This window comes from Chryseobacterium sp., assembly GCF_008014695.1.
Lineage (GTDB): Bacteria > Bacteroidota > Bacteroidia > Flavobacteriales > Weeksellaceae > Kaistella.
Genome location: NZ_VOXE01000003.1, coordinates 344,462 through 402,132, shown reverse-complemented (window position 1 = coordinate 402,132; position 57,671 = coordinate 344,462). Strand labels below are relative to the sequence as shown.

The 57,671-nt window shown below is 40.6% G+C and carries 54 protein-coding genes and 1 riboswitch (2 of these 55 running past the window's edge); of the genes, 32 read left to right on the top strand and 22 right to left on the bottom strand.

From position 1 onward, the window contains the following. The 5 genes from FUA25_RS09720 to FUA25_RS09700 all read right to left on the bottom strand — a co-directional run. Positions 1–187 carry the 5' end (the start) of a cbb3-type cytochrome c oxidase N-terminal domain-containing protein gene (locus FUA25_RS09720; RefSeq protein ID WP_147756714.1) on the bottom strand. Its footprint begins 692 nt before the window's first position, so only the first 187 of its 879 coding nucleotides appear in the window; its start codon is at positions 185–187; its stop codon lies off the left edge, out of view. Positions 188–207: 20 nt separating this feature from the next. Further along, on the bottom strand, positions 208–402 hold the full coding sequence (locus tag FUA25_RS09715) for a cbb3-type cytochrome oxidase subunit 3 (protein ID WP_147756713.1): 195 nt from the start codon (positions 400–402) through the stop codon (positions 208–210). Positions 403–418: 16 nt separating this feature from the next. After that, a complete protein-coding gene (gene ccoN, locus FUA25_RS09710) occupies positions 419–2,698 on the bottom strand; it encodes a cytochrome-c oxidase, cbb3-type subunit I (protein ID WP_147756712.1) in 2,280 nt (759 codons plus the stop codon). A gap of 1 nt (position 2,699) precedes the next feature. Continuing rightward, a complete protein-coding gene (ccoS, locus tag FUA25_RS09705; RefSeq protein WP_147756711.1) occupies positions 2,700–2,900 on the bottom strand; it encodes a cbb3-type cytochrome oxidase assembly protein CcoS in 201 nt (66 codons plus the stop codon). Positions 2,901–3,097: 197 nt separating this feature from the next. After that, positions 3,098–5,485: a heavy metal translocating P-type ATPase gene (locus FUA25_RS09700; RefSeq protein WP_147756710.1), complete on the bottom strand. Its 2,388-nt coding sequence runs from the start codon at positions 5,483–5,485 to the stop codon at positions 3,098–3,100. Positions 5,486–5,573: 88 nt separating this feature from the next. Here FUA25_RS09700 and FUA25_RS09695 point away from each other — a divergent pair, with 88 nt between their 5' ends. The 4 genes from FUA25_RS09695 (at position 5,574) to FUA25_RS09680 (ending at position 8,296) form a co-directional block, all read left to right on the top strand. Next, a complete protein-coding gene (locus tag FUA25_RS09695; protein ID WP_147756709.1) occupies positions 5,574–6,287 on the top strand; it encodes a Crp/Fnr family transcriptional regulator in 714 nt (237 codons plus the stop codon). A 186-nt stretch (positions 6,288–6,473) separates the two neighbouring features. Further along, on the top strand, positions 6,474–7,289 hold the full coding sequence (gene panB / locus FUA25_RS09690) for a 3-methyl-2-oxobutanoate hydroxymethyltransferase (protein ID WP_147756708.1): 816 nt from the start codon (positions 6,474–6,476) through the stop codon (positions 7,287–7,289). Further along, on the top strand, positions 7,289–7,615 hold the full coding sequence (locus FUA25_RS09685; protein ID WP_147756707.1) for a hypothetical protein: 327 nt from the start codon (positions 7,289–7,291) through the stop codon (positions 7,613–7,615). Before panB ends, FUA25_RS09685 begins: the two co-directional genes overlap by 1 nt. Positions 7,616–7,618: 3 nt before the next feature. Next, positions 7,619–8,296, top strand: coding sequence for an RluA family pseudouridine synthase (locus tag FUA25_RS09680; RefSeq protein ID WP_147756706.1), 678 nt, complete (start codon positions 7,619–7,621; stop codon positions 8,294–8,296). A 534-nt stretch (positions 8,297–8,830) separates the two neighbouring features. Here FUA25_RS09680 and FUA25_RS09670 read toward each other — a convergent pair. Both FUA25_RS09670 and FUA25_RS09665 read right to left on the bottom strand, forming a co-directional pair. Next, a complete protein-coding gene (locus tag FUA25_RS09670) occupies positions 8,831–10,954 on the bottom strand; it encodes an outer membrane beta-barrel protein (protein ID WP_147756704.1) in 2,124 nt (707 codons plus the stop codon). A gap of 116 nt (positions 10,955–11,070) precedes the next feature. Continuing rightward, positions 11,071–13,347, bottom strand: a complete 2,277-nt coding sequence (locus FUA25_RS09665; RefSeq protein ID WP_147756703.1) for an aconitate hydratase — start codon at positions 13,345–13,347, stop codon at positions 11,071–11,073. A gap of 183 nt (positions 13,348–13,530) precedes the next feature. Here FUA25_RS09665 and FUA25_RS09660 point away from each other — a divergent pair, with 183 nt between their 5' ends. From FUA25_RS09660 to FUA25_RS09610, 11 genes are all read left to right on the top strand, one after another. Continuing rightward, on the top strand, positions 13,531–14,286 hold the full coding sequence (locus FUA25_RS09660; RefSeq protein ID WP_147756702.1) for a WG repeat-containing protein: 756 nt from the start codon (positions 13,531–13,533) through the stop codon (positions 14,284–14,286). A gap of 23 nt (positions 14,287–14,309) precedes the next feature. Next, positions 14,310–14,400, top strand: a riboswitch (TPP riboswitch). Positions 14,401–14,458: 58 nt separating this feature from the next. Continuing rightward, a complete protein-coding gene (locus FUA25_RS09655; RefSeq protein ID WP_147756701.1) occupies positions 14,459–16,561 on the top strand; it encodes a TonB-dependent receptor in 2,103 nt (700 codons plus the stop codon). Positions 16,562–16,648: 87 nt separating this feature from the next. Further along, positions 16,649–17,434 carry a hypothetical protein gene (locus tag FUA25_RS09650; protein WP_147756700.1) on the top strand — a complete coding sequence of 262 codons (786 nt, stop codon included), beginning with the start codon at positions 16,649–16,651 and terminating at the stop codon, positions 17,432–17,434. Further along, positions 17,395–17,913, top strand: a complete 519-nt coding sequence (locus tag FUA25_RS09645) for an acyl-CoA thioesterase (protein ID WP_147756963.1) — start codon at positions 17,395–17,397, stop codon at positions 17,911–17,913. The genes FUA25_RS09650 and FUA25_RS09645 overlap by 40 nt, the downstream gene beginning before the upstream one ends. A gap of 4 nt (positions 17,914–17,917) precedes the next feature. Next, positions 17,918–18,847: a 2-hydroxyacid dehydrogenase gene (locus FUA25_RS09640; protein WP_147756699.1), complete on the top strand. Its 930-nt coding sequence runs from the start codon at positions 17,918–17,920 to the stop codon at positions 18,845–18,847. Positions 18,848–18,958: 111 nt separating this feature from the next. Beyond that, on the top strand, positions 18,959–20,221 hold the full coding sequence (locus FUA25_RS09635) for a serine hydrolase domain-containing protein (RefSeq protein WP_147756698.1): 1,263 nt from the start codon (positions 18,959–18,961) through the stop codon (positions 20,219–20,221). 27 nt (positions 20,222–20,248) lie between these two features. Beyond that, entirely contained in the window at positions 20,249–21,973 is a 1,725-nt protein-coding gene (locus FUA25_RS09630) for an Ig-like domain-containing domain (RefSeq protein WP_147756697.1), read from the top strand. Between the two features lie 3 nt (positions 21,974–21,976). Continuing rightward, a complete protein-coding gene (locus FUA25_RS09625) occupies positions 21,977–22,441 on the top strand; it encodes a heme-binding domain-containing protein (protein ID WP_147756696.1) in 465 nt (154 codons plus the stop codon). A gap of 90 nt (positions 22,442–22,531) precedes the next feature. Then, positions 22,532–23,470, top strand: a complete 939-nt coding sequence (locus FUA25_RS09620) for a ribose-phosphate pyrophosphokinase (protein ID WP_147756695.1) — start codon at positions 22,532–22,534, stop codon at positions 23,468–23,470. A 46-nt stretch (positions 23,471–23,516) separates the two neighbouring features. Beyond that, entirely contained in the window at positions 23,517–24,155 is a 639-nt protein-coding gene (locus FUA25_RS09615) for a 50S ribosomal protein L25/general stress protein Ctc (RefSeq protein WP_147756694.1), read from the top strand. 157 nt (positions 24,156–24,312) lie between these two features. Next, positions 24,313–25,533, top strand: a complete 1,221-nt coding sequence (locus FUA25_RS09610; protein WP_147756693.1) for an aminotransferase class V-fold PLP-dependent enzyme — start codon at positions 24,313–24,315, stop codon at positions 25,531–25,533. An 84-nt stretch (positions 25,534–25,617) separates the two neighbouring features. Here FUA25_RS09610 and FUA25_RS09605 read toward each other — a convergent pair whose 3' ends face one another. After that, positions 25,618–26,232, bottom strand: coding sequence for a YdeI/OmpD-associated family protein (locus tag FUA25_RS09605; RefSeq protein ID WP_147756692.1), 615 nt, complete (start codon positions 26,230–26,232; stop codon positions 25,618–25,620). Positions 26,233–26,319: 87 nt separating this feature from the next. Beyond that, complete coding sequence (locus FUA25_RS09600; protein WP_147756691.1) at positions 26,320–27,861, bottom strand: glycine--tRNA ligase; 1,542 nt, start codon at positions 27,859–27,861, stop codon at positions 26,320–26,322. Between the two features lie 155 nt (positions 27,862–28,016). Between FUA25_RS09600 and FUA25_RS09595 the strand changes: the two genes are divergently transcribed. Both FUA25_RS09595 and FUA25_RS09590 read left to right on the top strand, forming a co-directional pair. Continuing rightward, positions 28,017–28,787: a GLPGLI family protein gene (locus FUA25_RS09595; protein ID WP_147756690.1), complete on the top strand. Its 771-nt coding sequence runs from the start codon at positions 28,017–28,019 to the stop codon at positions 28,785–28,787. A 44-nt stretch (positions 28,788–28,831) separates the two neighbouring features. Next, positions 28,832–29,119 carry a hypothetical protein gene (locus tag FUA25_RS09590; protein ID WP_147756689.1) on the top strand — a complete coding sequence of 96 codons (288 nt, stop codon included), beginning with the start codon at positions 28,832–28,834 and terminating at the stop codon, positions 29,117–29,119. A 229-nt stretch (positions 29,120–29,348) separates the two neighbouring features. On the opposite strand, the gene FUA25_RS09585 is transcribed toward FUA25_RS09590, so the two are convergent. Beyond that, positions 29,349–29,828, bottom strand: a complete 480-nt coding sequence (locus FUA25_RS09585) for a hypothetical protein (protein ID WP_147756688.1) — start codon at positions 29,826–29,828, stop codon at positions 29,349–29,351. Positions 29,829–29,924: 96 nt separating this feature from the next. Between FUA25_RS09585 and FUA25_RS09580 the strand changes: the two genes are divergently transcribed. Continuing rightward, a complete protein-coding gene (locus FUA25_RS09580) occupies positions 29,925–30,935 on the top strand; it encodes a quinone-dependent dihydroorotate dehydrogenase (protein WP_147756687.1) in 1,011 nt (336 codons plus the stop codon). 11 nt (positions 30,936–30,946) lie between these two features. Here the strand turns inward: FUA25_RS09580 and FUA25_RS09575 are convergent, their stop codons facing one another. The 3 genes from FUA25_RS09575 to FUA25_RS09565 all read right to left on the bottom strand — a co-directional run bounded on the left by FUA25_RS09575 (position 30,947) and on the right by FUA25_RS09565 (position 35,049). Continuing rightward, positions 30,947–31,444: a hypothetical protein gene (locus FUA25_RS09575; protein ID WP_147756686.1), complete on the bottom strand. Its 498-nt coding sequence runs from the start codon at positions 31,442–31,444 to the stop codon at positions 30,947–30,949. Positions 31,445–31,581: 137 nt separating this feature from the next. Continuing rightward, the gene (locus tag FUA25_RS09570) at positions 31,582–32,826 is read right to left on the bottom strand and encodes a DUF445 domain-containing protein (RefSeq protein WP_147756685.1); all 1,245 of its coding nucleotides are present in this window, start codon (positions 32,824–32,826) and stop codon (positions 31,582–31,584) included. 63 nt (positions 32,827–32,889) lie between these two features. Then, entirely contained in the window at positions 32,890–35,049 is a 2,160-nt protein-coding gene (locus FUA25_RS09565; RefSeq protein WP_185146686.1) for a DUF4838 domain-containing protein, read from the bottom strand. A 218-nt stretch (positions 35,050–35,267) separates the two neighbouring features. Between FUA25_RS09565 and msrB the strand changes: the two genes are divergently transcribed. Both msrB and FUA25_RS09555 read left to right on the top strand, forming a co-directional pair. Continuing rightward, positions 35,268–35,798, top strand: a complete 531-nt coding sequence (gene msrB / locus FUA25_RS09560) for a peptide-methionine (R)-S-oxide reductase MsrB (RefSeq protein ID WP_147756683.1) — start codon at positions 35,268–35,270, stop codon at positions 35,796–35,798. A 120-nt stretch (positions 35,799–35,918) separates the two neighbouring features. Beyond that, positions 35,919–36,668, top strand: coding sequence for a murein L,D-transpeptidase catalytic domain family protein (locus FUA25_RS09555; protein ID WP_147756682.1), 750 nt, complete (start codon positions 35,919–35,921; stop codon positions 36,666–36,668). 70 nt (positions 36,669–36,738) lie between these two features. Here the strand turns inward: FUA25_RS09555 and FUA25_RS09550 are convergent, their stop codons facing one another. The 4 genes from FUA25_RS09550 to FUA25_RS09535 all read right to left on the bottom strand — a co-directional run bounded on the left by FUA25_RS09550 (position 36,739) and on the right by FUA25_RS09535 (position 42,864). Further along, on the bottom strand, positions 36,739–39,393 hold the full coding sequence (locus FUA25_RS09550; RefSeq protein WP_147756681.1) for a TonB-dependent receptor domain-containing protein: 2,655 nt from the start codon (positions 39,391–39,393) through the stop codon (positions 36,739–36,741). A gap of 464 nt (positions 39,394–39,857) precedes the next feature. Further along, a complete protein-coding gene (locus FUA25_RS09545; RefSeq protein ID WP_147756680.1) occupies positions 39,858–40,493 on the bottom strand; it encodes a hypothetical protein in 636 nt (211 codons plus the stop codon). Positions 40,494–40,563: 70 nt separating this feature from the next. After that, on the bottom strand, positions 40,564–41,250 hold the full coding sequence (locus FUA25_RS09540) for a response regulator transcription factor (RefSeq protein ID WP_147756679.1): 687 nt from the start codon (positions 41,248–41,250) through the stop codon (positions 40,564–40,566). A 66-nt stretch (positions 41,251–41,316) separates the two neighbouring features. Further along, positions 41,317–42,864: a sensor histidine kinase gene (locus tag FUA25_RS09535; protein WP_147756678.1), complete on the bottom strand. Its 1,548-nt coding sequence runs from the start codon at positions 42,862–42,864 to the stop codon at positions 41,317–41,319. Positions 42,865–43,041: 177 nt separating this feature from the next. Here FUA25_RS09535 and FUA25_RS09530 point away from each other — a divergent pair, with 177 nt between their 5' ends. After that, positions 43,042–43,536, top strand: coding sequence for an SRPBCC domain-containing protein (locus FUA25_RS09530; protein ID WP_147756677.1), 495 nt, complete (start codon positions 43,042–43,044; stop codon positions 43,534–43,536). Between the two features lie 21 nt (positions 43,537–43,557). Here the strand turns inward: FUA25_RS09530 and FUA25_RS09525 are convergent, their stop codons facing one another. From FUA25_RS09525 to FUA25_RS09510, 4 genes are all read right to left on the bottom strand, one after another. Then, positions 43,558–43,911 carry a hypothetical protein gene (locus tag FUA25_RS09525; protein ID WP_147756676.1) on the bottom strand — a complete coding sequence of 118 codons (354 nt, stop codon included), beginning with the start codon at positions 43,909–43,911 and terminating at the stop codon, positions 43,558–43,560. After that, positions 43,911–45,956, bottom strand: a complete 2,046-nt coding sequence (locus FUA25_RS09520; protein WP_147756962.1) for a S9 family peptidase — start codon at positions 45,954–45,956, stop codon at positions 43,911–43,913. Before FUA25_RS09520 ends, FUA25_RS09525 begins: the two co-directional genes overlap by 1 nt. 88 nt (positions 45,957–46,044) lie before the next feature. Next, positions 46,045–46,785: a uroporphyrinogen-III synthase gene (locus tag FUA25_RS09515; protein WP_147756675.1), complete on the bottom strand. Its 741-nt coding sequence runs from the start codon at positions 46,783–46,785 to the stop codon at positions 46,045–46,047. An 11-nt stretch (positions 46,786–46,796) separates the two neighbouring features. Beyond that, a complete protein-coding gene (locus FUA25_RS09510) occupies positions 46,797–47,408 on the bottom strand; it encodes a DUF4271 domain-containing protein (RefSeq protein ID WP_228411685.1) in 612 nt (203 codons plus the stop codon). Positions 47,409–47,552: 144 nt separating this feature from the next. Between FUA25_RS09510 and FUA25_RS09505 the strand changes: the two genes are divergently transcribed. Genes FUA25_RS09505 through FUA25_RS09490 form a run of 4 tightly spaced genes read left to right on the top strand, consistent with a single transcriptional unit; the run spans position 47,553 to position 50,883 of the window. Then, the gene (locus FUA25_RS09505) at positions 47,553–48,269 is read left to right on the top strand and encodes a polyprenol monophosphomannose synthase (RefSeq protein WP_147756674.1); all 717 of its coding nucleotides are present in this window, start codon (positions 47,553–47,555) and stop codon (positions 48,267–48,269) included. Continuing rightward, a complete protein-coding gene (locus FUA25_RS09500) occupies positions 48,266–48,640 on the top strand; it encodes a DUF4296 domain-containing protein (protein WP_185146685.1) in 375 nt (124 codons plus the stop codon). Before FUA25_RS09505 ends, FUA25_RS09500 begins: the two co-directional genes overlap by 4 nt. Positions 48,641–48,643: 3 nt before the next feature. After that, on the top strand, positions 48,644–49,777 hold the full coding sequence (gene tgt / locus FUA25_RS09495; protein ID WP_147756672.1) for a tRNA guanosine(34) transglycosylase Tgt: 1,134 nt from the start codon (positions 48,644–48,646) through the stop codon (positions 49,775–49,777). An 11-nt stretch (positions 49,778–49,788) separates the two neighbouring features. After that, positions 49,789–50,883 (top strand): LptF/LptG family permease, encoded by a 1,095-nt coding sequence (locus FUA25_RS09490; protein WP_147756671.1) that lies wholly within the window; start codon positions 49,789–49,791, stop codon positions 50,881–50,883. Here the strand turns inward: FUA25_RS09490 and FUA25_RS09485 are convergent. After that, a complete protein-coding gene (locus FUA25_RS09485) occupies positions 50,877–51,593 on the bottom strand; it encodes a biotin--[acetyl-CoA-carboxylase] ligase (RefSeq protein ID WP_147756670.1) in 717 nt (238 codons plus the stop codon). The genes FUA25_RS09490 and FUA25_RS09485 overlap by 7 nt on opposite strands. 84 nt (positions 51,594–51,677) lie before the next feature. Between FUA25_RS09485 and rsfS the strand changes: the two genes are divergently transcribed. The 7 genes from rsfS to FUA25_RS09450 all read left to right on the top strand — a co-directional run. Further along, positions 51,678–52,043, top strand: a complete 366-nt coding sequence (gene rsfS / locus FUA25_RS09480; protein WP_147756669.1) for a ribosome silencing factor — start codon at positions 51,678–51,680, stop codon at positions 52,041–52,043. Between the two features lie 20 nt (positions 52,044–52,063). After that, positions 52,064–54,049 carry an ATP-dependent zinc metalloprotease FtsH gene (gene ftsH / locus FUA25_RS09475; protein ID WP_147756668.1) on the top strand — a complete coding sequence of 662 codons (1,986 nt, stop codon included), beginning with the start codon at positions 52,064–52,066 and terminating at the stop codon, positions 54,047–54,049. A 111-nt stretch (positions 54,050–54,160) separates the two neighbouring features. Next, positions 54,161–54,742: a hypothetical protein gene (locus tag FUA25_RS09470; protein WP_147756667.1), complete on the top strand. Its 582-nt coding sequence runs from the start codon at positions 54,161–54,163 to the stop codon at positions 54,740–54,742. Between the two features lie 36 nt (positions 54,743–54,778). Further along, positions 54,779–55,654 (top strand): phosphatidate cytidylyltransferase, encoded by an 876-nt coding sequence (locus FUA25_RS09465; RefSeq protein ID WP_147756666.1) that lies wholly within the window; start codon positions 54,779–54,781, stop codon positions 55,652–55,654. A 3-nt stretch (positions 55,655–55,657) separates the two neighbouring features. Then, positions 55,658–56,311, top strand: coding sequence for a phosphatidylserine decarboxylase family protein (locus FUA25_RS09460; protein WP_147756665.1), 654 nt, complete (start codon positions 55,658–55,660; stop codon positions 56,309–56,311). 74 nt (positions 56,312–56,385) lie between these two features. Beyond that, on the top strand, positions 56,386–56,943 hold the full coding sequence (locus tag FUA25_RS09455) for a hypothetical protein (protein ID WP_147756664.1): 558 nt from the start codon (positions 56,386–56,388) through the stop codon (positions 56,941–56,943). A 7-nt stretch (positions 56,944–56,950) separates the two neighbouring features. Next, a protein-coding gene (locus FUA25_RS09450) for a cation:proton antiporter (protein ID WP_147756663.1) crosses the window boundary here: on the top strand, positions 56,951–57,671 show its 5' end (the start). The gene runs 1,409 nt beyond the window's last position; the window shows 721 of its 2,130 coding nt (coding positions 1–721); the start codon lies at positions 56,951–56,953; its stop codon lies off the right edge, out of view.

Here is a 57,671-nt window from a genome sequence, read left to right as displayed (position 1 = left end):
ATCGGTCATTCTCGATCAAATCTCCAAGCGCATTCTGGATCATGGCCAGAATTACGGTAATGATTACCGTTCCCCAAAAATATGGCGATGCAATGAAAGAAGAATTCTGAACAAACATATAATACAAGATGAAAAGGATCACCAGTATGATTGCGATGGTTACGTAAACGGGGGTTCTTTGTTTCATGATAGTTTTAATTAAAAAAATTAAAGTTTATTTTCTTCTGTATGATCATCGTCTAAAGGAGCATTTGCTTCCTCGTCATAATGTTTTTTAGACCGGGAAAAAACGTAGATGATAATTCCGAGGAAAAAAATCAGAAAGATCAGCATCGACAATGTTTGGTAAAAACCAACATTTTCGCCGTTTGATAAAATGTCTTTAAAACTTTGGGGGATCATGATAATAACTTTAAAATTATTGAGTGCTCGCAGTTTTTATTTCAGTCGTTTTAATATCGGTACCAAGCCTCTGCAGATAAGAGATCAGTGCAATGATTTCTTTCTTTTCAAGCGGAGTAAAATTGGCACCTTCCGTTGCCTTTCTCTCAGCATATGCCTGTTTTACATCGGCAGCTTCAGAGAAGATCTGTTTTACAATATGAGTGGCCTGGTTGTCTGCCCACTGGTCTGCCGAATCAATTTCTGCTTTCGTATAAGGAACATCAAAAGTGTTTTTCAGCAAATTCAATTTAGCTTTCATATTGCTTCTGTCCAAATCATTTGCAATCAACCAAGGATAACGAGGCATAATGGAACCTGCAGATGTAACTCTTGGATTCAGCATGTGTTTGTAATGCCATGAACTCGGGTTTTTACCCCCCTCTCTGTGCAAATCGGGTCCGGTTCTTTTTGAACCCCAAAGGAACGGACGGTCATAAATAAATTCTCCGGCTTTGGAATACTGACCATTTTTACCGTTGAATCTTACTACTTCGTCACGGAAAGGCCGGATCATCTGCGAGTGACAGGCGTTACAACCTTCTCTGATGTACAGATCTCTACCTTCCAGCTCCAAAGGTGAATAGGGCTTCACTGCAGCAATTGTAGGAACATTTTCCTTGATTGTCAGTGTCGGAACAATTTCAATAAAACCCCCGATTGCCACTGCTACAAATGAAAGAATGGTTAAAATCAAAGGCGTTCTTTCCAACCAAAGGTGGAAACCTTCTCCTTCCTTTCTTTTCTTAGAAACGTTTGCCAAAGCAGGTGCTTCTGCAGGAACTTCTTTCTGGAAAGAGCCCTGTCTAACTGTCGCAATAACGTTTACGACCATCAGTATAGCACCACTGATGTAGAGAAGGCCTCCTGCAAACCTCATCCAGTAATATGGAAGGATAGCAGTAAGAATATCCAACCAGTTTTTGTAGTATAAAGTTCCGTCCGGGTTAAACTGTTTCCACATCAAACCTTGGGTAAATCCAGCGATATATAAAGGAACAGCGTAGAAAATAATTCCCAAAGTTCCCAGCCAGAAATGCCAGTTTGCCAATTTTACAGACCATAGTTTCGTTCTCCAAAGGATTGGAAGTAGGTAATAGATCATCCCGAAGGTCATGAAACCATTCCATCCGAGCGCTCCAATATGAACGTGCCCAATTACCCAGTCGGTAAAGTGACCAATTTTATTCAATGATTTTGTTGCCAGAAGGGGTCCTTCGAAAGTCGCCATTCCGTAACATGTAAGTGCCACAACAAAGAATTTAAGCACCGGATTTTCGCGGACTTTATCCCAGGCTCCTCTTAATGTTAGAAGACCATTCAGCATCCCACCCCACGACGGAGCAATCAGCATGATGGAGAAACCGGTAGCAAGCGCCTGAGCCCATCCCGGAATCGCAGTATATTGTAAATGGTGAGGTCCTGCCCAAATATAAACAAAGATGAGGGACCAGAAGTGAATAATAGACAGTTTATAGGAAAATACAGGTCTGTCGGCAGCTTTCGGCATGAAATAATACATCAGTCCAAGGATTGGTGTCGTTAAAACAAACGCAACCGCGTTGTGACCATACCACCACTGAACCAAAGCATCTTTTACTCCCGCATAAGCTGAATAAGATTTCCAACCGGTGAAAGATACAGGAACTTCCAGATTATTGAAAATATGAAGCATTGCAACGGCAACCCATGTTCCCATGTAGAACCAGATGGCGACATATAAATGGCGCACTCTTCTGATAGCGATGGTACCGATCATATTCACTCCGAAAATAATCCAGACAACGGCGATTAGAATATCAATTGGCCATTCGTGCTCAGCATATTCTTTGGAAGTGTTGATTCCCATTAAAAAAGTGATAACAACGGAAACGATCATTAACTGCCATCCCCAGAAATGAATCCACGAAAGTGTATCGCTCCACATTCTGGTTTTCAGCAGTCTTTGGGTGGAATAATAAGCTCCCGCAAAAAATCCGTTGGCTACAAAGGCAAAAATAACCATACTGGTGTGAAGCATCCGGATTCTACCGAAGCCGAAAGCACCCTGCGTATTGATTAACCCCTGCAAATTCCCGCTCTGTAAACTGTTGATGGTTGCATCATCCGTTCCAAAGAAAAATTCCGGAAGTTCTGGATAGAAAAGCATTAATGCGGCGGTAAGTCCCAATAAAAAACCTAAAAGCCCGAAGACTACGGTTGCATAAAGAAACGCACGCACTATACTATTGTCATAACTAAACTTTTGTGTTTCCATATTAACTAATCACTTTTTCTTCTAATTTTTTTGTTTTTTCTTTTTCAGATTCCTCTTTAATAATTTCAGAATCCAGGAGTATCCGTACAGCAGGAGATTCATCATCATCAAACTGCCCTTTCTTTGCATTGACTATAAAAATGATCAGGAAAACTACAGCTAAAGAAACACTGCAGAGAATCATTAAATACAGGATATCCATTTCTATGCAAATTTAAGGTATAAAACGCTCCAAATTTAATCAAAAATAATGATATTCATCACCATCCGGTAAATTTTGTCAATTTAAAATATTTCTAAATAATGCCCTTTCAGAGGGATAACAGCGTGTTTTTTAAAGCTTTGTAAAATCGTAATCACCAAATGCATTTTTTGAAAATATTTTTCCCGGATGCGCGCTCATATCAATTTAAAATACTTTGTACTCCTCCACCACGTCGCAATCGAGGTAAATGCGACCACCGTCACAGAACTCATCGGCATGATGATCGCCGCAAAAAGAGGCGAAAGATGTCCTGTTACAGCAAAAGAAAGTCCCACGATGTTGTAGAGAAAACTGATCCCGAATGTAATTTTAACAATTGTCATCGCATCTTTGCAAAACTTCAGGTATTTTTCAAGATCGCTGAGTTTTTCTCCCGCCATAATTACATCTGATGACGGCGTGAAGGAATTCGTATCATCGGCAATGGCGATTCCAACATTGCTTTGTTTTAACGCGCCGGCGTCGTTCAGTCCGTCGCCCAGCATTGCTACTCTTTGGTTTTGGTCCTGCAGTTTTTTAATATAGTTCAGTTTATCCTCCGGACTTTGATTGAAAGCCATTCCTTCGAGTTCTGGGATTAAGTCCTTCAGCGACTGTTCTTCAGAAGCATTGTCACCGCTCAGAATATGGATTTTATAGTGCGCGAGACTTTTAAATAACGGTTTAAGCCCCTCCCGGTATTCATTTTTAAAGATATACTTGCCTAAAAACTCATCATTTTTGCTGATGTAAACAGCGGTTTCCAAATTTTGGGATTTCTGACCAACCAGCTTAGCAGACCCGATCCGGTATAAATTACCCCTCACTTTGGCTTCATAACCTTTCCCGGGAATTTCCCGGAAATCTTCAGCCGGGAAATATCCATCTTCCGTTTCCGAAAACTCGTAGAGCGATTTGGAAAGCGGATGATTGGAGTTTTTAAACAGACTTTTCAGGTTTTCCAGGTCAAAATCATCAATTTCTGCGCCTTCATACCGGATATCTGATTTTTTATGATGTGTGATCGTACCGGTTTTATCAAAGACAAGGACTTCACTTTTTGAAATTTTCTCAATGGTTAAAGTATCCTTTACATAAAATTTGTTCCGACCCAGAATCCGCATTACATGCCCGAAAGTGAACGGTGCAGAAAGCGCCAGTGCACACGGACAGGCAATAATCAGAATCGCTGAGATCACCTGGAACATTTTTTCGGAATCAGTCCTTCCCCAGTAAAGTCCGGCAATCAGCGTGATTCCTAAAATAATGAAAGTGAAATATTTTGAAATTTCGTTGGTTAAAGTATCCAGTCCCGTATCGTATTTCCTGAAGGCCTCTTTGTTCCAAAGCTGGGTCAGATAACTCTGATTGACCGTTTTAATCACTTCAAGTTCCAGCGCCGAACCGAGCTGCTTTCCGCCAGCGAAAATTTTGTCTCCTGCTTTTTTCGGGATCGAAGCGCTTTCGCCTGTAATAAAACTGTTGTCGATATTTCCTTCCCCTTTTATCAAAATGGCATCAACAGGGATAATTTCCTGGTTTCTTACCATAATCCGGTCTCCGATTTTTAAATCCGACAGGACAATGTTTTCCTGTTTTCCATCGAAATCGACTTTAGTTACCGCTATCGGGTAGAAAGATTTGTAATCCCGGTCGTATGAAAGGGCGCTGTACGTCCTTTTCTGGAACACTTTCCCCATCAGCATGAAGAAAAGCAGTCCGCAAAGCGTATCGAAGTATCCTGCGCCGTAATCAGTGACTACTTCATAAATGCTTCGGCCGTAAAGCACCAGAATCCCAAGGACAATCGGGACATCAATATTTACAATCTTATTTTTCAGCCCGAACCAGGCGGACCTGAAATAGTCGGACGCAGAATAAAAAACTACCGGAGTGGCAAGCAGAAACATGATAAACCGGAAAAGATGTTTGTAATGATCCCAGTAATAATCATTGGTTCCCAATACATCATTGGTGTACTCGGGATAAGAAAAAAACATTCCGTTTCCGAAGGCAAAACCAGCAATTGCCAGTTTAATGAGCAGGGTTTTGTCTAAAAAATCCTCCTTTTTTTCAGCAGTTTCGAGATTAATGACGGGTTTGTAACCTAAATTGGTCAGGAATTTCGCCAGATCGCTGAGTTTCAGTTCTTCATGGGTGAACGAAATCTGCACTGTTTTCCGCGTAAAATTCACCTGAGAATAGTGGATGCTTTTATGCAGCGTATGAAGACTCTCTAAAAGCCAAATACACGATGAACAGTGAATGACCGGGATTTTAAAAGTGACCAGCGTGGTATTCCCTTCGGAGAAATCGGTGACTTTGGTGAAAATTTCAGGCGTATCAAGATAATCAAACTGAGATGTGTTCTCGTGGTTTGGCCGGATTCCGGAATTTTTGTTGAGTTCGTAAAAATTTCCGAGATCGTGGCTGTTCAGGATTTCGAAAACCGATTTACAGCCTGTGCAGCAAAAGATTTTTTCCTCAAAAAGAATCCTTTCTTTATCAATAATCTGACCGCAATGAAAACAGTTTTCTGACAACTTTTCGGGTATTTGTCCTGCAAAATTATGATAAATAAATTTGTGCCGGGGGTTTAAAATCTCTATTTTTGCTGATAAATGTCATAAAATGTCTTTCGAAAAACAAACCCTCATCGAAGAAAATCTGCATCGTGCTTTTAACGAAGAATCCTTCAGAGAAATGCTGTCTCCGGAAGATTTTAACAAATATCTTTCCGCAAAACACATCCTGAAATTTCACAAAGGTGATACCATTTTTGAAGACGGGGAAGTTCCGAAAGGTGTTTTTTTCCTCAGAAAGGGCACCGCAAAGCTTTCAAAACAGGGGGTTTACGGTAAAGAACAGATCCTGAGGTTTATAAAGGAAGGCGACCTCATCGGTTACCGCTCGCTGCTCTGTGGCGAAAACTTCCAGGCAAAAGCCGAAGCCATGAATGATGTGGAAGCCACGTTTCTGCCATCTGAAATCTTTCTTCATTTGCTGGAAGTAGATCCGAAACTTTCCTTCGCCATGCTGCAGAAAATCGCTTTTGAACTGGGCGAATCCTCGAATACCGTTACCTTTCTGGCCCAAAAAACAGTTCGGGAACGACTTGCCGAAATTTTACTTCTGCTCGAACAGAAACTCGGCACAGATCCAGAAGGTTTCATAAAAATTTCGCTGACCCGCGAAGAGATCGCCAACATTATTGGAACCGCTACCGAAAGCGCAATCCGACTCATTTCTGAATTCAAGCAGGATGGGCTTATTGAAGTGGAAGGCAGGAACATTAAAATCCTGAACCACGACCGCCTTATTAAATTGGGACACGTGATTATCTAAGAATCTTAAATGTATTTTTTTCTGTAGATTCAATTCATTTTTAAGTGTAAAAACTTGAAATCCTTCTGCATTTCAGCAGAAATTAGCCATTAAAACATTGGGGAATTTACGCAGCAGCTGCGTTTTGATCTTTATCGCCCATTTCTAATTATTCTTCATAACTTTACCCGCTTAAAAGGAAAAAATATGTCTGTTCATACCGAACTCAAAAAAATCACCACCGAAACTTTGCGGAAAATGAAATTCGACAAAGTAAAAATCACGATGCTTACCGCATATGATTTTACAACTGCAAAAATGGTGGATGCAGGCGGCGTAGATTCCATTCTGATCGGCGATTCCGCAGCGAATGTGATGGCTGGTTTCGACACAACACTTCCGATTACACTGGATCAGATGATTTATCACACACAATGTGTGGTGCGCGGTGTTGAAAGGGCTTTGATCGTAGCAGATCTTCCGTTCGGAACGTACCAGAGCAACTCTGAAAAAGCGTTGGAGTCTGCAGTCCGGATGATGAAAGAAGGCGGCGCTCATGCCATTAAAATTGAAGGTGGTATCGAGATTGAAAAATCGATCCGCAAAATTGTGAACGCCGGAATTCCGGTAATGGGACATTTGGGGCTCACCCCACAGTCCATTTATCAGTTCGGAACCTATAAAGTGAGAGCCAAAGAAGATGCGGAAGCTGAAAAATTAATGAGCGATGCCAAACTTCTTGAAGAACTGGGGTGTTTTGCGCTGGTTCTGGAGAAAATTCCTGCTGATTTGGCGAAAAAAGTTTCTGAAAGCATTTCAATCCCAACCATCGGAATCGGCGCCGGGCCCGACTGTGACGGGCAGGTTCTTGTTTACCACGATATGGTGGGAATGAACAAAGGTTTTTCCCCGAAATTTTTAAGAAGATATCTCGACCTTTATACGGAAATTACGGGAGCCGTGTCGCAGTATGTAAAAGATGTAAAAAATGCCGATTTCCCTAACCAAAACGAAAGTTACTGATGAAAAACACACAATCCATACAGGGTATTTTATCCATTGCCGCGCTGGTCTGCCTTGTCGTAGGCTGGTTTAACCTTTTCTCTCCGGAGATTAATAACCTTCTTTATCAGCGGGTATTTTATATCCTGATCGGAGCCAGTTTCTTTTTTCAGGCACCGGCTTTAGCCAACCCTAAAATGCAGTACCCAATGTATCTTGCTGCCGCATTCTGTGTGGTGGGAGCATTGCTTCCGGAGAGCTTGAATTTAGGTTTCCTGAAAACCGCAGGCCTTTTTGGCGGCGTGATCCTTTCCATCTTCAACAGACCGCGACAGGTCAGAAATTAATTCATGCAGGATCAAATTGTTTTTGAAGACAACCATCTTCTTGTGATCAATAAAAAAACAGGACAACTCGTTCAGGGCGACAAGACTGGTGATGCTTCTTTACTGGATCTGCTCAAAGATTTCATCAAAAAAAGAGACCATAAGCCCGGAAATGTTTTTCTCGGCCTCGTTCACCGTATCGACAGACCTACTTCAGGGCTTGTGATTTACGCCAAAACCTCGAAAGCACTTTCGCGTCTGACTCAGATGGTGAAAAACCGTGAGATCAAAAAAACGTACTGGGCGGTAGTGGCCAAAGAGATGATTCCACACAGCGGAAGGCTGGTTCATTATCTTCAGAAAAATGAAAAAACAAACAAAGCCACGGTTTTTATAAAAGTCACCGAAGGCGCAAAGGAATCTATCCTGAACTATCAGCTCATCAAAACCCTTGATAATTTTCATCTTCTGGAAATCGATCTGGAAACGGGGCGTCATCACCAGATCCGGGCGCAGCTGTCCAAAATCGGCGTTCCGATAAAAGGAGATTTGAAATACGGCGCCGCGCGCTCTAATCCCAATGGCGGAATTCACCTTCACGCCCGAAAACTGGAATTCATTCATCCTGTAACCAACGAGAAAACGGAAATTGTAGCACCGGTTCCTCAGGATGATCCCGTGTGGAAAGCGTGTGAAGAATAATACGGTGATTCTGTTCGATAAAAACACAAAAATTTCCCGCGCTTCGGGATTAAATTTTTAGGATTTCACATTATTAATTGTATTTAAGTATAAATATAATAAGCAATCGACAAGAATGATGAATAATCGATTGTAGAAATGGACGGGCAATGTTGCCGGACCATTTCTAAAGGTTGCCGGACCATTTCTGCACGTTGCCGGACCATTTCTTACTGTTGCCGAACCATTTCCTGAGGTTGCCGAACCATTTCTTACTGTTGCCGGACCATTTCTCACTGTTGCCGGACCATTTCTAAAGGTTACGGAATCAATTCCAACCCTTGCGCAATGATTTCTGAAGTTGGGCAATGACTTCTGAAGGCATCTGTCATTCCGTAGGAATCTCTGCATGCCTGTAAACTGGAATTTATTTTATCAAGTAACCGACCTTAAAATAGAACTTGTAGCACCGGTTCCGGAAAATGATCCGGTGTGGGAAGCATGCGAAAACTGATTTACTCCGCAAAACTTACAGCCGAAGCTTCCTTCTTACTATTAAGGAGGGGTAATCTCCCCTGCTGACTCTTCTTTTTTATCCTTATTCAAAAGATTGGGATCTTCCTTCGCTAAGTTATTTTTTGTCGGAATTTTATAGTTGATGGAAATCCCGAATCTGCGGGAATCGTTTTTGCTTGAAAGATAAACGAAGGGCTGCTGTACCACCGAATGCACGGCCATTTTCTGGGAATTCAGAATATCATCTGCATAAAGTGAAACCGTCAGCTTATCTTTCATGAATTTTTTTGAAAAATTAAGGTTCAGCGAATTGTTAAAAGGTTTATCGGCCACCAGATAAAAATAACTTGCTTTGGGAGTGAGGTAATTAAAGTTGGCTACAAACTTAATTTCCTTAGGAAGAATGATCTGAGAATTCAGACTGAAAATCCAGAATCCATTGGTCTCAATATCGGGAAGCTGATGAATCTGATATCCTGCATAAACATAAAGGTAATTGATTTTATCGGGGTTGAAGTCAAACTTCAACATCTCTTTGATGCTCGTATTAAAAATCATGTAAGGTATTGGCAAACCAATATTGAAGTTGTGAATCTTCATTTCAGAAACATTTACCTGCGAAGTAGAAATCACATCACCACTTCTGGTGATTTTCTGCACGACCTGATCTTTCGCTACGCTCACATTGTATCCGACAAACGCATAATCAAACGCACTTATTTTTGCCTCGTAATTATCGAAAATAGTTGGCCGCACTTCGGGATTTCCGGTGATGGATGAGTTGGGATTCTGGTAGGTGTTGTTGTTGGGATTCAGGACAGAAATGCTGGGTAATGTAATTTTTTTGTTATAATTCAGGGAAAAATACACCTGAGGAACCAAATTGTACTGCATACTGGCGTTCGGGAAAAACTTGAATTTTTTAAACGGGGTAAGTTCTTCATAGCGGTTTTCCTGCTGATTATAGGTGATACCGCTGATATCATAATCTTCAGCCCGCGTTCCAAGAATGAAATCGAATTTTTTATATTTGGTCTGAAATTCTAAATACGTCGCTACATTCTGGCGTTGATAATCCAGGTTGGTAATATCCTGTGCTTTTGTATCAAAGTTCTGCCGGTCGAACATTCCACCAAAAGCTACTTTTCCTTCGTTCAAAATATTCAGAGGCTGCGAATAATCCACTTTAAAATTATACACATCCATATCCGATGAATTATCTAAGACGGTACGGTTGGCGTCCAAATTATTTTGGGTGAAACCGGAATTTGAATTTGAATAGGAAAATTTAAAATCGAGTTTCTGGGATTTATCCGCAAATCTTTTTTGATAGGTGGCCACCGCTTCATGACGGTTGCTCAAGGTGCTCGTAAGATCTGTGGATTGATAACTATTGTTCAAAAAGGTACCCGAACTGAAGGTCGTGATATCGTTATTATTATGGTAAATATCATAATTCAACAAGAGCCGGTCCTGTCCCAATTCAAAAGTGAACGCGCTTTTTGCAAAATATCCACGAATAATCCGGTCAGCATTGCTTTCAGCAAGGTCATCCTGTGTGGCATTTAACATGCTTTCGCGATAATTCTGTCCAAAATTGAGCTGCCATCCAAATAATTTATTTCTGGCATTCAAACTCACCGAATTATTGGTGCGGTGCCTCCATTTATCATATTTTGTAAAATTGTAATTCCCGGAATAGGTTGCAGTTAAATAATTTTTTGCGGTCTTACTCGTGATGATATTAATAATTGCGCCGCCTGATGTTGCAGGAAATTCTGCACCGGGTTGCGTAATTACTTCCACGCGTTCTACAGAATTTGCGGGCATCCCTTCCAAAAAAGCATTGAGTTCATTGCTGGAAATATTCAGCGGCCTTCCATCCAAATACACGTCCAGCATTTTTCCCTGATACAGCATTCCTGCAACATCGGAAACAATCAGACCGGGAAGTTTTTTAATACCTTCCATTACACTGCCGGAATTCAAATTCGGCTGTTCGGAAAAATCAAAAATAGTTCTGTCTGCCTTCTGTTCAACCGCCTTTTTTACTTTGGTAATGGTAACTGCCTCTATTTTTGTTTCTTTATCCGGAGTGGGTTTCTGCTGTGCATTGCTATGGAGAAATGCAAAAATTGAGATGACTGAAAGTGCTCTTTTCATAATGTTTTTTTAATTTACAAATGCAGGGATTTAATAAGACGGTAAAAAATTATTTTCGTTACTGATCATAAAAAAACCGTTCAGTTTCCTGAACGGTTTTTTGAAATTTCACAGTGTTATGCGTTTCTTGCCGCTTCAGCTGCAATCAGATTTAAGGCTGAACCTGCTTTAAACCATTCAATTTGCTGCGTGTTATACGTGTGGTTTACCAAAATAAGTTCTTTTGTACCGTCGGAGTGAACCAATTCCAAAGTCAGTGGTTTTCCCGGGGCAAACTGATCCAAATCAAGGAAATTCACCGTATCATCTTCTCTGAACTTGTCGTAATCTGCTTCGTTCTGGAAAGTCAGACCCAACATTCCCTGTTTTTTAAGATTGGTCTCGTGAATCCTTGCGAAAGATTTTACGAGAACAGCCTTCACACCAAGATGTCTCGGTTCCATGGCGGCATGTTCTCGTGAAGAACCTTCACCGTAATTCTGGTCTCCAACTACGATCGTAGGAATTCCGGCTGCTTTATAAGCTCTCGCCACTTTCGGAACTTCGCTGTATTCACCGGTCAGTGTATTTTTCACTTTATTGGTTTCCATGTTGTAAGCGTTTATGGCGCCGATCAGCATGTTGTTTGAGATATTATCCAAATGACCTCTGTATTTCAGCCACGGACCTGCCATTGAAATATGGTCGGTCGTACATTTTCCGAACGCTTTGATCAAAACTCTTGCTCCGGTAATATTTTGTTCGTCCCAAGGCTGGAAAGGCTCGAGTAACTGGAGTCTGTCCGAAGTCGGGCTCACCGCAACCTGAACATGAGAACCGTCTGCTGAAGGTGCCTGATAACCGTTATCATCCACCGCAAAACCTTTTTCAGGAAGTTCAAAACCTTTCGGTTCGTTCAGTCTGATCTGTTCCCCGTTTTGATTGGTTAATGTATCGGTGATCGGATTAAAATCAAGTCTTCCTGAGATTGCTACTGCGGCCACCATTTCCGGAGACGCTACAAAAGCGTGTGTATTTGGGTTTCCGTCGGCTCTTTTTGCAAAATTTCTGTTGAAAGAGTGAATGATGGAGTTTTTTTCTCCTTTTTCAGCACCTTCTCTGTCCCACTGTCCTATACAAGGTCCGCAGGCATTTGTAAAGATTCTTGCAGATTCAAATTTCCTGAAGGAATCCATGAATCCATCTCTTTCTGCGGTAAATTTCACCTGCTCAGAGCCTGGATTGATTCCTAATATCGCTTTTGGCTTCACGCCTTTTGCCACTGCATCTTCAACAATAGAAGCAGCTCTGGACAAATCTTCGTAAGAAGAATTCGTACACGAACCGATTAAAGCCCATTCCACGTCAAGCGGCCATCCGTTCGCTTCAGCTTTTGCTCTGAATTCAGAAACCGGAGTCGCCAAATCGGGAGTAAAAGGTCCGTTCAAATGCGGCGCCAGTTCGTCAAGATTGATTTCAATTACCTGATCGAAATACATTTCAGGATTTTCATAAACTTCATGGTCACCTGTTAAATGTTCAGCTATTTTATCGGCAGCTTCCACAACATCCTGTCTTCCGGTTGCCGCTAAATATCTTCTCATGGAATCATCATATCCGAAGGTCGAAGTTGTTGCCCCGATTTCAGCACCCATATTGGAAATAGTTCCTTTTCCTGTTGCAGAAAGATTTTTTGCCCCTTCTCCGAAATATTCAACAATACATCCGGTTCCGCCTTTTACGGTCAGGATTCCGGCAACTTTAAGAATAACATCTTTTGCAGACGTCCATCCATTCAGTTTTCCGGTTAATTTTACACCGATTAATTTCGGCATTTTAAGTTCCCACGCCATTCCGGCCATTACATCTACCGCATCTGCACCACCAACTCCGATGGCGACCATTCCTAAACCTCCTGCATTTACCGTGTGAGAGTCAGTTCCAATCATCATTCCGCCTGGAAAAGCATAATTTTCCAAAACTACCTGATGAATGATTCCTGCGCCTGGTTTCCAGAAACCGATTCCGTATTTATCGCAAACTGAACTTAAAAAATTGAAAACTTCTGAATTTTTATTGATTCCTTCCTGTAAATCTGCCTCAGCTCCAACTCTCGCCTGAATCAGGTGATCGGCATGAGCAGTTGAAGGAACCGCAACCTTAGATTTTCCGGCCTGCATAAACTGCAGAAGTGCCATTTGCGCTGTTGCATCCTGCATCGCTACACGATCCGGAGCAAAATCTACATAAGAATTTCCTCTTTCGTAAGATTGTGTGGCATTGCCTTCCCAAAGGTGGGTATAAAGAATTTTTTCTGAAAGTGTCAATGGTTTTCCCACGGCTGCTCTTGCTGCTGCAACTCTTTCAGGATAACGCTCATACACTTTTTTGATCATGTCGATGTCGAAAGTCATATCTGTTCGTTTTTAATTCAAAATTTAGAAGTTCAAAAATACGAATTTTTTAGGTTTCTTACCGATTAAAATCATTTAGAATAAGTATAAATATAATGAAGCGCATCTATTTCTACCGCGGACTGAGTTTTTGACTAAATGAAAAAAACTTAATTTTGGCAGAAATTTTGCAAACCGGCGGTTATGAAGAATGTCCTGATTTTTATCTTTTTAAGTTTCACCCTACTGTTTTCAGCACAGAAAGCAACGGTAAGAAAAACGGCTGCTGTAAAAAAACCCGTGCAGAAAACAACTGCTCCTAAAACCAATCCGGACCTGGCGAAGATCAACGACTCTATTCCGGCGCTGATTCCACAGAAGATTGAAGGAAAATTCGGTTTTGTAAACCAGAAAGGAAAAATGGTCATCAAACCGGAATACAGCAATGTCGGGTTCTTTGCGGAAGACTGCAACCTGCTGAATTCTCCGAACGAGAAAGTTCAGAAATTCGGATCCAAAAAATACGCATCAGTGCGGCTGAACGGAACAGATTTCAGAATCGATGAGAACGGAAAAAGAGTCTATCAGTTCAAAGACAGCGATTTGGGAAAATGCAAACCGGAATTCAAGGCACAGCTTTTTCATGCTTTTGTCCTCGGAAATTATTACGGAATCATTGAAGATTCCAAATTTGTAAATGCTGCGGATTACCGTCAGTATCAGATTTATCCGCAGTATGATTATCTTCATATTCTGGAAGGCGACGACCTTAAAAATCCAATGATCATTGCATCCCGAGACAACCGATTCGGAATTATTGATGTAAATAACCGGGTCATTGTGCCTTTCATTTATTCAGATATCAAAAGAAATTTTGCATGGAAGCTCGCCCGCCTTTTTGAAGTGACCCAGGACGGCAAAAACTATTACTTTATTGATCTCCAAAATAAAGGTTATTGATTTAAAATTTGTATTTTTGCCATCAGAAATTAAAGGGGTGCTGTGAAAAGCTGAGATTATACCCAATGAACCTGGAACAGGTAATGCTGTTTAGGGAGCGGTCTTCGGACTGATTTATTGTATAATTTTTTTTCGTTCCCCTTTTATTCAATTAATCTTAAAAATTAAAAGAATGAAAGGATTTGTTATTTTAGGACTTTGCGTAAGTCCGCTCATCTGTGCGCAGAATTTGCCTCAGGATACCGCAAAAATTCGCGAAATTGAAAGTGTAAATTTCACGAAAAGGCTGCCGGTTTCAAAAGAAATCATCAACGTTGAAAAGGATTTAGGCACTAAAAATCTGGGGCAGGATTTACCAATTCTGCTGAAAAACCGGACTTCCGTTATTTCCACTTCCGATGCCGGAAACGGCGTTGGATACACCGGATTCCGGATTCGGGGAGTAGGCGGGAATGGAATTAATGTCATGATGAACGGTGTTCCTCATAATGATGCTGAATCGCAGGGAACTTTTTTTGTAGATGTTCCCGATTTAACGAGTTCTGCCTCACAGATCGTCATTCAGCGAGGCGTCGGAACTTCATCGAACGGCGTTTCCGCTTTTGGAGCCAGCGTCAACGTGATTTCCAAAAACCCCGATGAAAAATTTTATCTGAAATCTGATAATTCACTGGGTTCCTTCAACACCTACAAATATTCTGCGGAAGTAGGAAGCGGAAAATTCTGGAACAACCGCCTTAGTGTGATGGGCCGTTACACGAAAATTCATTCTGACGGATATATCGACCGGGCTTCGGCAGATCTTGATTCCTATAATTTTACTGCTCTTTTTGAGGAAAATAAAACCAAAATCCGCATTATCGCTTTTGGCGGAAAGGAAAAAACGTACCAGGCATGGAACGGCATCGACAAAGCCACTTGGGAAACCAACCCGAAATTCAATTATTCCGGCGCTATTTATGATGAAAACTGGGAAAATATTGTTGATTTCTATGATAACGAAACCGATAATTACCGGCAAAATCACTATCAGCTATTGTGGGAGCAGAACTTAAGCGCCAACTGGAATCTTGAAACCACTTTCCACTATACCAAAGGAAAAGGTTACTACGAAAATTATAAGCAGGGTGCCGAATTTTTGCAGTACAACTTGCCGAATCAAGGTACTGATGAATATGCAGACTTTATCCGGAAAAAATGGCTCAACAATGATTTTTACGGCGGTTTGACCACACTTTACGGAAAATTAAACAATCTGGATCTCAATTTCGGATTGGTAGCCAACCGTTATTTCGGCAGACATTTCGGAAATGTTTCCGGCGTTTTTTATCCGCAGATTTCGGAACATGAATATTACCGAAACCAATCCGTAAAAAATGAAACCGCAGGTTTTGCAAAAGCAATTTTCACCGTGAATAAATTTGAATTTTTTGGCGATTTGCAGCTCCGAAACATCAGTTATAATACCGAAATCCTCATGCAGGGCGACGGCGAAGGAGCGAACCTCGATAAAAACTGGCTTTTCTTCAATCCGAAAGTGGGTTTTAACTACAAAATAAATTCAGGGAAACTTTTCCTCTCCTATGCGCACGCTCACCGCGAACCGAACCGCGATGATCTTTTTGCGAACCCCGAAACTCAGGCCGAAAAACTGCACGATTTCGAAGCCGGAATTGAAAAAACACTCGGAAATTTCTCTTTCACCGCCAACGGTTACTACATGAATTATGTCAACCAGCTGGTTTTAAACGGAAAAATTAACAATATCGGAGAATTTATCCGGGAGAATTCCGGGAAGAGTTACCGTCTTGGACTTGAATTGGGCGCATTGGCGAAACTTTCGGAAAAATGGAATCTTTCGGGGAATCTGACCTTAAGTAAAAATGAAAATACCGATTTCAGAACCGAAAATCAGGGGCTGCAGAATCTCGGCAACACGCCAATTTCCTTCTCCCCGGAAATCATTGCGAATGCGCTCATCAGTTTTGCTCCGGCGAAGAATTTCAGTATCGGTCTGCAGAATCAGTTTGTCGGAAGCCAATATCTGGATAATACGAAGAATGAAAATTTAAAATTGCCGGAATATTTCCTGACCGATTTCAATGCAAAATACACTTTAAACCTAAAAAGAACTGTTGTTGATTTTAAACTTCTCGTGAATAATGTTTTCGATAAAAAATATGTGAATAACGGGTATGTTTATGATGAGTCTCCCTATTATTTTTCGCAGGCAGGCTTTAATTTCCTGTTTGGAGTAAGTGTGCTGTTCAAATAATCCGGAAATTAAGGAGAATTAGAGCTGATTTTTTTAAAAAACCGCTGGCTTTATAAAAGTCAGTAAAAAATTATAAATTTGCGGCAAATGATCATTTCCAATTACCTTCTTGAATATCTGACCAAAAACGGAAAAGCCACGCTTTCAGGCTTCGGCAGTTTTGCTGCTGAAAATGCTGCTGCCGTGCTGAACCAGGAAAGCAGAACACTGCTTCCGCCAGGCAAAAAAATTACTTTTCTTGCCGATTATGAGATTCAGAATGATGAGTTTGCCCGATTTTTGGCGGTTCAAAAAAACATTTCGGTGGAATCTGCTCTTGCAGAGCTTAAACAGCAGACCGATTTCTGGAAAAACAAAATCAATGAGGGAGAAAATTTCACCATCGAAAATTTTGGAGAATTTAAAATTTCAGGAGAATCCGTTCAGTTTATCGGCAACCGGATCGCAGCAGAAAACTCTGATTTTTACGGACTGGAAGAAATCAACCTGAACGATTTAAGGAAAAAACCGGGCATCCAACAAGTGAAAACTGAGGAAAATCCTGCTAAAAAATACCGCTTCAGCAGCGCGTTGTTATGGATCTTACTTCTGGCAATCCCGGTTTCGGGAATGGTATATGTAGGGATTTATCAGCCTGAAATGCTGTTCGGTAAAAAATCTTTCCCCGCAGTTCCAAAGGAAAAGAAAATTATTAAAAAAGATTCTGCGCAGACAAAAGTAAAACCAACCTTGGCGGATTCTTTAAAGGCAGATTCAATTAAAACTGCCGCAGCAGTTGTTCCTCTCAAAAAATGGACTCCGAAAAAGTCCACCAGAAAATACCCAAAAAGCAAATGGCGCAAAGCAAAAAAGCGAGTGAATCGCTCACAATAATGACGAATATCGTTCTTCCGAACGAAACCAATTCACTAAGGAATCTCTTCGGTGGTGAACTTCTCGCGAAAATGGACCGCTGTGCCTCAATCTCTGCTGCAAGACATTGCGAAAGACGTGTAGTAACGGCATCCGTAAACCATGTTTCCTTCAATTATCCTATTCCGGAAGGCGGAATTGTAGTGCTGGAATCCAAGGTTTCGCGCGCTTTTTCGACCTCCATGGAAATTTATGTGGATGTATGGCTCGATGACCCGATTAACCAGAAAAAAATCCACACGAATGAAGGAATTTACACTTTTGTAGCGGTGGATGAATTCAACCGCCCCATCCCGATTCCCAAGATGGAACCGGAAACCGAAGAAGAAAAATCAAGGTTCGATGCGGCTTTAAGAAGAAAAGAACTTTCCCTGATCCTTTCCGGACGAATGAAGGCCGCCGATTCGGTGGAACTGAAAAAACTTTTTCAGGAGTCGTAAAAAAATGAAAATTCTCCAGCTCGATAAAAACCATCCCCTCATTACAGAACAGCTTTCTGCAAAAGGGTTTCATCTGGAAGAAGATTTCATCTCAACATATGAGGAGATCCTGAATAAAATCAGAAATTACGACGGCATCATCATCCGCAGCCGGATCCCGCTCGACCGGAACTTTCTGGAACATGCGAAAAACCTCCGCTTTATTGGGCGGGTTGGCGCGGGAATGGAAAATATTGATGTGGAAACTGCTGCTGAGTTAAGTATCACCCTGATCAATTCGCCCGAAGGCAACCGTGATTCTGTGGCAGAACATGTTATCGGAATGCTGCTTATTTTAATGAATCGGCTTTTCATCGCCTCCAACGAAGTGAAAAACGGCATCTGGAAGCGTGAAGAAAACCGCGGCGACGAACTTTTTGGAAAAACATTTGGCATTATTGGTTACGGAAATATGGGAAAAGCTGTTGCAAAACGCCTTTGCGGGTTTGGAGTAAAAGTTATCTTTCATGACATCAAATCCAATCTTTCCGATGAATTTGCCACGCAGGTTACTCTTGAAGATCTGAAAGCCGAAGCCGATATCCTGAGCCTTCACATTCCGCTTACGGCGGAAACCCATTATATTGTTGATGAAACCTTTATTTCAGAAATGAAAAAAGACTTTTACTTCATCAATACCGCCCGCGGAAAAAACGTAAACACGAAGGCTTTAGTTGAAGCCATCAAAGCCGGCAAAATAAGAGGTGCCGCCCTGGATGTCCTCGAATATGAAAAAGCTTCTTTTGAAAAGCTGGAGACAAAAAATGAAGACCTCCAATACCTCCTGAATTCCGAAAAAACAATTGTGACTCCCCATATCGCGGGCTGGACCCACCAAAGCAAAGAAAAACTCGCGCAGATCATTGTGGATAAAATAGCAGCATCTTTTTCATAATTGCACGATATGGATTCAGTCTGAATTTGTTAAAATTCTCTTAAATCATAATCGCTGTCCATTTCACTTTGTATTAATTCATAAATTGCCGTCTGAATTTCAAAAAGATAGATGAAGCAGCAGATTTTAGTACTCTTAGTGGTTTGTTTAGGTTTGTTTTCCTGCAAAAAAGAGGAAAACCAAACCGAAGAACAGAAAACCGGCCTCCCGAATTTTGGCAATATTGAACTGGATGATATTTTTAAAAGAAAAGACAACCAATTAGAAAATAAAGACTCTGTAGTTGCGGTTCTCGACCGATATTATACCAACGTCTGGGAAAAGGGTGATCTTTGGGGGGGCTTTCTGGTAGCCAAAGGCGACGAAATTCTGTATGAAAGTTACCGCGGTTTTGCGCAGGAAGGCGATCAAAACCCCATTACTGAAAACACTCCGCTGCATGTTGCTTCTGTAAGCAAGACCCTTACCGCAATGGCCGCCATGAAACTTGTGGAAGCAGGCAAACTGAAGTTGGATGACCCGCTTACCAAATTTTTTCCGCAGTTTCCATATCCCGATGTAACGGTTTTCACCCTTTTAAGTCAGCGCAGCGGTCTTCCGAAATACGAATATTTTATCGAGAAGATTAATCCGAAGCCTTCGGAACTTAGCAAAAAATTCCTGAGCAACCAGGATGTGATGAATATGCTCATCCGCTACAAACCGGAACTCTCCCGCAATACCGATACCGGCTTTATGTACTGTAATACAAACTTTGCACTTCTGGCTTTAATCATTGAAAAAGTGACGAAAACCCCATTTCCGGAAGCAATGCAGCAGATGGTTTTCCGACCTTTAAAAATGAAGAATACCTACATTTTTCAGGAAAAAGATACCCTCACCGCTGCGAAATCTTTTTACCAGCGCGGACCGCGGGAATATCCGCTGGACCGACTCGATCTTATTTATGGGGACAAAAACGTGTATACGACCCCAAGAGACCTGCTGAATTTCTCGAAAGCGCTTTATGCCAAGCATTTCCTGAAACCGGAATTGATGGAGATGGTTTTCAGTCCACACAGCAATGAGAGACCGGGAGTGAACAACTATGGGCTTGGTTTCCGCATGAAAATTTTTGATAACGGCGAAAAACTTACATATCACAACGGTTGGTGGCACGGGACAAATTCGGTGTTTGCGCATCTGCTGAAATCCAATGTTACCATCATTGCCATCGGAAATAAATATTCGCAGCGGGTATATACGGCACTTTCCCTTTCCGGGGTTTTCGAAAACTTCCCGCCGGAAGCGGATAAATTCAATAAAGTCATGGACAAAGGCAAAGACGGACCTGCAAACGGTACTTTGAAAGAGGATAGCGCTTTTGGTGAATAATTATTTAAATTTGTGCAAAATCCAGCCATGAAGAAGCTTTTTTTTCTCCTTGTCCTCAACCTTCTGTTGCTTTCCTGTGCGCGGGTGGGCTCGCCAATCGGCGGCGACAAAGATACGCTGGCTCCAAAACTCTTAGGTTCAAATATCGATACTACGCGGATTAATGTGCCGCAGAACATCAGGCAATTACGACTCGATTTTAATGAATATGTAACGCTGAAAGAGGTATCCAAGAACCTCATCATTTCACCTCCGATCAAAAAAATCACAAAAATTTTACCTGCAGGACTGGCCAATAAATATGTGCTGATCGAGTGGGAAGATACGCTTCAGGCCAATACCACTTATAATTTCAATTTCGGAAACGCCATTGCAGACCAGAATGAAGGAAATACGGTTCCTTACTTTAATTTTGCATTTTCTACAGGAGATAAGATCGACGACCTCTACATCAGCGGCGAAGTGAAGGACGCCCTGAAAATAAAAGAAAACACCACTAAAAAAAATATGGTGGTAGGACTATATAAACAAAGCGATTCGGCAGATTACCGCCAAAAGCCGTATTATATTACCAAAGTAGATGATGACGGGTATTATGAACTCAATTATCTTTCTCCCGGAAGCTATACCATTCTGGCCTTTGTGGATGATAACGAAAATTCGGTGTATGATCCCGGAAAAGAAAATATAGGTTTCCAGAAAGAAACCGTTGTGCTCGAAAAATCCATTTCCGGACTCAATATTAAAACCTATCCTTCCAAAAAAGCCCTGAAATACAATGAAATGAAAGAAATTCCGGGCGGAATTCTCATGACTTTTGAAGGGAATCCGCAGGATCTGAAGGTGCTTTCGATCAATGATCAGCTGAAAGACTATAAAGTGACCCATGCTCCGAAATCGGATTCTGTACGGATCTGGTTTGATGCAAAAGACCAGAAAGTAGGTCTGGAAAACAATGAGAACCTGAAATTCAGCTACGATGCAGACGGAAAAAAAGATACCGTTTCCCTTTTTTACCGCTACAACACGAAGAACGAAATGTCCATCAGCAATCAGGACGGCAATTTGCTGGAGCCTTTTAAAGATTTCCGTTTCGTTTCCAACTACATCATTAATAAGATTGAACCTGAGAAATGGATCCTGAAAAGCGACAGTTTAACCACCGAATCTTTTACAGCCAGGATTTCTGCGGAAAATCCGTATCAGATTTGGGTGAATGCAGATTTCAAAGCCGGAAAAAAATACCAGCTGACCGTACCGAAAGGCAGTGTTTCTTCATTTTATGAGAGCACGGCCAGACCTTACCGCTTCGATTTTGAGTTGGATAAAGTGGAAAATTTTGGCAGCCTCTCCCTTAACCTTATCAATAAGCCGGCCCAAAAATTCTGGCTCCAACTCCTGAGTCCAGACGAAAAAATCATGTACAGCAAATTTACCGATGCTGCTGAAGTGAAGTTCAACATTCTGAAACCCGGCGATTATTTTGTCAGAATTCTGGTGGATAATAACGGAAACGGTTATTGGGATGAAGCCGATTTCAAAAACCGTATTTTCGCCGAAGACGCTTATATTTTCTACAAAAAAATAAACATTAAGGCACTTTGGGAAATAAAAGAAGACTGGGATCTTACCGATAAAAGAACACTCGACACTGCCTCTCAACCTTCACAAACAATTCCGCAAAAGACTGCTCCACGAGAATTGGGAGAAGTTAAAGGGGGGAATTCAATTCTTACTCCCGAGAAAAAATAAATCATGAAGACTTTTATAAAAATTGTTTTCGGGCTTTTAATCCTGTTTGCACTTATTCAGTTTATTCCGTTGGACAGAACCCTGAAACCAATTGACAATAAACTCAATTTCGTGGAGGTGAACCAAACTCCACAAAATATTACCCGAATCCTTAAAACTTCCTGTTACGACTGTCATTCCAATGAGACCGTTTATCCGGATTATGCGTATATAGCGCCGATTTCTTGGTCGGTTAACCATCATATTAAAGAAGGCCGGGAACACCTGAATTTTTCTGAATGGGGCAACTATAATGCTGATCTTAAAAAAGACATGCTGGAAAATGCGGTAAAGACCATTCAGGAAAAAGAGATGCCTCTCCCGGGCTATATTGCGTATCATCCGAAAGCAAATTTGTCTGCTGCCGAGCGGAAAACACTCGCGGTTTATTTCCAACAGCAGTTGGAGCACCATGCTTCCACCAAATAAAAAAGTTCATTCCTCTCTTTTAAAATAATGGCCTTCCTGATTCTGCACGTGGTTTTATTTTTTTAAATTTGCACATCTAAAAAAGTAAAAATGTCTGAGCAAGCAAGTTATCTGTTTTCCACGCGAACAAGCAAGGTTTTAGCGGAAAAAATCGCCCTTCATTACGGGCAGGAAATGGGGAAAATCAATTTCCAGGAATTCAGCGACGGCGAATTCGAGCCCGTTCTGGACCAGTCGGTGAGAGGTGGCAGGGTTTTTTTAATTGCCTCTACATTTCCTCCTGCAGACAATTTACTGGAATTACTGCTGATGATTGATGCCTCAAAAAGAGCTTCAGCAAAAAGCATTACAGTTGTACTTCCTTATTACGGTTTGGCAAGACAGGACAGAAAAGACCAGCCAAGAGCACCGATCGGAGCCAAATTGGTTGCCAACCTTCTTACCGCAGCCGGTGCAACAAGAATTATGACGATGGATCTTCACGCAGACCAGATTCAGGGGTTTTTCGAAATTCCTGTTGATCATCTTTATGCATCCACCATTTTTATTGAATACATTCAGTCTTTAAATTTAGACAATCTTACCATTGCCTCTCCGGATATGGGCGGCGCGAAACGTGCGAAGAATTACGCCGGACATTTGGGTGCAGAGGTAGTGATTTGTTATAAAGAAAGAAAAAAAGCCAATGTGATTGAGGAAATGTTCCTTATTGGTGATGTGGAAGGGAAAAATGTCATCCTGATCGATGATATGATCGATACGGCCGGAACATTGTGTAAAGCAGCCGACATTTTGATGGCAAACGGCGCAAAAAGTGTCCGCGCGATGGCCACCCATGGGGTACTTTCCGGTAAAGCCTACGATAACATCCAGAATTCAAAACTTTCAGAAGTAATTGTTACGGATACCATTCCGGTGAAAACCGAACTCACCCCGAAAATAAAAGTTCTTTCGTGCGCTTCACTCTTTGCCGATGTGATGAAAATGGTACACGAGCACAAATCCATCAGCGACAAATTTATTATCTAGAAAATATTTTATATATTTGCACCCTTAAAATTTTTATATAACTATAATGAAATCAATTACAATTCAAGGTACAAAAAGAGAAAGCGTGGGCAAAAAGTCTACTAAAGCTTTACGTGATGCTGAATTAGTTCCTTGTGTTGTTTACGGAGGTACTGAAACCCTAAATTTTTCTGCTGAAGAAAAATCTTTCAAAGGTTTGGTATATACTCCTGAAGCACACACGGTATCTATTGAGGTTGACGGACAAACCATTCCTGCCGTTCTTCAGGACATCCAGTTCCACCCACTAACGGACAAAATCCTTCACGCAGACTTCTTCCAACTGGCAGAAGACAAACCTGTGGTAATGGAAGTTCCGGTAAGACTTACAGGCCGATCTAAAGGGGTTGTTGCAGGTGGTGCACTGAGACAGTCTTTCAGAAAACTTAAACTGAAGGCACTTCCGGCTAATTTACCGGATGAAATCGTGGTAGATGTAACTCCACTGAAAATCGGAAGCAAACTGTATGTTGGCGATATCGAAACCAAAGACTTTACTTTCATGCATCCGGACAACGCAGTTGTAGTAGCTGTTAAGATGTCCAGAACTGCAATGAAGGGCGGTGCAGCGATTGAAGATGATGAAGAAACTCCAGCTCCGGCTGAAGGTGAAGCTCCAGCAGCTGAAGCAGCATCTGCAGAATAATTTTAAAGAAAACATTCTATATAATTTCCCGTCAACTGAGTTGGCGGGAAATTTTCATTATAGCCGTATCGGTTTATACTTATTGATAAAAGCGACAGCTGACTTTCTAACTTTTCCTTATAATTTCCGTAAATTTGAACCATTCTAAATAATTGCAATGTTCGACCTTCAAAATATCCGCAGTCAGTTTCCCATCCTTAACAGACAAATCAACGGCAAACCTCTGGTTTATCTTGATAATGCCGCGACTTCCCAAAAACCCGTTTCGGTTATGGAATCATGGCAGAAATATTATACCGAAATCAATGCGAATGTTCACCGCGGCATCCATACGCTAAGCCAACTTGCAACCGAGGAAATGGAACTTTCAAGGAAAAAAATCCAGAAATTCATCAATGCCGAAAATGATTTCGAAGTTATTTTTACAAAAGGAACAACCGAAGGCATCAATCTTCTGGCGTATGCACTCACTTCCGGCATCAAATCAGGAGACGAAATCATTATTTCCTATCTGGAGCACCATTCCAACATCGTTCCGTGGCAAATGCTGTGCGAAAGAACCGGCGCAAAACTCAAAGTGATCCCTATGGATGAGAACGGCATTCTTCAGCTCGATTTTCTGGATGGAAATTTATCTGAAAAAACCAGAATCGTGTCCGTTAATCAGGTTTCGAATGCCCTGGGCGTTGTAAATCCTGTGGAAGAGATTATTTCGAAAACGAGAAAAAATTCAGACGCCATCATTGTTATCGACGGTGCACAGTCAATTCCGCATTTCAAAATCGATGTACAGAAAATGGACTGTGATTTTTTCATTTTTTCCGGCCACAAAATGTACGCACCAATGGGAACCGGCGTTCTGTACGGAAAAGAAGAAATCCTCAGAAAAATACAGCCTTTCCACGGCGGTGGTGAGATGATCGCCACCTGTTCTTTCGACAAAACCACTTACGCAGATCTGCCTTTCAAATTCGAAGCGGGTACGCCCAATGTTGGTGGAAACATCGCTTTGGGAGCCGCAATAGACTTCATCGAAGGAATTGGTCACGAAAACATTCAGAACCACGAAAACGCACTGCTTGAGTACGCTCAGAAACAGCTACTCGAAATAGAAAACCTTAAAATTTACGGTGAAAAGGCGCACAGAACCGGTGTAGTTTCCTTTAACATCGCGAGCATCGGGATTGCTTCAGATGTAGGAATGATTCTGGATAAACTCGGAATCGCAGTAAGAACCGGTCATCACTGCACGCAGCCCATCATGGATTTCTTTAATATTGCAGGAACCGTGCGTGCGAGTTTTGCGGTGTACAATACGATGGAAGAGATCGACATTCTGGTGAACGGCGTAAAAAAAGCGCAGAAAATGCTGCTTTAATTTTTAATCGGGAAAACGAAAACTGTTTTACAGTGTATAAAAGACAACAGTTCAATCAAACCGAATTGATGAAGTAAGACGTTTTCACTTATTTTTTTCATATTTCCAGTTGCGTCCTTTTCCTTCGGCAATCCATTCCAGCGCCTGTTCCATGCGTTTGATTCTTGTTGCTTCGGTTTTGGCACCGGTAATCCAGAGAATATACTCCTTCCGGAATGACGCAGATGCTTTAGTAAAGAATTGCTGCGCCTTAGTATTCTTTTCAAGCGCTTCGGTAAAATCTGCCGGAATTTCAATTTCGGTTTTTGAAACCGGAGCCTTCTTCATTTTAACACCCATATCCGTTAATTCCATGGCTTCTTTAATAGCCGCCTTCAGCTGAGGTTTTGATGGCAGATCTTCAACTGACGTTATTTTCCCCAAACTGAACATTCCGCTTGTTTCCACATTCGTTTCAAATTCCTTTATGGTTTTCATTTCCGAATGAAGCCAGAATCCCATGCTGCAGTACTGTTTGAAAGCGGCAAGAGAACACAGGATCTTCCCTTTGTACATAAAATGCGGAAAGCTCCACTTCCAACCCTCTTCCACTTCCGGGCAGGCTTCATGGATGATTTCACGAAGATAAGTTAAGACCGGTTTCACAAAATCCTGCGAATTTTCAATATAAGTGTCGATTCTTGAGTCTGTTGCTGCCATATTTTTAAATTTGAAGGAGAACTGCGTTCATGCAAAAATAAAAAAGTTCCGGACTGCTCCGAAACTTTTTATATACTATTTAAAAAATTAGATTTTTGAAAGCAGATTTCTGAAATTCGTTTTCTCATCGATAATCCTGCGTAAATCTGAAACAGCAACTCTTTCCTGCTTCATCGTGTCGCGGTCTCTTAAAGTGACCGTATCATCGGCTAAGGAATCATGATCTATCGTGATACAGAAAGGCGTTCCGATCGCATCCTGACGACGGTAACGTTTCCCGATGCTGTCTTTATCTTCGTAAATCATGTTGAAATCATATTTCAGCTCGTTGAAGATCTTTTCGCCGTATTCGCCAAGTCCGTCTTTTTTCATTAACGGCAAAATAGCGGCTTTTACAGGTGCCAAAGCCGGCGGAAGGGAAAGAACCGTTCTTTCGGAACCGTCATCCAGCACCTCATCTTTCAGGGAATTTGCAAAAATCGCGAGGAATAATCGGTCTAAACCAACCGAAGTTTCCACCACATACGGAACATAATTTTCATTTCTTTCCGCATCGAAATACTGCAGTTTACGACCGGAGAATTTCTCATGAGCACTCAAGTCGAAATCGGTTCTGGAGTGAATTCCTTCCAGTTCCTTAAACCCGAAAGGGAACTTAAATTCAATATCTGCGGCAGCATTGGCGTAATGCGCAAGTTTTTCGTGGTCGTGGAATTTATAGTTGTCGTCACCCAAACCTAAAGCCAAATGCCAGTTCAGGCGTTTCTGTTTCCATTCTTCATAAAAACCGAGTTCAGTTCCTGGCGGAACAAAAAACTGCATTTCCATCTGTTCGAATTCGCGCATCCTGAAGATAAACTGTCTTGCAACGATTTCATTCCTGAAGGCCTTACCAATCTGGGCAATCCCGAAGGGCAGTTTATGACGCGAGGTTTTCTGAACATTTAAAAAGTTTACAAAAATTCCCTGAGCGGTTTCCGGACGCAGGTATAAATCAGTCGCAGTATCGGCCGATGCACCCAATTTTGTTCCGAACATGAGGTTGAACTGACGGACATCCGTCCAGTTTTTAGAACCGGTATCGGGATCGGCGATTTCCAGTTCTTCAATCAAAGCTTTTACATCGTCAAGATCTTCAGCTTCCAGAGATTTCGCCATTCTGGTAAGAATGGTTTTCTGTTTTTCACGGTATTCTACAACACGGCCGTTGGTCGTCTCAAATTCATTTTTATCGAAAGCCTCGCCGAATCTTTTGGCGGCTTTATCAATTTCTTTCTGGGCTTTTTCTTCCAGTTTAGCGCAGTAATCTTCGATCAGAACATCGGCTCTGAAACGTTTTTTCGAATCCTTATTATCGATCAAAGGATCGTTGAAGGCATCAACATGGCCGGAAGCTTTCCAGATGGTCGGGTGCATAAAAATTGCAGTATCGATGCCCACAATATTCTCGTTAAGCTGCACCATTGCTTTCCACCAGTACTGTTTGATGTTGTTTTTCAGTTCTACCCCGTTCTGTCCGTAATCGTAAATTGCCGAAAGTCCGTCGTAAATTTCACTTGAGGGAAAAATAAAGCCATATTCTTTCGCATGTGAAATGAGTTTTTTGAAAACATCTTCCTGTTTAGCCATCTTAATTTTGAATTTGTGCAAAAATAGGGAAATTAATGGTGATTTAAAACCCTAACTAAATCATCTTCATTTTGTAACTTGCTATTTTTAGCTTAACAACAAACTCTAATATCTTTTTATATGTATAATTTTATCTTTGATATAATACTATCTATATGAATATAAAAGTAATATTAAGCTTCATGTTTGTTTTTTATCTAGTTAACATAGAAGCACAAAATAAACACATTGCAGAATTAGAAGTAATCTACAGAATGAAATATGTAGGAGATTCTCTTAATAAATCTAGTATTATAGAAGGGGATATGATTCTTTTAGCAAATAACGAGACATCAATATACTTTAATCCTCAAATGGTTGATTATTATAAATATCTGGATGAACAGGCTCTTTCTATAAATTCTAAAAATCTAAATGTTACAAATCTTCCATCTATCCCCAAAATAAGACACAATGTTTTACGGGAGAAGGAAAATATAATTTCAACCATACCTTTGGGTAGATATCACTACATTTTTAAAGAAAGTAAACTCAATTGGGAGCTTGTTGAAGGAAAGAAAGAAATTTTAGGGTTGGAATGTAATTTAGCAAAAGTAAAAACAGAGAGTGATGTTTATTATGCATGGTATGCTCCGGTTATTCCTATTCCTGATGGTCCATTCCGTTTCAAAGGATTGCCCGGATTAATAGTTGAAGTTTACAATCGTAATAAAACCATTGAATTTTCAGCTATTTCAATTTCAAAAACAGATAAACCGATCGATCCTATCAACGATGTTGCTGTAATTAAACTGAATAATAAAGACCAATTTTTAAAGATTAGAGAACAATATATTACTGATCCCTTTCAAAACAATACTCTTAACCGAGAAATTAAAAACAGAATAACAAAACGTATTAATAATTGGAATGTTTTTTTAGATTAAAAGACATTATTTTAAAATATTTACTAATTTTAAATTTAATTATCATGAAAAAACTTTTTTTTGTTAGCGCTACAATCGTAGGCTCATTAGTGTATGCAAAATCATCTGATGTTAGAATGGATGAAAAAGCAGTAACGCAAGAAAGTGAAAAATTTGTTGTATTTAAACCTGGCATTTACAGCGTAACCTTTACATTGCCATGTGGCGGAACCGTAACTGAATGGTATGGTACAACCTATGATGAAGGAACTGTTGGGTTTAACAGGGATTTAGCTTGGATTGTGAATACTAGCGTTGAAGAACATTGTGGAACCGGAAGTTCTGGAGTATAAAATAAAGGGCTTGGTAATACAAGCCCTTATTCTTTCTTATAGATGAAGTGATATTTTGTTTGAAAATTTGAGCCGAATTTCGCGCAGAAGAACTCCGCAAGATCGTTGAAGTGAAATTTAAGCTGTGGCAGCAGGGGTTCCGGCAGTTTTGGAAATTCCTTCTTTTTATATGCTTTCCGGTTTATATAAAAAAGACAGGAACCGCGTCCCGTCTGTTTGATGTGCTTTCTTAAAAATTATAGCTTAAAGCCAATCCGTTTCCGGCAGTTTCCAGTTTAAAATAAGGTTGGAACGCTGTTGCTTCACCGTTCTCCAGAGCCATCGCTTTTTCTGCATTTTTGTTTGCGGCAATGGCAAAAGGAATGCCGATTCCTACCAATCCTGCTCCAATGCCTACTACAGTCCAGCCTTTCGAAGGCTGATTTTCATAAACAATTCCGTTTCTTACTTCCTGTTTCTTTCCGCTAAGTGCAGGAATAATTCCAAATCCGATGGCAAAACCACCGGTGTAGGCAAAAATCTGCCCAACAGTGGCATTGGTTCGGGCTTTTTTAAAAAGGGTTGCCGCCTCAGGATTTTTAAAGACGTCATTGTACTGTGACATTTTATAAGTCTGACCATCTTTCACCAATCTGTTCTTCTCCATGGTGACCTGCGAAAAAACACTCTGTACCCCAAAAAGTACCGTAAACAATAAAATTTTCTTCATGATTATTTTTTTTCTAAAACTAAGCAAATTTTCAAACCACGCAAATTGTTTTTTTCAGGAGATGTAAAATTCCTTAAATTTGCTAAACTTTTTTCCATGTACAAAAGCATTATCCGTCCGATTCTTTTCAAATTCGATCCTGAAGAAGTTCATCATTTTACTTTTTCAATGCTAAAAAAATTTCCGTTCCTAACTAAGGTCTTTCTTCCGAAACCCATAGAAGACAAGCGGCTGGAAAGGGAAGTTTTCGGCCTCAAATTCAAAAATCCGGTAGGTTTGGCAGCGGGTTTTGATAAAGACGCCAAAATGTTCAGTGAACTTTCGGATCTGGGTTTCGGGTTTGTTGAAATCGGGACTTTAACCCCGAAAGCACAGGAAGGAAATCCGAAAAAAAGGCTTTTCCGCTTAAAAGAAGATTCTGCCATCATCAACCGGATGGGGTTCAATAATGGCGGTGTGGATGCGGCAGTGGAAAGACTGAAAAAAAACAAAAACGTTCTCATCGGCGGAAATATCGGTAAAAATAAGGTGACGCCGAACGAAGAGGCGGTTAATGACTATATCATCTGCTTCGAAAAACTTTTCCCGTACGTCGATTATTTTGTGGTGAACGTCAGTTCGCCGAACACTCCCAATTTACGGGCTTTGCAGGAAAAAGAACCTTTGACCCAATTGCTGGGAACCTTGCAACAACTCAATTCGGAAAAGGAAAAATCCAAACCGATTCTTCTGAAAATCGCACCGGACTTAACGGATGAACAGCTTCTGGACATCATTGACATCGTAAAAGAGACTCAAATTGCTGGCGTGATCGCGACGAATACAACGCTTTCCCGCGAAGGCATTATTTCTGAAAACAAAAGGGAAACGGGCGGACTTTCAGGGAAACCGTTAACCAAAAGATCGACAGAAGTGATCAGATTCCTTTCCGAAAAAAGCGGAAAAGCCTTCCCCATCATTGGAGTCGGCGGAATTCATTCTGCAGACGATGCCTTGGAAAAACTGGAAGCCGGAGCCAGTCTGGTCCAGCTATACACCGGATTTATTTATGAGGGGCCGGAACTGATCCGTGAGATTAATAAAAGGATTTTAACCCGACAGATTTAGTTGCGTTGTTTTTAAAAATGATAAGTCAGTGCCATTCCATTTCCGGTGAAATCGAACTGATAATAGGACTGAGAGGAAGTTGAAAACTGATTTTCCAATTTAACACCTTTCTGGATTTTATTTTTGCCGATTATTGCCAACGGAATTGCAACGGCAACAACCGCCCCGCCTACTGCAACCAACGTCCAGCCTGGTTTTGGTTCTTTAACTACGTTAAAATTTCCATTTACTAAATTAAACGTGTACTTTTGCTTTGAAAGTGCGTTTGGAAGCCCGCCGCCGATTAATAAACCACCGCAAAAACCAAGAACACTGGACACGGTAGTATAACTCCTTCCTTCCCTGATGTAATTTTTAGCAATTGGGTTGGTGAACTGGGTTTTATAATCTGTAATTCGGTATTCTATCCCGTCCTTTTCAAATTTTCTGCCGCCTTTACTGAGTGTAATTTCCTGTGAAAAGGATAGACAAACCCATAATAATCCCGTTAGAGTAAAGAATTTTTTCATTGATTAATTTTTACGAAAATAAATTAAAAATCTGAATAAAATGCAATTCCTATAAAATCACGGGATATAAAAAGGCTCCAATTCTTTACCAGTTATTTTTTTTAATAAAATTGTTAACTTATTACAGTTAACCGGTTCTAAAAGAAAAAATTTGTCACGGTGTAAATTATCAAGCCTACCAAACCACCGACTATAGTTCCGTTTACGCGGATGAATTGCAGGTCTTTTCCGACCTCAAGTTCCAGTTTTTCACTGAGTTCTTTTCCTTTCCAGTTTCCGACGGTGGAACTGATGAGGTTTCCCGCCTGATGGGTGTTTTTCAGGATGTATTTGTACGCCGTTACTCGCACCCAATGGTCAATTTTGTGCTGAAGTTTTTCATCGGTCTTCAGGTTTTCCGAAAGTTCGGTAAGATTTTTCCCCAGATAGTTTTTTAAAGCCGAATTTTCCTCCTCCAGTTCTTTTGTCAAAGATTTTTTAATCGAATTCCAGATGTCATGCGAATACTGGGTGAGCTTTTCCTCCTTCAGAAAGTCATTTTTAATGGTACGGAATGCTTCTGCCCATCTTTCCTCGGTCTGAATTTCAGCGGAAAACGCGTACAGTTTCTGCGTAATCTCCACCCTTAACGAATGGTTGGGGTCGTTTTCCACTTCTTCAAAGAATTTTGAAAGACCGCCAGTGATTTTTTCAGCAATGGAATTATCCACAAATTTCGGGATCAGGAAAAAACTTTCCTTTTTCACGCGCTCTTTCACGATTTCCTGATTGTTGACGACATAATCCTTGATCTGTTTAGAAAGGTTGGTGATAAGTTTCTGATGGTCATTTTTATCCAGAACATATTCAATTCCGTTGCCAACGATCTGGTTAATCTTCAGGTCATCTGTCATTTCTCTTGCTTTATTGCTGATGAAATTCACCACGGCAGCATCATCCAGTTTATGCAGAATATTGAGAACCATACCCGACAGTTCCTGTACCAACACTTCCTGATTGCGTTTCTTGCAAAGCCAGTCTCCCACGAAATTCGAAATTTTTATTTTCTGAATATAGGGACGGATGTTCTGCGGCGACAGAAAATTGGAAACCACAAAATTGCCCAGATTGTCACCGATTCTTTCCTTGCTGTTTTCGATAAGATTGGTGTGCGGAATCTTGATGCCAAGCGGATAATTGAAGAGTGCAGTAACGGCAAACCAGTCGGCCAATGCACCCACCATTGCGGCCTCGGAAAATGCCCGGATATAACCGATCCAATGAGCAGGATTTCTCTTTTCGAGAATTGTCATCAGGACAAAAACAACCGCCATCAGCACAAAAAGTCCTGTGGCAAACATTTTATATTTCCGGAGCTGTATTTTTTTTTCTTCGTCGTTCATTCTTTCTAATTTAGGAAATCTAATATAAGGAGAAAAGCAGGTATATTCAACTGTTTACTTCATTTAATTCACCCATATTTCATCGCAGGCCAGCATGGGTTCTCTATTTTTACTGAAGATAAATTCGGGAAGAGCGGGTTGGTTTTCTGCAGTAACCCGAAGATAACGGGCCTCAAAATTTAAATTTTTGAAAAGCTTTTTGATTTTCTTTACCGTATACTCCTCTTCCGGTGGCGAAAGTTGATCCAAACCGGCCGCTGTATACTTTTCACCGTCGAGGCTGTATTCCAGTTTAACGTTCTGCGGTCTTAAGATCCGGTGTCGGATGTCTTCCAGAAAGTTTATTTCCACTTCCTTTATTTCCGTCATTTTTCCCAGATCAATTGTCGCAATCATGGGTTTTCCGTAAAAACACAGCCAGTTAAAACTGAAATCGCTGTATCCGGGTGTGCCGTCGGTTAACGTTTTGACACCGTTTGCAGGAAATTCCGGGGCAAAAGGAAATTCAAACTGAACTTCACTATTTAAAGCGAGGTTGTCCCGCACCCCTGTGGTAAAGATCATCTGCCATTGTTCACCATACTCTTTTGGAGAAATACCCCCTTCGGAAAGTTCTTTAATGCCGAAAAGTTCTGCCTGCTGAACAAACCGGTTGACGCGGTCTGCAAATCCATCCCTGATCTCCCAATTTCCACCATTTTTTGTAAAGATCCCGTGTTTTCGGGTTCCATAGAATTTCGCCTGCTGCAGATAGGTATAATCCATCGACAGCCTGAGTTTTTCTATTCTTTTTGAAAAAACCGCCTGTGTTTCAACTGCTTCATGAGCTCTGTCCATGATGATGCTTAATTCATCCAGATTTTCCGGCGTCAGAAAATCCCTGTAATTGTTCACCGGATTTCCGTAAATATCAAGATTTGTTCCCGCAGCAACTGCAAAACCGTATAATTTATTCATATAAGATTTAACAAATGGTGCTGCGTCTCCATAATAGCCTATTAAAAAATCTTCAGTCAACTGATCCGAATCAAGAGTGGGATTCCAAAGCAGTTTGGACAGGAGATAGGTTTTCAGTTCAGCGAAATCACCATATTCAGGACCATTAAGCTGGGCAAAAACGCCTGCGGCTTTTTTGTGCTGATAATATTTGAAATTTGGCTGAAAAGTGAAATAATTGGGAAAGGGCGCTAAAAAATTCGTGAACTGGGTATAATAATCCCAGATAAAAATCCGGTGTGTTTTCGCAGACCAACCCTCGAGGTTTCGGCGGAACGCCTTTGCAGAAGCCTCCTTATCCACAGGAAAAGTTCGGGCAATTTCAACATTGCTTAAAAATATAATGACATTTTTCTCAGGTCTTGTCACCAATGGCGGTCTCGCTGTAGCATTGTAGGCAAGTGTTGTAAAGGTTCTGTCCGGAAAATGTTTTGCAATTCTGTTCACAAATTTCAGGAGAGAACCCTGATTTCCGCCGTCTTTTAAATTAGAACTGCTGCACAGGGGACATTCGCAAAAACCGCTGTTGTCATTTGGACTCACCGACCAGTATTTGGCGTCCGGATTTTCTTTAAAAGCTTCGTCAAGGTTTTTGACGGAGATTTCAAAAACATCCTCATTACTCAGGCAGAGCTGTGTTGAATGTCTTTCACCGTTATAAAAAGCAAAATATTCAGGATGCGTTTTAAACAGACTTTCGGGAACAAGGCGGCCGAAACTGTGTCCCCAAATTCCCCAAAGATCTTCCAGATTATGAAGTTTGTGCCAATCCATGTATTCCCGATCGGTTTCAGCCATCGAATAGACTTCCCGAAAACGGAAGGCAGGTTTTTCACCGATTTTAAGAGGCAAAGGAATTTCGAGCCGCAGAAGCGCAGGACAATACGGTTTCTCACCGGGAGCAAAATTTCTGCATCCAAAAATTTCTTCGACAAGAGAATATGCCCCGTAAACAAGTCCTTTTTTATTCCCTTCCATGAGAATGTTATTTCCTTTGTTTTTGATAGTAAAAGATTCTGGTGAAAGCCGGTCGCCCACCTCTTTTAATTGAATAGTGAATTTTCCACCACCGTCCTGTAAAGAAATTCCGCTGACGCTGTTGAAATAATGTTGAATGATTTCCATTGCCGTTTTTTCATACGGGGACCCGGAAGCTGATATGGAAATCACATAATCAGTCTTTTTTTCTGAAAAAAGAAGGATAGATTTTGGAGTTTGTGCCTGCATTTGAAGAGCTTTGATAAGCAAAAAAAAGAGAAAGAGTTTCTTCATGTTCAGTGGTGAAAATTCAGTAAGGAACGTTTCAGTTACCCTAGTTTACCGCGTGCAAATATACCATAGTCAAACTTAATCATCCTGATTTAAAACAAACATCAAAAGTAAGAGATTTCCCACCTGTTTTTTAAGTCATTATGTTTAATTTTGACTGAATCAATTTAAAAGAAATGAAAATCTTAATTTACCTGTCCGTTTTCATGTCGTTGCAAATGTGCTCGCAGGTGAAACACCCTGAAAAAGTTAAAAATATGGAAAATTCAGCAGCAAAAACCAATCCCTATTACTCCCGAACCGACCGTACAAAACTTACGGTTACAAACGCAGAATGGAAAAAAATCCTCCCTGCTGACTTATATGCCATTGCCAGAGAAGCCGATACTGAAAGACCTTTCACCGGAAAATACAATCAGTTCGATGAACTGGGCGAATACTACTGCGCGGTCTGTGGAAATCATCTTTTCCGGTCTGATTCCAAATTCTCATCAACCTGCGGATGGCCCAGTTTTTTTGAGGCCGACAAAGAAGGAGTTGCCTATCACCGCGATTCAACACTGGGAATGGAAAGAACAGAAGTGGTCTGCAAACGCTGCGATTCTCACCTTGGCCACGTTTTCAATGACGGGCCTGAACCTACGGGAATGCGGTACTGCATGAATTCAGTTAGTTTGGAATTTGTTGGTGATTCGGAGAAGAAATAAAATTATCAATTTACAGATTGGTGTTAAACTTTCTTAAATAAAGTTAAACTTTTCGAATTTAACTGGTTGATTTATATTGTTTTGTAAATTTGCTGAACCAAATTTATTTAACATAATAATATGAAGAGATTTCTTCTTGCGCTTTCTGCCACCTTTGTATTGTCGACTTCGTTCTACAAAAGTCCCGAAACGCACCCCAACAAAATAACCAATATTCCTGAGAATAAGAGTCCTGTTTCCCGTACTTCTGATCTGAAATCTAGTGGCAACTCCGTGGCGGAGATTTATAATTCCATTGATTTCAGTTCCGGAAATATATTAAACGCTGAGGTTTTTGAAAAAGCTTTCGTTGGCTTCAGCAATCTTAAAAAAGCTGCAAAACTTGACGAATCGGCTAATCTATTGACAGTTGTCGATTTTTCTCTTTCTTCAACTCAAAAAAGACTTTGGGTAATTGATCTGAACACGAAAAAGGTACTTTATAATTCTCTTGTAGCACACGGCAAGAACACAGGCGATGAATTTGCAAAAAACTTCTCGAACACCGAAAGTTCTCTGCAGTCGAGCATGGGATTCTATATAACAGAAAGCACCTACACCGGAGAAAACGGCTATTCCCTGAAACTTATAGGAATGGATCCTGGATTTAACGACAATGCCTATAAAAGAGCCGTAGTGATGCACGGCGCCGATTATGTGAGCGAGGATTTTATTAAATCCCAGCACAGGATCGGCAGAAGTTGGGGCTGCCCCGCGGTTCCCCGTGAACTTGCTCAACCCATCATCAATACCATCAAAGGTAAAAACTGTCTTTTTATTTATTTTCCCGATCAGGATTACCTGACCAGTTCGCAGTGGCTTAAAGCATAAAATAATTGATACATTTTAAAAGAAAAGGATTTCAAAATAATTTGAAATCCTTTTCTGATGTTTTTGAATTTTAAAATTTAAGATCAACACCAACGTAAAAGTTTGCAGGCATAATAGGCCCATAAACCATTCCGCCGTCAAAATAGTTGCTGAAAGGATTCTGAGCATCAATAATGACATTGTTCTGGGTATAACCGGTCAGATTCTCGCCACCGGCATACATGCGGATGTTTTTGTTAAAATCTTTTGAAACCTGTGCATTCAGGGTTACATAAGAATCCGAATATTCCGGGAGCTGGAATTCTGTAGGATTTCCATTTAAATTTGGGAGTTTCTGTCTGCCAACATACTGTAAAGTGGTGTCGAAAGACCAGAATCCGTCTTTTTTATCTTTCACAGTTGCGTAAGAAGCGTTAAAAAAGCCGCGGTTTTTGGCCATGAAAGGAATTTCTCTTCTGCCATCCATAAAATCAGCCTGTACATCATAATACTTGTAAGCCATTCTGAAATCAAGGTTTTTGATAACTGAAAAGTCCAGCTGGGTCTGAAAACTGTTGGCAAAGGAATTCCCTGCAAGGTTATAAAAAACAATTTTTTGCGGCGAAGCATCTAAATCAGCTAAAACTTGATCCTGAAAATCGGTTCTGAAAAAATCGGCAACTAAAGTGGCTTTTTGGCTGAAAAGTTTGAATTCCTGCTGTAGACTGATTCCATAGTTCCAGGCAATTTCAGGTTTTAGGTTATAGATTTCACCACCATTTCCAAGAATTTCAATTTTCCGGTTTGAGGCGAAATACTGCTGGTTTTCGGCAAATACATTCGCTGTTCTGAATCCTCTTCCGGCAGAAAGTCTAACAATTGTTTTCGGTGTGAAATCATATTTGAAATTCAGCCGTGGTGTAAACTGTGTTCCGGCGAGATTGTGAAAATCCGCTCTCGCTCCTGCAACTAAGGTGTATTTCGCTCCCGTTTGCGTGTATTCGAAAAAGAGGCCGGGAACCGTTTCGGTTCTTTTGAAATTATCGGTCAGGTAATCTTCATTAAACCGATCATACAGAAAGCTCGCACCGGTTTTGTATTTATGGTTGGTATTGCCGATGATGCTTTCGAAGATCAGATTGGAATAAAAGGTATTCTGTTTTCCAAAATAATTCCTCAAACCAAAAAAACTGTCCTGTTGATGATAGGTAAACTGATTCATCAAACCAATACTTTGATAAGGTTTTCCTTTAAAAATATAACCGGTTTTGTTCCAGACCTGGAATCTTGAAATGTCGATTCCGACGCCATAAAGATTCTGCTCAGACTGATCCAGTTTTTTATCATAACCCATCTGACCGGCATTCCTCGAATCTTTCAGAAAATTAATCCCGAAATGCGAACCCAACCCGGATTTGTCAAGATCATTGTAGTTCAGTAAATAGGCAACATTCAGTTGGTTTCCGGTTGGCTGATCCATAAAACCGTCATCATTCGTATCCATTTCAGTTAAAGTGGCATTTCCGTGGAGCAACAGAGACTGGTTCCATTTTTCTGAAAGTGCAGAAGTGCTTGTAATATTCATTTCCACTCTGGAATTGGCATCTGCAAAAACATTCAGATTTGTTTCCGGTGTTTTATCAAATTTCAGAAGTTCTGTATTGATCTGTCCGGTGATGCTTTCGTAACCGTTTGTGACCGTGCTTCCGCCTTTGGTCAACTGAATTCCGCCAATCCATCTGCCGGGGATGAAATTCAGGCCGTAAGCCGAAGCCAGACCGCGAATTTCAGGCAAAAGCTCTTTGGTGAGACTGGTGTACTTCTGATCCAAACCCAGCATCTTGAGCTGTTTGGTTCCGGTCACCGCATTGCTAAAAGAAACATCAACCGTGGCGTTGGTTTCGAAACTTTCAGACAAATTACAGCAGGCTGCTTTCAGCAGTTCTTTCGAACCTATATTAAAGGTTAAAGCTGCATTCTTTTTGCTTAAAGCCGTTGCTTCTTCAAGTTTTGTAAGATTTACCACCTCAATGGTATTTGCGTTATCATCATTGTGTTGCTCTTCACCGTCCTGATGAACCAAAGCGCTTTTCACGCCCAAAGGAAGTTCGCGGTCATACAAACAGCAATCGGGCAGATTTTTATACACCTCATCCGGTGCTCTGTATTTTTCGTTATCGTGGCCTACTTCAGCAATTTTTTTCAGAACGGCATCCGCTGATGTTTTTTTCGGGTCGAAATCGAGAATAACCGTTTGGGTTTCTGCATCCCAATCTGCAGAAGCAGCACCTGCCTCTTTTGCTGCTTTTTCAATTCTTGCTTTGCACGAACCGCAGTTTCCCATTACAAAAAAACGGTTTCCTGTATTTGCCGGGTTTAAAGATTCGGTTTTAGGTTCTGCTTTCAAAAAAGATGGAGTGCGCTCGTAATGGCAGCAGGCCGGAAGGTTTTCGTAAACCGAATCTAAAGCGGTAAACTGTTCATTGTCGTGGCCTACGTCTGCAATTTTTTTTAACAGTTGAGTTGCCGAAAGTTTTGATTCGTTGTATGCTACAGAAAGCTGCTGTGTTTCTTCGTTCCAGTTGGCATACGTTGCACCTGCTTCTTTTGCAGTGGTCTCAATCCTATCCTTACACATTCCGCATTCCCCCTTTACTTTGAAAGTGGATTTGGTGATGTTTTGAGCAGAAATGTTTTGAACAATAAAAAAGAGAAATATTAAAAGACTTTTAAATAAAGTTTTCATTAGAGTAAGTTAATTAAATTAAATATTGGGCTGAAAGAACATTCTTTCAGCTGTACATCAATCAATTAACCTATTTTGGGAGGCTGCCAGATTTTAGTATTGGCAGCGGAAAACTCGGGAGTCAGGTAAGTGAATTTTTCTTTTGTGGATGAAATTAATTTCATCACATCAGATTTTTTGTCTGAAGGACTGACCCCAAAGAATACGAATGAGGTGGAACACATATGGCATTTTGTGCAATTCCCCTCACATGATGACTTTTCGCTTTTATGACACGGTTCTTTACTGTGCTTTTCAGTCTTACAGCAGTCTTTGGTGGCAGATTCTTTTTTGCAGCAGGAAGTATCCGGAGACTGCGCAGAGAAATTCTGTTTGGGAATAATAAATATTCCCAAACACAAAATCAATAACAGTATCTGAAATCTCTTTGCCATTTACGCTGCAAATTTACAAAAATATAAATACTATGGAAGCGGAGCCCCTACCTGCAGATCGCAACGGTGATAAGGTGCACCATGAGCTGGATTTGTTGCCGGTTTTTCGCCGCTAGCAAGCGCGTTTTGATCCGGAACTGCTGTCGGCACTGGTTGCGGAGCTGCTACAGGAGTTTGCGCTTTCGGGGAACTCAATGGAGCTCCAACTGCAATATCGCAGCGGTGGTTAGGTTCGCCGTGTGGGGGATTCATTCCCGGTGCAGTTTTCTGTTGTGGTTTTACTGCATAAGCTGCAGGATCAGCTTTTACGGGCTGAGATTGGGGTGCTATTTTAACCGCCTGACCTGAAACCGGTGAGGAGGACTGAACCGGTGCCGAATTTTTAATCGGATTGGTGTCGAAACCTGAAAATGCACTTTGGTTGGTTGCTGAAACCTTCTCCGCTGGCGCAGAATTCAGCGGAGCCCCTACAGCAATATCGCAGCGATGACCGGGTTTTCCGTGTTCAGGATTCAAGGCCACAGTTGCTGCGTCTGTTCCGGCATTTGTTGAACCATTGTTAACAGTGGTTGCGGTTTTGCTTTCAGCTATTTTGTCTGCTTTCTGTTCTTTTGAGCAGGAAAAAGCCAAAAAACTTAAAGCGATTACTGGAAATATATTTTTCATTTTTATTCTTTAAAGTCAAAATTAGTAAAAACTTTTGACTTTGGTTTGACTCGTCAGGGTGTAGACTTTTTTAGTTTTTCACCAACAGTCTGAATCCTTCACCATGAACATTGATGATTTCAAGGCCGTCATCTTCTCTCAACAGCTTACGGAGTTTTGCGATATACACGTCCATACTTCTAGCGGTGAAATAATTTTCTTTTTTCCAGATTTTTCTCAAAGCCAGGTCCCTCGGCATAAAATCATTGCGGTGCTGACAAAGCAATTTCAGCAGTTCATTTTCTTTTGGCGAAAGCTTGTATTCATTATCATTGACTCTGAGCTGTCTCAACATCGAATCAAAGAAAATATTGCTGATCTTGAACTGCTCCTGATCCTCATCTTCCACCGAAGTGCTTCTCTGGAGGATTGCCTTTATTTTGTAGAGCAAAAGTTCAGTATCAAAAGGCTTGGTGATATAATCATCTGCACCCAGCTGATAGCCTTTAAGGATATCTTCTCTCATATTCCGTGCGGTCAGAAATATAATCGGTGTGTTTTTGTCGATTTTCTTCACATCTTCCGCAAGGGAAAATCCGTCTTTTTTTGGCATCATCACATCAAAAATACAGATGTCGAATTCATTTTCCGTGAATTCTTTCAGACCCTGTTCTCCGTCTGTTGCCAAAGTCACTTCAAAATTATTGATGGATAAATAATCTTTAAGCACTGCGCCGAAACTTTGGTCATCTTCTACTAATAAGATTCTGTTGCTCATAATATTGGTTTTTGTAGATTTTATTGGACTAAAAAGATCTTCAGATCTTCTATTTTATAAATAATTTTAATGAATCATCGGGATTTTCAGCGTGAAAGTGCTTCCCTTTCCTTTATGGGATTCAACGATGACCTGGCCTTTGTGAAGTTCGATGATCTTTTTCACATAAGACAGACCGAGGCCCTGCCCTTTGACATTGTGGATATTTCCGGTTTCTTCGCGGAAGAATTTTTCAAAAATCTTCAGTTTGTTGTCTGTTTCCATTCCCATTCCTTTATCCGCAATTTCCAGCACGTAAAAATTGCCTTCGTTTCTGGTGGTAATTGTAATTTCAGGCGCATCTGGCGAGTATTTATTGGCATTATCCAGCAGATTCACGAGTGCATTAGCGATATGGAATTCATCAATCTTAAAAATATATTCTTCAGCCGTAAAATTCTGGATCAGTTTTCCGTTCCGCTGTGCGACAATGAGAATAAAAGATTCAGTTATTCCTTTGATCAGTTCACGGACATTGGTTTCTTTCAGGAATAATTTCACTTCATTCCTTTCTAGTTTAGACATGTTCAGGACGTTCTCGACCTGTTTTTTCATGCGCTGATTCTCCTGTTTGATGAGGTGCGAATAATACTTCACTTTCTCGGGATTGGTCGCAATTTTATCGTTCGCTAGAGAATCGGTGGCTACAGAAATGGTGGCAAGCGGAGTCTTGAATTCATGCGACATGTTGTTGATGAAATCCGTCTTCACTTCGGCAATTTTTTTCTGCCGCATCATATAATTGATGGAGATAATATAAATTCCTAAAATGGTGAGCAAAGACATGAATGTTCCCAAAAGCATCGGAAGGTTGTTTTTCGCCAGCAGTGAATCCTTTCTCGGGAAAACGAGTGCAAGCGAATACAGAGTGCGGTCATCTCTGTCGGTAAAAAGTGGATAGGTGTAATTCGATTTGTCTTTCTGGTCTAGATAAACTCCGTTGACAATTTTTGTAGGCTTATTGTTTCTGTCGAGCACCGCAAAACCGAATTTCGTGCTCAAGCCTTTCATTTTCAGCTCCTTTGTTAGAACAGAATCCAAAATTCTACGGTCAACTCTTTTTGCAATGGGAATATTTTCGCCTACGAGCTGTACAAAAGACCGCGAATTAAATTCGCCGTTATCAATAGACTGGCTCAGTTCAGAGGTTAAAGCTTCCGGAGTGTTTGCGTTTTTTTTAATTTTAATCAGAGCTTCATCCGTATACATATTGGTCAGCTTCAAACTGTCGCCTGTTTTGGAAATAGGGATGTCTTTTTTCTCGATAATGCTTTTGGAATAAGTAATCTGTCTTTTAGAAGCGGAATCCTCGACCTGAGAAATAACGGTTAATGACGGCTGGCTGCTGTTTTCTTTTATGGTTTTGTCAATATTATTGTATTTCGCATAATATTTATCGATCTCCAAATCTCCAACCTTTTTTGTGGAAGTTTCCAAAGCAGCATACACCTTGTTTGAAAAATCCTGATCGAGTGCACTGTAAAGTTCTTTAATCCAATACAACTGTAACGTGACGAAAACCATCATGGAAATCGTCATCAATACTGATATTATCGGAATAAATTTATTATTCATTATCTGAGTTTTCGTTTTGAAATGTTAAAATTAATCATTTTAAGACTATTATAACAATAAAAAAATGAAATTGTTATCTCCTATTTGTTAAAAAAACTCGTTTTAACAGATTATATATTTTTCCACTACCTTTCTTCCATCAAAATAATTCCATTAAATTTGTTTAAAATAGCGGTTATGAATACAAGGATTGTCTTTAATAAAGATTTCGATGCGTACAGTGTTTTTGTGATGAAGGTTTTTTCTGTAGATGTTTCTGATGTCTGGGAACATTTTACAAAAGCAGAATTGCTTGACCAATGGTGGGCTCCAGAACCCTGGAAATGCGAAACCCTAAACATGGATTTCCGTGAAGGCGGTAGCTGGAATTATGCCATGATTGGTCCTCAAAACGAGAAACATTTTGCCGGTGCCAACTACCACGAAATTACATTCCACAGAAGTTTTGACTGGACTGACTTTTTTACCGATGAAAACGGGCAAATGAACAGCGAACTGCCTAGCGTAAAATGGCTTTTCGGTTTTACCGGTGTTGAAGAAGGCACAAAACTCACCGTCAACATTCATTTTAACTCCGCCGAAGACCTGAATCAACTTATGGAAATGGGCTTTGAAGAAGGTTTCACCGCGGCGCTGAACCAACTGGAAGATATTTTAAGCAAAAAAGACTGATTTGAAATCAGTCTTCTTTATTTAAGCGAATAATTCTTCATCCAAAAAATACTGAATGATGGCCTTTTTCATCAGGATCTGCTGCTCATTCGGCTTTAGATCGGGCAGTTTTTCCACTTCGTCGAAATGCGGATACCCGTCATCATCATAATGTGAAAACTTGTAATAACCGAAAGGTTCCAAAAGCCTGCAGACCGCAATGTGCAGAATATTGAGCTTGTCATCTTTCGTATATTTCTGCTGACCGCTGCCCAGCTCCTGTACGCCGATCAGGAATAAAATCGTGTCCATCTGTGGATTTTTCTCAGTATCAAAGTTTTTGACAAAAAACTCTTCCACTTTGCCCCAAAGTTCCCCTTCTGTAATATTTTCCATTAAATTTTTTCTTCTAGTTTTAATAAAAAGGCATATTCCAACGCGTCTTCTTTCAGACTTTCGAATCTTCCCGAAGCACCGCCATGCCCTGAACTCATATCGGTTTTAAAAACGAGGATATTGGAGTCGGTTTTCAGTTCGCGGAGTTTTGCCGTCCATTTTGCAGGTTCCCAATACTGTACCTGAGAATCGTGCAAACCTGTTGTAATCAGCATATGCGGATAATTCTTAGCGGTTATATTGTCGTACGGAGAGTATGATTTCATATAATCATAGTATTTTTTGTTTTTCGGGTTTCCCCACTCGTCGAATTCTCCTGTTGTTAGAGGAATGGTTTCGTCAAGCATCGTTGTGACCACATCTACAAAAGGAACCTGCGCCACAATTCCGTTGAAAAGTCCCGGCTCTTCATTGATGACCGCGCCGAGTAAAAGTCCGCCTGCGGAACCGCCCATCGCATAAAGATGCTTTTCGGAAGTATAATTTTCAGAAATTAAATATTTTCCGGCATCAATAAAATCATAAAAAGTATTTTTCTTATTCAGCATTTTGCCGTCTTCATACCATTCCCTTCCCAAATATTCGCCGCCGCGGATGTGTGCGATTGCATAAATGAATCCGCGATCCAAGATGGAAAGACGCACATTCGAGAAACTCGCATCAACCGTGTGTCCATAGCTTCCGTAACCGTACAACAGTAGTGGGGTTTCAGCAGACTTATTGGTGTTTTTATGGTAAACCAGAGAAATGGGGATTCTGTTTTTTCCGTCACGTGACGGAGCCCAGATCCGTTCCGAAACATAATCCTCCTGAACAAAACCGCCACCCAAGACCTCCTGTTGTTTCAGAACTGTAGTGGTTTTTTCTTTCATGTCATATTCCAGCGTGGAATTGGGTTTTGTAAGCGAGGTGTAACCAAAACGCAGTTTTTGAGTATCGAATTCCAGATTCAACCCGATATACGCGGTGTATGTAGGGTCTGAAAAATCAAGATAATGCGACACTCCCGTATGGTTATCAATAATCTTGATATAAAGCAGCCCTTCGGTTCTTTCCTCAATGACAAAATAGTTGTTGAAAATTTCAAAGCCTTCCAATAAAGTTTCTTCGCGGTGCGAAATCACATCAACCCAGTTCTCCATTCCCGGATTTTCTACTTTCGTTTTTACAATTTTGAAATTCGTGGCATCATCGGCATTGGTAATGATATAAAATTCATCTTGGTAGTGTTCTACTGCATATTCCAGGTCGTCGATGCGGGGCTGAACCATTCTCCAGGGAGCCATTACATTATTTGCCGGAATGAACTGGTGCTCATCTGAAATCGTGCTCGAACTTGCGATAAAAATATATTCCAGGGACTTGGTTTTAAAAACGTTCACATCAAAGGTTTCATCTTTTTCGTGAAAAACCAACAGATCCTGAGAAGAATCGGTTCCGAGCTGATGCATATATACCTGAAAAGCGCGGAGACTGTCGTCTTTACGGATGTAGAAAACATGCTCGTTGTCATTTGCCCAGACTGCTTTACCAGTTGTATTGGGAATATGATCCTGATAAATTTCGCCGGTTACGAGGTTTTTAAACTGAATGGAATAAATTCTTCTTCCGATTTCGTCTGTAGAGAAACTCATCATTTTATTGTCCGGTGACACGGCCACACTGCCGACTTCGAAAAAACTTTTGCCTTCAGCCAGAATATTCACATCCAGAAGGATTTCCTCGATGTTTTCAAGACTCTGAAATTTTCTGCTGAAAACGGGATATTCTTTGCCGATCTCGAACCTCACAATATACCAGTATCCATTAAAGAAATAGGGCAGGCTTTCATCGTCTTCCTTGTATCTGGCTTTCATTTCATGGAAAAGTTTTTCCTGCAGTTCTTCGGTATCTTTCATGACCGCGTCACAGTAAGCATTTTCGGCTTCAAGATACTGGATCACTTCAGGATTTTCTCTTTCGTTCATCCAGAAATAATGGTCGATCCGTTTATCGCCATGGGTTTCCAATATTTTTTCGGTTTTTTTTGCTTTCGGGATATTCATCGGTATAATAAGAGATTTCAAATTTAAGAAAATAAAAAACCGGCTTTCCTGAGATGAAAAGACGGTTTAATGTATGTGTTTTTACGAATTATTTCGCCAGATTTCTGATGTATTTTTCAATAGCCATCGTCATTGAAGGAGTTTCTTTACTCGGCGCCATTACATCGACACGTAAACCCGCATCTGTCGCCGCCTGTTCAGTAGTTGCTCCGAAAACGGCAATTTTGGTGTCATTTTGCACAAAATCTTCGAAGTTTTTTCCCAAAGACCTGATTCCCTGAGGACTGAAGAAAACAAGCATGTCATAATCCTTAATATTCACTCCGCTCAAATCGCTGCTTACAGTACGGTACATGGTCGCTCTCGTCCATTCAATGTTTGCAGTTTCCAGAATTTTAAGAATATCGGGGCTCAGCATGTCAGAAGATGGAAGCAGATATTTCTCAGTAGGGAATTTTTTAAAAAGTGGCAGTAGATCTGCAAAGGTCTTCTCCCCGAATGATATTTTCCTTTTTCTGTAAACAATATGTTTCTGCAGGTAGTTTGCAATTGCTTCAGACTGACAGATGTAACGCATGGAATCCGGCACAGTGAATCGCATTTCTTCCGCCAGACGGAAATAATGATCCACCGCATTTTTACTGGTAAAAATAATTCCGGTGTACTGACCAAGATCGATTTTCTGCGTTCTGAGTTCCTTGGCCTCCACCCCTTCAACATGAATAAAAGGTTTGAAATCTATTTTGATTTTTTCCTTTTTTGCAATTTCCATGTAAGGAGATGACTCGTTGGGAGGCGGTTGAGATACCAGAATAGATTTTATTTTCATCACTGTTTTTATTAGAGAAATAATAATTTCCAAAGTACCAGCACTGGTAAAATTTGGAGCGTGCAAATATACAAAATTTTATAATACCATTGGTATGGCAGAATATGGTTTTTATGGAAGAAATAATAAATTATCTTAAAAATGAGAATTATAATGAATAATAATACATAATTGTTTAATAATTCCATAGGGTTAGGCATAAAGTAATAATGACCCAAACACAGAAAAATGAGCAGCATTGAAACACAGAAATAAAACTTGGTAGCCGTAAAATAAAAGACATTCCATTTCCTGATGTTGCCCACACTCGCATAATAGATATATCCGAGGAGTGCTTTGAGAAGGTAAAAAACTGCCACGCCAAAAAATGTAAATCCAAATTTATTCAGTCCATATCCAAATACCTGAACCTCAGCAATTTTAGGAGGAATAAAAGGGATGAACTGCGAAAAAAGCACCGACACAAGTGCGCAGTAAATAACCGAAGTGATGCCCCAAGTTAAAAAACTGTTGGAAGAATCGGCAAAATCTTTTACCAGAAATTCTGTGATGCTGGAGTCCCGCTGCAGAAAAAAAAGCATGGCCAGGTAAAGCAAAATACAGGCGATAACAATGATGATCACCCAATCGTTTTGAGGCGCAAATCTTAGCAAAATTTTTTTGCAAAAATAACAATATTAATCTTCTAAAATCAAATATTTTTAAAGGGAAACAAAGCCGTAACAATATAATCCCGAAAAGTTTATCTTTGCACCTCAAATTCCTGAATGAAGAAACTCGTCATCATCCCAACCTATAACGAAAAGGAAAATATAGAAAAAATCATTTCCGCGGTTTTCGCTCTGGAAAATGATTTTCATGTATTAGTGGTTGATGATTCTTCGCCTGACGGAACAGCAGAAATTGTAAGGAATCTTCAGAAACAATTCACTCACAATCTTCATCTGAGTGTAAGAAAAATTAAGGACGGCCTCGGAAAAGCCTACATCCACGGATTTAAATGGGCTTTGCAGAACGAATACGACTTTATTTTTGAGATGGATGCCGATTTTTCGCACAATCCAAACGATCTGAACAAACTTTATGCAGCCTGTGAAACGGCCGACATCAGCATCGGTTCCCGTTATTCAACAGGAGTAAATGTGGTGAACTGGCCAATGGGAAGAGTTTTACTTTCTTATTTCGCCTCACGCTATGTAAGAACGGTTTTAGGACTGCCCATTCATGATACAACAGCAGGGTTTGTCTGTTTTTCAAAAAAAGCACTTCAGGAAATCGGACTTGATGATGTTGAACTTAAAGGGTACGGTTTTCAGATCGAAATGAAATTCCGGGCTTATAAAAAAGGGTTTAAAATCGTGGAGGTTCCCATTATCTTTACCAACCGGGAACTCGGAGTGAGCAAAATGAACGGCGGGATCATTCACGAAGCTGTCTTCGGCGTATTAAAATTAAAATGGAAATCTATAATCAACCGGTTATGAAATGGTTCCTTAGCTGCTGCATTTTTTTCTTTCTTTTATCCTGTTCAGATTCCAGCGTCATCGACAGGCCGAAAAACCTGATTCCAAAAGACGAAATGGCTGAGATTTTGGCTGAAATGGCTCTGAACGAACAGGCATTTATCGCCAATCCAAAAGGGAATGTGGAGAGCGGAACCCGGTTTATCCTGAAAAAGCATTCTATAAAGGCTCAGGATTTCAGCGAAAGCTATAAATATTATTCCATCACCAAAAAAATGACCGGAATTCTTGATGAATCCATGCAAATCATTAAAGATAAAGATCCTGCCGCAGAGGCATACATTGAGAAAAAACTGAAAACAGGCACAAATTTGCCACCATTGGAACGATAGATCATGCAGAAATTCTTTGAAATAGAAAAAAATTCCCCCGGAAAAGCGAGAGCTGGAGTCCTGAATACCGATCACGGACAGATACAGACACCTATATTTATGCCGGTAGGAACTGTAGCTTCTGTAAAAACCGTGCATCAGCGGGAACTGAAAGACGATATTAAAGCCCAGATCATTTTAGGCAACACTTACCACCTTTATCTCCGTCCGAAAATGGAAATTATGCAGGGAGCCGGTGGCTTGCACAAGTTCATGAACTGGGAGCTGCCGATTCTCACCGATTCTGGTGGTTATCAGGTATTTTCGCTTTCTGCAAGCAGAAAAATGAGTGAAGAAGGCGTAAAATTCAAATCGCATATCGACGGCAGCATGCATTTCATTTCTCCGGAAAAGTCGATGGAAATCCAGCGCCAGATCGGTGCCGATATTTTCATGGCTTTTGATGAATGTACTCCCTATCCGTGCGAATACAATCAGGCCAAAACTTCGATGGAACTCACCCACCGCTGGCTGAAAAGATGCATCGACTGGACCAATGAAAACCCTGAATTATACGGACATAAACAAAGACTTTTCCCAATTGTTCAGGGCTCTACGTATGCTGATTTAAGAAAAATTTCTGCAGAAGTGATTTCCGAGGCCAATGCTGAAGGAAATGCAATTGGCGGACTTTCGGTTGGTGAACCTGAGGAAGAAATGTACCGCATCACCGATATTGTTACCGATGTTTTGCCGAAAGAAAAACCCAGATATTTAATGGGCGTTGGAACTCCCTGGAACATTATTGAAGCCATCGGCCTCGGAATCGATATGATGGACTGCGTAATGCCCACCAGAAATGCCCGTAATGCAATGCTTTTTACATGGAACGGAGTTATGAATATGAAAAACGAAAAGTGGAAAAACGATTTTTCGGCTTTGGATGAATTCGGAACAAGTTTTGTGGACCGTGAATATTCAAAAGCATACGTGCGCCATTTGTTTGTTTCAAAAGAATACCTGTCCAAACAGATTGCCTCCATTCACAATCTTGCTTTTTATATGGATCTGGTGAAAGTTGCACGCGAGCATATTGTGGCGGGCGATTTTTATGAATGGAAACAGCAGGTACTTCCTAATCTGAGACAGCGACTTTAGACAAAAGAATTATGAAAATAATCGACGCCTATATCATCAAAAAATACCTCGGGACCTTCGTGTTCATGCTGGCATTGCTGTCGATTGTTGTTTTGGTGATTGATGTTCAGCAAAAAGTTCCGCGGATTGAGCAGAACGGCTTTACGGTCTCTTATTTTCTCATACATTATTATCCGTTCTGGATCATTTATCTCGTAGTTACTTTCCTTTCGATCCTGGTTTTTATCTCGGTTATTTTTTTTACTTCCAGAATGGCGAACAATACGGAAATTGTTGCCATCATCAGCAGTGGAGCAAGTTTTCACCGGTTTGCGAAACCCTATCTTCTCGCGTCTTTATTCATCGCCGTTCTTTCGCTCGGCATCAACCATTTTATTCTGCCGTGGGCCAATATTAAAAAAAATGCGCTGGAAGCGTACACCTATAATGATGTAAACCGAGAGAAGATTCTCGGAAGTGCTTCCGTCTCAACGCAACTGAGCAGCAGCGAGTATATTTTCATCAGCAGTTATAACAAGAAAGAAAAAAGAGGTTCCGGTTTCGCTTATCAGAAATTCGATAAAAACGGGCGGCTGGTGTACCAACTCTCTTCGAATGAGGTAAACTGGGATAAAACCAAAAAAACTTTCGTGCTGAATAATTTTATGGAGAAAACCGTAAAAAAGGATGATACCGAAATACTTGCAAACGGACCAGAAAGAAGCAAAAGCTTCGGGTTACCGCCGGAGGAACTCTTCCCCGACGAGCTTCTGGGTCAGAACAAAACCACTCCCAATCTGATAAAATTCATTAAAAGCGAACGCGAAAAAGGGAACGGCAATCTGAATACCTACCTGAATGAGCTGCATCAAAGAACCTCGATGCCGCTTTCGATCATTATTTTGACTTTTTTGGCGCTTTCCCTATCCTCTCAAAAAAAACGTGGCGGTTTGGGCTTGAATCTGGCGCTCGGAATCGCACTCGCCTTTATTTTTGTTTTTTCTTTTGAAATGCTGAAGGTGGTTTCAGAAAATAACACGCTGAGTCCTGCCGTAGCCATGTGGCTGCCAAATGTATTTTTCGGCATTATTGCTTTGGTTTTATATCTCAAACGAGCCAATCAGTAAAGCAATTCAATTTCTTTGTGAAAGAACTTTTTCAAACCGTCGTTTTCAAGTTCCACATGCAGAAAGCCTTCTTCGTCAGCAAACCGATTGATGCCATTCTGTCGCACTTCTTTAATTTCAAAAACAGATATTTTACCTTTTCTAAACAGGTGCGTGTTAAACTCTTCAAGTATTTGGTCATCAGGAACCGTTTCTTTCAATCTTTCCACGAAATATTCATGAAGTTTTTGGCTGGTTTCTTCAAGGTCAAACCTTCGTCCGGTCTGTGAAAAAAGAGATCCTGCCCTCGGGAAATCAGGAAAACTTTTCTGCAATACATTGATGCCGATGCCAACGATCAGGTAATTTTCTTCTTTCACTTTTTTCGCTTCAATCAGGATTCCGCTAACTTTTTTATCTTTGATGATGAGATCATTCGGCCATTTCACCGCAACGTCTGTTTTTGTCAATTTGGCAATAAAATCCCGCAAAATCAATGCGGTACGGAAATTGAACAGTTGGTGGGAACGTTGCGAGTCTTCTTTTTTTACAGCCAACGAGTACGAGATATTTAAGTTTTCCGGAGCTTCCCATGAATTACCATACTGACCTTTACCACGAGTTTGGTTAAACGTATAAACCCCCAGAAAAGGCAAAGTATTCTCCTGAAGGAAATTCACGATTTCTTCATTGGTGGAACTCGATTTTTTTAAGTAATAAAGGGAATCCATTAAGAAAACTTTAAGAGTTTAAAGGGTTAAAAATAAGGGTAAAGTAAATAAAAAACAATAAATTTGCAGATTATATAAATTTTAATGAATAAATCGACAGAAAAAGAACAGCTTATCCACAAAATAGTTGAGTCAATACAAGATACAAAAGGTGAAGATATAATGATTTTCGACCTTTCAAATATAGAAAATTCCGTGGCAGAAACATTTGTGATCTGCAGCGGTAATTCCAATACGCAGGTTTCTGCAATTTCAGGAAACATCGAAAAAAAGGTAAGAAACGATCTACAAGACCGTCCGTGGCATGTTGAAGGAAACGAAAACGCCATGTGGATTCTTCTTGATTACGTTTCAGTGGTAGTACACGTCTTTCAGAAAGAGATTCGCGAATATTACGATATCGAAGAACTTTGGGGAGACGCAAAAATCACCAAAATCGCAAACTTATAATTTTTTTTTAAAAAGTCTAAATGAATAATAAAGGATTTAACTGGTTCTTTCCAATAGCTATTGTCGGCTTGCTTTTTTTGGTCTTCGGAAACGGACTGATGAGCAATTCAGCACCGGCAACCCTCAATGAAGAAGGCTTTTTCAGCCTTATGAATAAAGGTACTGTTCAGAAAGTAATCGTATATACCGATACCAAAGATGCTGATGTTTTTCTTTCAAAAGAAGCCAAAAGCGCAAGTGTAGATAAAACTGCGAAGCCCTCCCTTTTTCCGGGAATGACTTCAGAACCTGCACCTGATTATACTTTTAAATTTGCTGATCTGAAATATTTTCAGGAAAAATTTGAGGCACTTAAAAAAGAGAATCCACAGATCGAAACACAGATGAATCTGGATGAGAAAGGATCTGCATTGCAGAGCATCCTGCTTCAGGCCCTCATGTGGTTTGCCATTATGTTTGCCCTGTATTTCATATTTTTCAGGAAAATGGGTGGTCCCGGTGGACCTGGCGGACAGATTTTCTCCATTGGGAAGTCGCGCGCCAAACTGTTTGACGAAAAAGAAAAAATTCAGATTACGTTTAAAGATGTTGCCGGGTTGGAAGGCGCAAAAGAAGAGGTTCAGGAAGTCGTGGATTTCCTTAAAAACTCCGAAAAATATACAAAACTGGGCGGTAAAATTCCGAAAGGAGTTCTTTTGGTAGGTCCTCCGGGAACAGGTAAAACTCTTTTGGCCAAAGCTGTTGCAGGTGAAGCGAAAGTTCCGTTTTTCTCCCTTTCAGGATCAGATTTTGTGGAAATGTTCGTGGGTGTTGGAGCTTCAAGAGTTCGCGATTTATTTGCACAGGCAAAAGCAAAATCCCCTGCAATCATTTTCATCGATGAGATTGATGCGATTGGTAGAGCCAGAGGCGGAAAAAACTTTACCGGCGGAAACGACGAAAGAGAAAATACCCTTAACCAGTTGCTTACTGAAATGGATGGTTTCGGAACCGATACGAATGTAATCGTAATGGGAGCCACCAACCGGGCAGACATCCTGGATAAAGCATTGATGAGAGCCGGCCGTTTCGACCGTTCGATTTATGTGGACTTGCCGGAACTGCATGAAAGAAGAGAAATTTTCGACGTCCATTTATCAAAAATTAAACTGGATCCAAATATCGACCGTGAGTTTTTAGCGAAACAGACTCCTGGTTTCAGCGGAGCTGATATTGCAAATGTCTGCAACGAAGCAGCATTGATTGCAGCTAGAAATGACCACGAAACCGTAACAAAACAGGATTTCTTGGATGCTGTTGACCGTATCATCGGTGGTTTGGAAAAGAAAAACAAAGCCATCAAACCTTCGGAAAAAAGAAGAGTTGCGTATCACGAAGCAGGTCATGCTACAATTTCATGGCTCGTAGAACATGCTGCACCACTTCTGAAAGTGACTATTGTCCCAAGAGGGCGTTCTTTAGGAGCAGCCTGGTATCTTCCGGAAGAAAGACAGTTAACAACTACCGAACAGATGTACGATGAACTTTGTGCCACTTTAGGCGGAAGAGCTGCAGAACAGACTATTTTCGGAAACATTTCCACCGGCGCATTGTCGGATCTTGAAAGAGTGACCAAGCAGGCCCAGGCAATGGTGACCATCTATGGTCTTAACGAAAAAATAGGAAACATTTCCTACTATGATAGCTCAGGACAGGGTGAATACAGTTTCGGAAAACCTTACTCCGAGGATACTGCTAAAATGATTGATGAAGAAATTTCAAAAATCATTGAGACACAGTACCAAAGAGCGCTTGAAATCCTGGCTACCAATAAAGACAAACTGGATGCTTTAGCGGCAAAACTTCTGGAAAAAGAAGTTATCTTCCGGGAAGATCTCGAAGAAATTTTCGGAAAAAGAGCCTGGGATCCGGAACTTACGGAACATCCGGTTTCCAATACCCACGCACAGGAAACTCCGATTCCGGAGACGACGGTGCAGGCACCGGAAAGCAACACACAGATTTAATAAAATTGAAACCTGACAGAAAATACAAATAAAACTGTCAGGTTTTTTTATTATATTAAGCCTATTCATAATAATTTTATATTTTTGTATCAATCATCATAGCCCGGAAAATTGAGTTTATTTAAAAAAATTGTAGGAAAAATATTGAATCAGCCTGATACTGAAGAGCCTCAGGATTTCATTAAATTAGGAGACCAGCTTAAAAATGCTGATCTTGACTATAAATTTGCTCAACTTTTTACCCATTCCGGAGGATTTTTCAACTATTGTGCCGACGAAGCTGAAGCGCTTCAGACGCTAAACCAGATTTTAAAAATCGAAGATGTGAAATCGGTTTTCTGTTGGGACCACGATTTAAGAAATTTTCTGGATGTTATAAAAATCCCCTCTACCAAAGACCTTGAACTTTTCAACGACTGCGCCTTTATTACCTGTGAATACCTGATTGCTTTTGACGGCAGGATTATGCTGTCGCACAATAATATTTTGCACTATCACTCTTCAAGACTTCCCGAAAAAATTGTCATTATGGGGAATGTTTCACAGATTGTAAGCAATCTGGGTGATGCCATGATGAAGATCAAACGTACAGGCAATATCAAAAACCTCACGTCGATCAGTGGCAGTAATTCAAAGCTTGACACTCCAAGCAAAGACAATACAAAACTTTTCTTACTTTTGCTTGAAGATTAACTTCCGTCGAAGCATCTCAAATGTAAATCTAAACTTTTGGATAAAAATCTAGTTCAACGCCTTTTCGGAGGAGCAATTTACGGCCTGCTCATTATTTTCTGTACCACACCTCTGGGTTCTGAACTCATCAACAGCATCTCTCCTGATTTGATACAGCAGCATTACCTATATTATGGACTCATCACTTTTTTCCTTTTTATGGGCGTTTGGGAATGCATGAAGATGATGAAATTCGACCCAAAAAGCTGGGAAAAATGGGCCATATTTCCTGTTGTGATGTTTGTTTTTTATCGATATTCCAAGAGGTACTTCAATCACGGTTTTATTTTCGATTTCAATGTGTCAGAATTTCTTGCCCTCTGCTTAATTGGGATTGCAGTCATCACCCTCTTCAGATTTTCGAAAGAACTCTATTACGATAACGGAAAACTGATCTTTACGGTGATCTACACGGCATTGCCTTTCAGTTTTGCACTGGGTTTGCCGAAGTTTTCGTCGATAGAAAATACGTTCAGTCTTGAGGTTTTCTTCCTCTTCATTTTGCTTTGGAGCAGCGACACTTTTGCCTATTTCACCGGAAGAATGTTCGGAAAACATAAAATGGCTCCTAAAATTTCACCCAATAAAACCTGGGAAGGTTTTGCCGGTGGCGTTGTGCTTACTTTAATCCTCTCTTTTTTCATTGAAAGATTACACCCGGATCTTCGCGGAAACTGGATCATTGTCGGACTTTTGGTTGCAGTATTCGCGCCTTTCGGCGATCTGGTAGAAAGCCAGCTGAAAAGGACTTTCGGGGTAAAGGATTCCGGAAACATCATTCCGGGACACGGCGGAATTTTAGACCGACTCGACAGTTTTATTATCTGCGTTCCTGTTGTATATTTGTACTTTATTTTAGAAAAATTTATATAATTCATGAAACTCCACAAAGAATCCACAGGAACCATTCTGGTTGCAAGTATTGTATTTGCACTTGTTGCACTTGTTTCCGTTTATTATCTGCACATGTGGTCGCTTTTGATCATTGTTCCCATTCTGTTGATTTACGGGCTTGTTTTCTGGTTTTTCAGGGTTCCGAACCGCGACATTCAGGATCATAAAGAAAATGTAATTGCCCCAGTGGACGGAAAGGTTGTGATGATTAAAGAAGTGGATGAAACCGAATTTATGAAGGAAAAAGCGATCCAGATTTCCATTTTCATGTCGCCGCTGAATGTTCATATCTGCCGTTATCCTGTATCCGGAAAAGTGATTTACAAAAAATACCATCCCGGGAAATATTTGGTGGCTTGGCACGAAAAATCCTCCACTGAAAACGAAAGAACAACTATTGCGGTAGAAAGTTTAACCCATCATAAAGTGGTGTTCCGCCAGATTGCCGGTTATGTTGCCCGCAGAATTGTATTCTACTGTAAAGAGGGTGACGACGCAAAAGCAGGTCATGAATTCGGTTTCATAAAATTCGGCTCCCGAATGGATATTTTTCTTCCTTTAGACACAGAAATCATCTGCAAGATCGGCGACCGAACTCAAGGAGGGATTGATGTAATTGCCAAAATGAAGGAGTAAATTCCCAGAGTCCATAAGCTTCCAATTTGCTTTTTAGATTTTTATCATTATATTTAAAAAATAAAAATCTAAAAATGAGAAGTTTTCTGCTGATTATCATTGTTTTAGGGATTTCAATTTCCTGTAATCCAAAAAAAACAGAAGAAATTAAGGCAAGGGAAAAAATCCTTTCTGAAAAAGAAAAGGCATTTGAACTTAAAACCGCCGATTACGAAGCGCTGAAAAAAATGCGCGACAGTCTTCAGGAAATCCAAAATACTCCGGAAATCGCACCTGTACTTCCCGAAAATTTGCTTGGTAAATGGGTCAGCAAAATGGTCTGCACTGAATCCGACTGTAAGGAACATGTAATTGGTGATCAAAGGACCGATGATTTCGAAATTTTTAAAAACAACAGTCAGTTAAGTGCAAAAATCAGCAACAAAACAGGCTCATCAAGGATTTATACAGGTTCTTATGATGGTGAATCAATCAAACTTACTTATCAGTCAGACTCTACAGCGGTAAACCCAACCAAAACGGTTTTTATCTTCAAAGATCTGGAATCTGAACGTATTTCCGGCATCCGCGAAACCACCGGAAAAGAGGACTGTGTTGCGAAATTTACTGTAGAACTTGTCCGATCCAAATAGTTAATTGATGATTATTACTCTACTAAGCCTGACTCACACCACTCTTCCGTTAGAAGATCCCATTCTTAAATTTCTGGTGGTTTTAATCATCATCCTGTTTGCGCCGCTTCTTTTAAATAAAATCAAAATCCCGCATCTTTTAGGACTTATTATTGCAGGAGCCGTGATTGGGCCAAACGGATTCAATATACTTACCCGAGACAGCAATATTGTGGTTACAGGAACTACAGGTCTTCTGTACATTATGTTCCTGGCAGGACTCGAAATCGATATCGCAGAATTCAAGAAAAACAAATGGAAGAGTTTGGGTTTTGGAGCCTATACTTTTGTCATACCATTTGTATTAGGAATTACTGTCGCCCATTATTTACTGGACTACAACTGGCTCACCTCTTTTCTTTTTGCGAGTTTATTTTCTTCACACACCCTCATTTCATATCCAATCATCAGCAAATTCGGCATTGCAAAAAACCGCGCGGTAAATATAACAGTGGGCGGAACCCTGATTACTGATATTCTTGCATTACTTGTACTCGCAGTTGTGGTGGGAATGACGACCGGAGACGTAAATGCCGCGTTCTGGACCAAACTTTCGGTTTCGATCCTGGTTTTCGGCGCCGTCGTTCTTTTTGGATTTCCCGTTATCGGACGATGGTTCTTTAAAAAAGTAGATGACAAAATTTCCCAATACATTTTTGTACTGGTCATGATTTATCTGGCTTCTTTGT

What these genes read in the sequence shown, in the direction of transcription:
- FUA25_RS09695 (WP_147756709.1), top strand. Translation starts at nt 5,574, where the DNA reads ATGTCTTTCGAAAAACAAACCCTCATCGAAGAAAATCTGCATCGTGCT.
- FUA25_RS09460 (WP_147756665.1), top strand. Translation starts at nt 55,658, where the DNA reads ATGAAACTCCACAAAGAATCCACAGGAACCATTCTGGTTGCAAGTATT.
- FUA25_RS09640 (WP_147756699.1), top strand. Translation starts at nt 17,918, where the DNA reads ATGAAAATTCTCCAGCTCGATAAAAACCATCCCCTCATTACAGAACAG.
- FUA25_RS09525 (WP_147756676.1), bottom strand. Translation starts at nt 43,911, where the DNA reads ATGGAAAATATTACAGAAGGGGAACTTTGGGGCAAAGTGGAAGAGTTT.
- FUA25_RS09570 (WP_147756685.1), bottom strand. Translation starts at nt 32,826, where the DNA reads ATGAACGACGAAGAAAAAAAAATACAGCTCCGGAAATATAAAATGTTT.
- rsfS (WP_147756669.1), top strand. Translation starts at nt 51,678, where the DNA reads ATGAATAAATCGACAGAAAAAGAACAGCTTATCCACAAAATAGTTGAG.
- FUA25_RS09620 (WP_147756695.1), top strand. Translation starts at nt 22,532, where the DNA reads ATGTCTGAGCAAGCAAGTTATCTGTTTTCCACGCGAACAAGCAAGGTT.
- FUA25_RS09500 (WP_185146685.1), top strand. Translation starts at nt 48,266, where the DNA reads ATGAAATGGTTCCTTAGCTGCTGCATTTTTTTCTTTCTTTTATCCTGT.
- FUA25_RS09550 (WP_147756681.1), bottom strand. Translation starts at nt 39,393, where the DNA reads ATGAAAACTTTATTTAAAAGTCTTTTAATATTTCTCTTTTTTATTGTT.
- FUA25_RS09455 (WP_147756664.1), top strand. Translation starts at nt 56,386, where the DNA reads ATGAGAAGTTTTCTGCTGATTATCATTGTTTTAGGGATTTCAATTTCC.
- FUA25_RS09625 (WP_147756696.1), top strand. Translation starts at nt 21,977, where the DNA reads ATGAAGACTTTTATAAAAATTGTTTTCGGGCTTTTAATCCTGTTTGCA.
- FUA25_RS09585 (WP_147756688.1), bottom strand. Translation starts at nt 29,828, where the DNA reads ATGAAGAAAATTTTATTGTTTACGGTACTTTTTGGGGTACAGAGTGTT.
- FUA25_RS09555 (WP_147756682.1), top strand. Translation starts at nt 35,919, where the DNA reads ATGAAGAGATTTCTTCTTGCGCTTTCTGCCACCTTTGTATTGTCGACT.
- msrB (WP_147756683.1), top strand. Translation starts at nt 35,268, where the DNA reads ATGAAAATCTTAATTTACCTGTCCGTTTTCATGTCGTTGCAAATGTGC.
- FUA25_RS09485 (WP_147756670.1), bottom strand. Translation starts at nt 51,593, where the DNA reads ATGGATTCCCTTTATTACTTAAAAAAATCGAGTTCCACCAATGAAGAA.
- FUA25_RS09655 (WP_147756701.1), top strand. Translation starts at nt 14,459, where the DNA reads ATGAAAGGATTTGTTATTTTAGGACTTTGCGTAAGTCCGCTCATCTGT.
- FUA25_RS09520 (WP_147756962.1), bottom strand. Translation starts at nt 45,956, where the DNA reads ATGAATATCCCGAAAGCAAAAAAAACCGAAAAAATATTGGAAACCCAT.
- FUA25_RS09565 (WP_185146686.1), bottom strand. Translation starts at nt 35,049, where the DNA reads ATGCAGGCACAAACTCCAAAATCTATCCTTCTTTTTTCAGAAAAAAAG.
- FUA25_RS09545 (WP_147756680.1), bottom strand. Translation starts at nt 40,493, where the DNA reads ATGAAAAATATATTTCCAGTAATCGCTTTAAGTTTTTTGGCTTTTTCC.
- FUA25_RS09600 (WP_147756691.1), bottom strand. Translation starts at nt 27,861, where the DNA reads ATGGCTAAACAGGAAGATGTTTTCAAAAAACTCATTTCACATGCGAAA.
- FUA25_RS09615 (WP_147756694.1), top strand. Translation starts at nt 23,517, where the DNA reads ATGAAATCAATTACAATTCAAGGTACAAAAAGAGAAAGCGTGGGCAAA.
- FUA25_RS09490 (WP_147756671.1), top strand. Translation starts at nt 49,789, where the DNA reads ATGAAAATAATCGACGCCTATATCATCAAAAAATACCTCGGGACCTTC.
- ftsH (WP_147756668.1), top strand. Translation starts at nt 52,064, where the DNA reads ATGAATAATAAAGGATTTAACTGGTTCTTTCCAATAGCTATTGTCGGC.
- FUA25_RS09535 (WP_147756678.1), bottom strand. Translation starts at nt 42,864, where the DNA reads ATGAATAATAAATTTATTCCGATAATATCAGTATTGATGACGATTTCC.
- FUA25_RS09610 (WP_147756693.1), top strand. Translation starts at nt 24,313, where the DNA reads ATGTTCGACCTTCAAAATATCCGCAGTCAGTTTCCCATCCTTAACAGA.
- tgt (WP_147756672.1), top strand. Translation starts at nt 48,644, where the DNA reads ATGCAGAAATTCTTTGAAATAGAAAAAAATTCCCCCGGAAAAGCGAGA.
- panB (WP_147756708.1), top strand. Translation starts at nt 6,474, where the DNA reads ATGTCTGTTCATACCGAACTCAAAAAAATCACCACCGAAACTTTGCGG.
- FUA25_RS09595 (WP_147756690.1), top strand. Translation starts at nt 28,017, where the DNA reads ATGAATATAAAAGTAATATTAAGCTTCATGTTTGTTTTTTATCTAGTT.
- FUA25_RS09515 (WP_147756675.1), bottom strand. Translation starts at nt 46,785, where the DNA reads ATGAAAATAAAATCTATTCTGGTATCTCAACCGCCTCCCAACGAGTCA.
- FUA25_RS09530 (WP_147756677.1), top strand. Translation starts at nt 43,042, where the DNA reads ATGAATACAAGGATTGTCTTTAATAAAGATTTCGATGCGTACAGTGTT.
- FUA25_RS09685 (WP_147756707.1), top strand. Translation starts at nt 7,289, where the DNA reads ATGAAAAACACACAATCCATACAGGGTATTTTATCCATTGCCGCGCTG.
- FUA25_RS09680 (WP_147756706.1), top strand. Translation starts at nt 7,619, where the DNA reads ATGCAGGATCAAATTGTTTTTGAAGACAACCATCTTCTTGTGATCAAT.
- FUA25_RS09505 (WP_147756674.1), top strand. Translation starts at nt 47,553, where the DNA reads ATGAAGAAACTCGTCATCATCCCAACCTATAACGAAAAGGAAAATATA.
- FUA25_RS09645 (WP_147756963.1), top strand. Translation starts at nt 17,395, where the DNA reads ATGGCGCAAAGCAAAAAAGCGAGTGAATCGCTCACAATAATGACGAAT.
- FUA25_RS09715 (WP_147756713.1), bottom strand. Translation starts at nt 402, where the DNA reads ATGATCCCCCAAAGTTTTAAAGACATTTTATCAAACGGCGAAAATGTT.
- FUA25_RS09540 (WP_147756679.1), bottom strand. Translation starts at nt 41,250, where the DNA reads ATGAGCAACAGAATCTTATTAGTAGAAGATGACCAAAGTTTCGGCGCA.
- FUA25_RS09635 (WP_147756698.1), top strand. Translation starts at nt 18,959, where the DNA reads ATGAAGCAGCAGATTTTAGTACTCTTAGTGGTTTGTTTAGGTTTGTTT.
- FUA25_RS09670 (WP_147756704.1), bottom strand. Translation starts at nt 10,954, where the DNA reads ATGAAAAGAGCACTTTCAGTCATCTCAATTTTTGCATTTCTCCATAGC.
- FUA25_RS09590 (WP_147756689.1), top strand. Translation starts at nt 28,832, where the DNA reads ATGAAAAAACTTTTTTTTGTTAGCGCTACAATCGTAGGCTCATTAGTG.
- FUA25_RS09665 (WP_147756703.1), bottom strand. Translation starts at nt 13,347, where the DNA reads ATGACTTTCGACATCGACATGATCAAAAAAGTGTATGAGCGTTATCCT.
- FUA25_RS09650 (WP_147756700.1), top strand. Translation starts at nt 16,649, where the DNA reads ATGATCATTTCCAATTACCTTCTTGAATATCTGACCAAAAACGGAAAA.
- FUA25_RS09630 (WP_147756697.1), top strand. Translation starts at nt 20,249, where the DNA reads ATGAAGAAGCTTTTTTTTCTCCTTGTCCTCAACCTTCTGTTGCTTTCC.
- ccoS (WP_147756711.1), bottom strand. Translation starts at nt 2,900, where the DNA reads ATGGATATCCTGTATTTAATGATTCTCTGCAGTGTTTCTTTAGCTGTA.
- FUA25_RS09580 (WP_147756687.1), top strand. Translation starts at nt 29,925, where the DNA reads ATGTACAAAAGCATTATCCGTCCGATTCTTTTCAAATTCGATCCTGAA.
- FUA25_RS09575 (WP_147756686.1), bottom strand. Translation starts at nt 31,444, where the DNA reads ATGAAAAAATTCTTTACTCTAACGGGATTATTATGGGTTTGTCTATCC.
- FUA25_RS09605 (WP_147756692.1), bottom strand. Translation starts at nt 26,232, where the DNA reads ATGGCAGCAACAGACTCAAGAATCGACACTTATATTGAAAATTCGCAG.
- FUA25_RS09660 (WP_147756702.1), top strand. Translation starts at nt 13,531, where the DNA reads ATGAAGAATGTCCTGATTTTTATCTTTTTAAGTTTCACCCTACTGTTT.
- ccoN (WP_147756712.1), bottom strand. Translation starts at nt 2,698, where the DNA reads ATGGAAACACAAAAGTTTAGTTATGACAATAGTATAGTGCGTGCGTTT.